Raw genomic sequence first — 57,671 nt, forward strand, 5'->3', positions numbered from 1 at the left:
ATTTAAAGACCCCCTTTCACGATATTTTGCTTGTTACTAGTGTAATAATTAAGCATTTTCGTGTCCAACGGATTAAGGGGTCCTAAAAGAATTGAAGGAGTTTATCAGCGCATTTTAGGGTTTTATCAGCGAATCTAACCCATTTATCAGCGAATTAAAAAATTCTTATCCTTTGATGATAATGGGACTTGTTTTTACATTATCTTTTCGCAACCTTTTTAGATATCTTTCACTCAATGATAAATTAATGATGATCCCAACAATGACTGCAAGTGGAAAACTAATGGCGAATCCTAGATGGAGAATAAACATGAAGATTGGTACAAGGAAACGGAAGGTGACAAAGACAAGTGTAATGGCATAACTGCGAAGCATCCATTCTTGGTGACTTTGAATCTTTCGTTCCCGTATTCTTTTAAGTCCTATGAACGTGGTTAAAAACCACACTGCATCAAGAATGAGAAACGCAATTGTTGCACCAATCCCGCCTGTGGCATAAAACGCAAGGTAAATTCCCGCGGGAACGCTTAGGAGAATAGATGTTGCATATATTTTTCCAAGAGTGCGATGTATTTTTATATTTTTCCGGCTTGCTTTTAATAACTGAAATGGCCCGAGAATTAGAGCAATCGATCCCGTTGTAATATGAAAGAAAAATAAGACTTTCCATGTATCATAATGGAAATGAGGATTTTCTAACTTTCCGGAAACAATTCCAGTCTTTCGAGGATCGTTCAAACCATACATCACCAAAATATATCCAATGAAACCAACGACAACAAAATAACTTAACCAAACTTTCCAATTTATTTTGCGTTTAGCCATCTGCCTCTTCCTCCTCACGTTAATCCCTTGATCATCGCATTAACCTGAAAATCAATAAATCCTTCTTTTTCATGCCAGTGAAAGTCCGGGAAGGTTATTAATAGACTTGTGATGCCATGAAGTGACGCCCATAAAGACTGTGCAGCCATATGTGCATCGTGTTTCTTAAGGACTCCCTCATTCATTGCTGCCATTACCATTTCGGTTAGTAATACAAACCCTCTTACCCGGTCATCTTCTTCTGTCATCACCTTTTGAAGCTGATGCAGATTTTCGACGAAGATTAACCGGTAATATTCAGGATGCTTTAATCCAAAATCGATATAGGCATATAACAATGCATTCAATCTTTCCCCAGGATGACTAGATTTACAATTAGCCACACCTTCTTTTAAGCATGTAAGAAAGATGGCATAGCCGTGTTTTAACAAATGAATCAGGATTTCCTCTTTGTTGGCAAAATATTTATAAATAGCTGTTGCGGAATAATCGATTTGCTGGGCGATTTTTCTCATCGATACATTTTCATACCCGTCTGTTACAAACAACTGGACCGCTGCTTCAATGATCTCAAGCCTCATCTCCTCAATTTCCCGTTTTCGTCTTTCTTTGGTGCCCATTTTACTTCACACTCCAAGCCTTTTTAACACAGTTATTTTTGTTAACACTGTTAATCTATATTACAGTGTTAATTATACAATTAATGGAAAATTTGTAAATGCCTTTTTGAAAAAAATAAAAAAACGACGAGTTTCATTCAACCCGTCGTGTAGAGCACTATTCCCCAATATTGTTTTCAAACCATTCCTGAAGATCTCTCAAGGAAGTAAAAGAGAAAATTTCTTCGCCGTTTTGACCGTTATCAAAGCCAGAGTTACCTCTTAAAGTAATTTGACCTTCATCACCTGAAATTAAGATGGCATAGGGATGATTCACATTTATGTACCTTGCATCTAAATCATTATCAATCCAGTTCTTACCTCGCAAGAATGCTTCGTAATGTTCCATTCAACTGCCTCCTTTCACTCATATTGTGCCAATAACATAAAAAAAGAAGACAACTAAATTGTCTCCTAAAGATTTTTTTCGATAAATTGTAATGTTTTTTCGATTATGATCTGTTGATCATTATCAAGTGTAGCCACATGGTAGCTTTCTTTCATGTAATGAATTTCTTTTTCCTCAGATCTGATTTCATCAAAGATTATTTGCGAATTATTAGGAGGAACAACATGGTCCTCATTGGAAACAAATATTAATGATGGGCAGTTAATCTTATGGAGGTCAGCCCTAACCTGATCCATAAAGGTTAGAATTTCCTTAACTGATTGAACAGGCGTTTTTTCATAGGCAAGCTCTTTTACGTCTGGCTTCTTAATATCTGAACCGACGCCATCTAAAAATCTAACCCCTTCTAACTGGCGGACGGGATTCATTCCGGGAATATCCACTGCTGCATTGATTGGGATAATCGCGCGAATTTCCGGGTGATTTTCCGCCATATAAAGTGTCAGCGTCCCGCCCATTGAAAGCCCCGTGACAAATATAGTATCACACCGCTCTTTTAACCATTGGAACCCCTCTTCAATTGACGCAATCCAATCCTGATAAGTGGTTTTCTCCATATCTTCATAGTGGGTTCCATGTCCTTTAAGGCGCGGTCCGCATACCGTGTAACCAGTTCTAGCGTAAGCCTCACCAAGCGGGAACATACTCTGTGTTGATCCGGTAAAGCCATGTGATATTAAAATTCCGACATGATTCCCTTCAAAATAAAACGGCTCTGCCCCTTCTAAAACAGGATATTTTCCAGACATTTCCATCCCTCCAAACTTGTCATATTCAATAAGTATTCGCCTTCATGCATAAAAAACCTGCCTGTTCAAAAATTATGGGCATTTGGAGACCCTTCTAATTACCGGCGCGGTCCCTTCTCCACCTAAGCGGGCATTAGAAGGCTTTCCTAATTACCACTTCGCTCCCTTTTCCACCTTAACGGGCATTTGGAGACCCTCCTAATTACCATTTCGCTCCCTTTTCCACCTTAACGGGTATTTGGAGACCTTCCTAATTACCGCTTCGCTCCCTTTTCCACCTTAACGGGCATTTGGAGACCTTCCTAATTACCGCTTCGCTCCCTTTTCCACCTTAACGGGCATTTGGAGACCTTCCTAATTACCGCCGCGCTCCTTTTTCCACCTTAACGGGTATTTAGGACTTCTCAAATTTACCACCTAAACTCCGCCTTACATAATTTTTACACCAATAAAAGGCAAAAATCCTCTCCATTAATATGGAAAGGATCGCCATTATAATTTATTTCTGTTTATAGTAGGTTATCGCTAAAGCAAACGCCAAAACTGCTCCTTTAACAATGTCCATCGCATAATATGGTACTGACATCATCACAAGACCGTTTTGTAAAATTCCAATCAGTACCGCACCTATAAATGTACCAAACGCATTAGGCTTTCCTGCCCCAAGGACTGAAAAACCAATAAATGCTGCTGCCACAGAATCCATTAAATAAGGTGCACCTGAATTAATTTCTGAAGTCATAACCCGTGATGCAAGAACAATGCCTCCGATCGATGCAAAAAGAGCAGAAAGCAAGTAGGCTGCCACCTTATACTTATTTACCGGAATACCAGAAAGTCTTGCTGCTTCTTTATTGCCGCCAATAACGTACATATATCGCCCATGTTTGGTATAAGTCAAAAAGACATGTACCAAAATGACAGCCACTGCCATGATTATAATAATCCATGGTACCTCGCCGATTTTAGCAAAAAACGGACTGATAAGGCCGGCTGCCATGGAGCCATCCGGCATAACCATGTTTTGTGAAACAGTTGCACCCTTTGTATAGGTTAGCGCTGTTCCTTGGATGATAAACATCGTAGCAAGCGTTAACAGCATATCAGGAATTCTAAGCTTTACAATCATGAAGGAGTTGATAGCGCCAACCACTAATGATGCCGCAATAGCTGAAATAACTGCAATCAAGGTGTTCTGCGAGAACCAAACAAACATGGAAATGACAATCGCATTTGAAAGGGAGGCAACGGAACCAACCGAAAGATCAAATCCATCCACAGATAATGATATCGTGATCCCAATCGCAATAATGGTTACAATCGATATGGAACGCAAAATATTGACGATATTGCTTCCTTGAATAAAGGTTGGATTCGCCAGAGAAAAAATAACAATAAGTGCGATAATCGTAATAATGGTCCCGTATTTATAAAAAATCTGAAAAAGTTCAATTGGCTTTTTCGCTGGGGTCTGTTTGCTTGTTGTAATATTTGCTTCCATCTTATCTGCCCCCTGTTGAATAGAATAATAGTTCTTCTTCATTTGTTTCTTTTGTTTTCAATTCTTTAACTGACTCACCGTCATACAAAACATAAACTCGATCGGCTATTCCTATGATTTCGGAAAGCTCTGATGATGCATAAATAATTCCTTTACCTTGCTTAGCTAAATCTGAAATTAAATTAAAGATATCCCTCTTTGCTCCAACGTCTACACCTTTTGTCGGCTCATCAAAAAGATATACATCCGCTTCAGCCACTAGCCATTTTCCAATCGCTACCTTCTGCTGATTACCGCCTGATAGGTTTTGAACCTTTGTTTCTTCAGACGGTGTCTTAATCCCAAGTGCGCGAATCATTTGTTTGGCCGTTTCTTTTTCCTTTTTCCGGTCTAAAAAGCTCAATGCCTTTGAAAAGACTCCTAAATTGGCCGCTGTCAAATTGGATTCTACCGATTCTAGAACGAGAATTCCTTCCTTTCGCCGCTCTTCAGGCACTAATGCAAGCCCATTTTTAACAGCATCATAAGGGCTTTTACTTTTTAACTTCTCACCATTAAGAATTATTTCTCCCGCAGAAATTTTCGCTGCTCCAAAAAGCGCCTTGCACAATTCTGTTTTTCCAGCTCCGACAAGCCCGGCGATTCCCACGATTTCTCCAGCTTTAACCTGAATATGTAGGTTTCTAAGTTTAGCCTCGTCTGAAAGCCCTTTTACCTCAAGAACTGTATTCCCGAACGTTGCCCTTTTCTCTGGAAACTGCTCCTCCAGCTTTTGCCCAAGCATTTGCTCGACCACTTTGCTCGGAGTGGTTTCTGAAATTTTCTCTTTTACAACAATTTCACCATTGCGCATTACAGTTATCTCATCACAAACTTCAAAGATTTCCGGCAGACGATGCGAGATAAAAATAATTCCTACATTTTGCTTTATTAAGTCCTTAACGATACGGAATAGTTCTGTTGTTTCGGTATAACTTAATGGTGCAGTCGGTTCATCTAAGATGAGAAACTTACACTGCCTTGAAATGGCTCTCGCGATTAACACCATTTGTTTTTCAGCTAGAGTCAAATCGCTTACCAGTTTTTTTGTAGAAAGATGAATATTCATATCCGCCAGTATTTTTTTTGCTTGATTATGAATCTCCTTCCATTTCACCCATTGTTTTTTCCCCATGTTATGAACGGTGTCTAGAAGCATAATATTTTCTGCGACAGTTAAATAGGGAATCAAGGCTGTATCGACTTCTTGGTAAACGATTTGTATTCCCGCGTCCTGAGCATTTTTAGGTGAACGGATTTTCAGACTTTGTCCAGCTAGGCTTAATTCGCCTGTATAGTGATCATACGCTCCTGAAAGAACTTTCATTAAGGTCGATTTCCCCGCGCCGTTTGCCCCTATCAGTGCCTGAACTTTTCCAGTTTCCGTGGAAAAATGAACTTGATTCAGTGCTTTTACACCAGGAAACTCTATTGAGATGTTTTTCATTTCTAATGTTGTAGTCGTCAAAATGCCACCTCCTATTAAGCAAACACTCTCTTAATCTTGTGAAAAAGAGAGTGTACTTCCATTTATTTCTTATAGTGCTTCTTTAATGTTTTCATCCAATCTTCTTCAAAGGCAGTAGATTGTCCCCAGCCTGGAATGATTGTCGCTAGGTTTACCATATTAACAGCCTCTTTAGAATCCTGAACGTTTTTCTGGGTCACGAGTGAAGCTTCTAAGTCGTAGGTTTTTGGCGTCTCTTCCCCCGCTAACTTTTTCGCTAGTAATCTCATATCTACTGCACCAATTAGCTTAGGGTCAACAGCGGCTGTGTATTTCCATGCGCTGCCTTTTCTTTGGATTTCCTGAAGGTCAGCATTGGAAACATCAATTCCATAGATTTTTACTTCTTCCCGTCCTGCTTCCTTTAGAGCGCGGGCTGCACCAATCGCAAACGCATCCCAAGTGGCAAAAATGGCATCCAATTTTCCTTTAGGATATTTGTTCAGCATCGCTGCAACCGCATTTTGCGTTTGAACACTTGTGTCTGCTGCAGCTACACCGAAGCGCTCTACTTCTTTAATACCAGGGTTTTTCGCAATAACATCCTGATAGACTTTATTTCTTCTTACCATTGGCGGGAAACCGTCCACCCAAAGGTAGGCAATATTGGCTTTTCCTTTTGTTTCTTTTACAAGCTGATCAAGAGCTAAGGTTGCTAATGCTTCATCGTCCTGAGAAGTTAAAGTAACTCCATCAATGTCTGCAAGCTTTGGATTAGAGTCAAAGGCGACAACGCTTTTTCCTTTTTCTACAATCTTCTTCACATCATTAACAGTTGCATCATCGTCTCCATGAGAAATGACAAATCCGTCATAATTCTGATCTAGTGCTTGATTGATTGCATCATGGAATTTCGCTGTGTCCCCATTGGCAGTAAACACATCCACCTGAAAACCTAATGCTTGTCCTTCTTCTTTTGCACCCGCTAAGAATTGAGCCGTATGATCGTCACCGCCAATTTTACGGATTACCTTAATTTTAACCGGATCCCCTTTGGCAAATCGTTCTGGAACCCCTTCTAATGACACATTTTTATTGCCGCTGACTTGCTTTGTTTCCCCATTTGAGGCACAGCCAGTTAGCAGGAGTGTGGCTGCTAATGCTGAAACAAGTGTACTTTTAAATAAGTTTCTCTTCATGATGTAAACTCCCTTTTTATTACGTGTTCTTACCAATTCAATTTAATCCCATTGGAAAAGTTTGATTTTTAGTTAAAATAAAAAACCTCTCCAAGAAAGAGAGGTTTCATCACAAATAAATGGACTACTCCTCTCTTATCTCTCAAAACAATTTCTTGTTTTGCAGGATTTAGCACCAATTCCAAACGGAACGGTTGCTGGGCGTCATCGGGCCAGTCCCTCTGCCACTCTTGATAAGAGAACGTAAATGATTTAATTAATTTAGTATTAAACATACTTTAAACTCCTATTAAAAAGTTGTCAATAGTATTATGAATATTTTTAATAAATTACATTTTTAAAAATTACGATATCACCATTTTATTACTCAACTAATTTCGGTATTATAATATTTAGATAAACGAAATACTTTCGAGAAAGAAGTGTTATGAACGATGAACCAGCAGGAAAGCGCAAAACGTAATTTAGTGATCATGTGGTTTGCCAACTTTTTTGTTGCTGGAAGTATGACGATGGTCATGCCCTTTATTTCACTTTATATTGAGACGTTTGGAAATTTTTCAGAGAAATATGTACAACATTGGTCTGGAGTAACGTTTGGAATTACGTTTGTATCTGCCTTTCTTTTCTCGCCAATCTGGGGGAAAATCGGCGACCGATATGGAAGGAAGAAAATACTTATCATTTCAGGAATTGGAATGGCGGCTTCCATTTTCCTAATCAGCTTCGTCCACTCCGTTTGGCATTTATTGCTGCTGCGCTTTTTCATGGGTTTCTTTTCAGGCTTTATCCCGATGTCCCAGGCATTTATTTCTACACAAACGCCGAAACAGATTGCCGGACGTGTCCTTGGCACATTGCAAACAGGCAGTATTACCGGTTCTTTACTTGGACCGATGCTCGGCGGATTATTAGCAGATTCGCTTGGCTATGCCACGACATTTAAGTGGACATCCATATCCATTTTCATTTCGGCTATCCTGGTTATTGCTGCAAAAGAATTTCGTGTTGAAATCAAACAGGGAGCAAAAACCCATTATTCAAGCAAGGAAGTCTTTAAGCATATTTTACGTAATCCGGTTTTATTAACAGTTCTTCTTATCTCTGCTTTAGTACAAATTGCCCATTTTAGCATTCAGCCGATATTGTCTTTATTTGTTAGTGATTTGCACGGAAAAACAAATGTCGCCTTTTATTCAGGAATTGCTTTTTCTGCAGCTGGACTTGGGAATCTAATGATGTCTCGAAAATGGGGAAAGATTGCTGACAAATACGGTTATATCAAAATTCTTGTCATACTCTTATTCTTAGCAGGAATTGTTTACCTGCCAGGAGCAGCGGTTACGAGTCTTTGGCAGCTTGTTATTATCCGGTTCGCCCTCGGCGTCACGATTGGCGGAATTATTCCGGTTCGAATTGCTTACATCCGCCAGGAAGCTCCGATTGCGATGCAAGGTGAGGTTCTTGGCTATAACAATAGTTTACGATTTCTCGGCAATATAATCGGTCCAATGCTGGGCGGCTTCCTATCTGGTTACTTTGGATTTTCCGCAGTTTTTATCAGCACTAGTACTTTATTAATTATCAGCGGCGTTATCTTGCTCGTATCTATGCAGCGTAATCCAAAGCTCATCAAGCACACCGCTTAAAAACTTCAAAAGAAAAGTCCCACAAAATGGGACTTTTCTTTATTTCAGCTGTTGTTCATAAACTTTTAAATTAGCATATACGGATTCTAACACTGGGACTGAAATCTCTTCCTTCCGTGCTATCTCCAGTAAATAGCCATGCAAATGGTCGGCTTCAACAGGCAATGATTTTTCCATATCCCTTTGCATCGAGGATTTCATCGAATAGCCTAGGCCATCGATTTGATTCTTTATTTGTATATCAATTGCTTTTGGAAGTGGTGCCCCAATACTGTTGATTACAGAAACAATCTCTTTTAATAACTGAGTAATTGTTGCCCGTCCGCTTGCCTGTTCTAAAATAGGCCCAATTGGTGCTCTCATTAAAGTCGTAATACCAGACATCGTCGAGATAAATAAATACTTATTCCACAAATCCTTATTGATGTTTTCACTTAAGCGATAGGCAATGTTCGAACCACTAAAGGAGTCTTCCATTTTTAATACTCGGTCAGACCGTTCCCCTGTGCGTTCTCCAAATACTAAATCGTGTTTTTCACTTGTTTGAATGACCCTGCCATTTTTATCAAGTGTGGTTTCTATAAAGCAAAGACCACCAATAACGCGCTCTTCCCCGAACATATCAACCAATTTATCAATATGTAAAATACCGTTTAATAAAGGAAGAATGATTGTTTCTTCGCCAACATACTGTGTTATGCTCTCCATAGCCTCTTCTAGGTGATAGGCTTTAGTTGAAAGTAAAATGACATCGAAAGAACCTGCTTCCTCTCCAGCAATAATGGTTTTCGGGTTTAGTGTCACGTTTCCATGGATACTTTCAATGACAAGCCCTGTTTCTGTTAACTGCTTTTTTCTGCTTTCACGAACTAAAAAGGTAACATCTTCACCCTTTTCTTGTAACCGTCCGCCAAAATAACCGCCAACCGCACCTGCCCCAACAACTAGAAATCTCATGTGAATACTCCCTTCATCGATATCTACATATCTAGTATAAGGGAAATTTTTTTTACTTAAAATAAATAAGCAGGAAATTCCTGCTATATTTCTAAATTGCTTTTCAGCTTTGTAAAATCCGTTTCCTGATAGTAACTATTTTTGACCAGGATATTAGGGCCGAGGCATGAAACGGCTGGGCAATGACAGCTTAATTCCTTGGCAATATTAGAGGCTTGCCAAGTGTGATATGCATCTAGCAATTTAGTCTTTTGAATATTTCCTAATGCTGGAGTATCGCCAAAATCCGTTACTATGATATCACCGTTAAAAATATTAACATTCAAGCGTGAGCGGCCATCTGGATCATTTCTAACTGTCACATTTTTACTCTCATATAAACGTTTTAATAGATTTACATCCTCCTGTTTACTGCTGCAGGCATAGAACGGCAGTGTACCAAACAGCATCCAAATCTCTTCATTTCTTATATCGAGCAAGTGATGAATCGCATCTCTGATCTCATCGAGGGTAAGTGTTTCAAGATTGCTGGCGAAATCACTTGGGTACATTGGATGCACTTCATGGCGCTGACAAAGCATTTCCCCAACGATTTGGCGGTGGATTTTTTCCAAATGTGGCAATGTCCGTTTATTTAACATGGTTTCTGCAGACACCATCACTCCCGCTTTCACAAGCTCGCGGCTATTTTCTATCATTCTCATAAAATATTTTTCCCGCTGTTTGTAATCAGGCTGCTTTTCCATTCTCGCGAAGCCGCCTTCAACAAAATCATCCACCGTGCCCCAGTTATGGGAGATATGTAAGACATCTAAATAGGGGATGATTAATTCGTATCGTGCTAAATCGAGGGTTAAATTTGAATTTATCTGAGTCCGTACCCCACGTTCGTGAGCATATTTTAAAATCGGTGCAACATAATTTTTCACGGAGGATAATGACAGCATCGGTTCCCCGCCAGTAATGCTTAAAGAGCGAAGGGTTGGAATTTCATCTAACCTTTTTAAGATAAGCTCTATAGGTAAGGCATCGGGGTCCTTTGTCTGCAGCGTATATCCGACAGCACAATGTTCACAGCGCATATTACAAAGAGTTGTCGTGGTGAATTCAATATTTGTAAGCTGCGGTTTTCCATATTCCTCAATATCTAAATATGCTTCCCAAGGATCATAGAACGGGGTAATTTTTTTCATATTTAACATAATAAACTCCTTAACAATCAGTCTTTACAAAACCATTTCATTATAGCTGATTTGGGAATGCAATTGCTATTTCTAACTGTTACAAAAGCATATGAATACGAAAATCCGATTATTCAATTGAGCAATGCTATTTTTCTAGTTTTTTCTTTCAATCGACAAATTCCCAGGGAAATATCTACAATATCAGATTTGCATCGACAAGGATTATGAATATTCTAAAAATAACAATAAATTTTAATGTTATCATAAAAATGGCTGTCATCAAGGTACTCCCCTAATAACAGCCATCAGCACTTAAAAATTCCACACCGTCCTATAAGCTTGTTTCCAAGAAAAGAAAGTAATCATAATAAGGATGAAGAGATAAATTGGCACACCAAATGGAATAAAAGTAATAGCAAAATGAATTCCAGCAAATACTGCCAGGCAAAGCAATGCAAGAATTACTTTCAATCCCCCGCTTTGCAGGGCATCCTCAAATGATTCAGAAAATGGCAGTGTACCTTTTAGATAGTTTGAACAAATGACCGTGAATAAAGTAGCTGTCACCAGTACGACCAATAAATCGTCTATGATCTTCAAACCGAATATTCCAATAAAGACCGCACTTAAGATAAGATAAATAGGCAAGAAGAGGTTGGCAATAAACACCTTTAAAACAGCACTATATAACGGTGCCAAACTTTGGAGTGGAGCCGATTGATATATCCATGCCCCTTTGTATTTTCCTGAGTACTTTAGCATAGCGACAGCATTAGGAATCATTAAACAAGAAAAGTATACCGACAAATACCATTTACTTGTAACTAGATGAGCGTATGAATTCAATTGTATTTCATTAAACATAAAGATAAACGGAACAATCAAAGACATTCCTAACGCCGGATAAACCTTTAAGCGAAATTCTCTTTCGTTTCGCATCATGTTATCGGCAAAACGAAAAAAGACTTTTTCCTCCTTGCTTCGGCAAATCACATTGACAAGGCCATTTATCCACCAATGCTTCTTCCTGCTTCCACCACCGCTATTATGAGTAAGCTTCTGCAAGTTCCTTTCAAAGGAAGGCATTAAACGACTATAGATGATGATGGCAATAATAGGAATAAACAAAGCCAGCATTGAGAACGAAATAATATAGAAGTCTGAGTGGTGCTTTAGGAATAATTCAAAAGGTGCCCCAAACCAAATTGGAGGAATTAGGAATTGCCACCAGCTTGGCGTAAAGGTAATGTTCATATCAACTACACTGAAGGACCTTGCCAATACCTGGTATCCAACGGCAATCGAAACGGATAGGCCAATTTGCACGTAGTTAATAATATCCTTCAGTTTTTCGCCATCAAAGAATCGCAAAATGAAATAGTAAATAATTGCCGTTACGACAACAATAAATAGATTTACTAAAACAAGACCGATAACCCCTAGGAGCAGAAATAATATCCCATGTCTATATGTCCCAATTAATAAGGGAATAGCAGTAAGTGCAGTCGTAAGAAAGATTAAATAAATACAAACATGAATAGTTTTCGCAACATTTAATGTCTTTTTATTGACTGGTTTTGTTAACAGAATTGCCTTGTCCCTGACATCAAGGAGTACATTCGAAAAATCAGAAATCATCGACGTCATGACAAGAAACATGACAATTCCGTAAAAGATGCTCATTTGATACAGAAAGTTGCTTCCAAGCATCGTAAACGGGATGAGCATGAGGCTTAATAACACGTAGATCCCTAATGATTTCATGAACCCGTTTTCTTCTGGTTTCTTCTTCTTCTTTGTCTGTTGGTTAAAGATGGTCGGAGTCCTTCTTCCATCCATTGTTAGTTTGACAGCTAAGATTCTTCTCATGACAGTGTAATTGATGCCAAAGCTTTCAAATAGACCGCGAAATAAATCTAGGAATCTCAGCGTTCGAAAGTTTTTCATCTTTATATCCTTTGAACGATGGAAACAAATTCCTCAGCCAAAGCCTTATATTCATTAAAACCTGTCAGCTGATTAAAGATCTGCTCCAGTGTCCCTTCCTTATTTTGCTCCTTCAACTCATTAAAGCTGCCGTCAGCTACAATTTTTCCATCGTTAATGAGAATAATGCGGTTGCTGATTTTCTCTACAACATCCATGATATGGGATGAATAGAAAATGGTTTTTCCCTGGGAGGCAAGAACAGCCAGAATTTCTTTAAAAACCATGACACTATTGGCATCGAGACCGCTTAAGGGCTCATCCAAAAATAACAGGTCAGGATTATGCAATAAGCTCGAAATGATCAATACCTTTTGCCGCATTCCCTTTGAGTAGGACGAGATTCGTGAGTGATATACTGCTTCCAATCCAAAGACCTTCATCAAGCTCCGGGCTTTTTCATCAGCCGCTTGTAGGTCCATACCGTATAATTCACCCACAAAAGTTAAATACTCATTTGCAGTAAGATTATCATAGAGTTCCGCTATCTCAGGCACATAGCCGATTTTTCTTTTGTAGTTGATATCGTTCCCGTTGATTTCCTCGCCAAAAATCTCAACCCTGCCGCCATACTCACTTTCAAGCCCGAGCAATATCTTGATTGTTGTACTTTTCCCGGCCCCATTTGGCCCAATATATCCGATAATTTGCCCACGCTGTACCGTTAGATTAATGCCTTTTAGAACATTTTTTGTCCCATAATCCTTTTTCAAGTCCTTCAAACAAAGTACCACGTCTTGGTTCGTTTCGATGCTCATCACCTTCTCATATATTGGTAGCTTAATATTAACATATTCTGCCTATTTTTCTATAAGAAGCATGAAGATGGGAAATAGCCGACAAAAGAGATTTTGTCGGCCATCTAACCTATTTATTCTTACTTAAAAAATATACATACACTTTTATCATGAAATAGCTTATTTCTTCCGGAAGAATCTCCTTGATTGGCTTTAATCGATCCCGGCCCACTTCTGCGACGGCCTTTTCTAATAGGGGAATATATTCACTTGGAACATGCTTAGAAAAGTCGACATCTAACCCTTGCTGGGCACATTGAAGTAAATGGCTTTCCACTGTGCTGATTGCAAGCTCCCGCTTTTCCGCAATTTCCTCTATCGATAGGTGATTTTGGTTTAAAGTCAATGTATCCAAATGGGAATCCCCAACCGCTTTTTTGGCTGTTTTTTTCGGTGCTTTCACGTCAGCTTGAATTTCATTTTGATAATCCGTATGATCTTGTAAAAAATTTCGGATGGCTTGTATAAATTCAAGTCCATATTTTTGCAATTTATGTTCACCCACACCGCTCACCTGTAAAAACTCTTCGTTCGTTTTCGGCTGCTTGGCGCACATATCCTTTATTGCAGCATCAGAAAAAATGACAAATGGCGGTACTTTTTCAGTCTCAGCAATTTGTCTCCTTACTTCTCTCAATGCTTCAAATAATGGATCGCTCTTTGAAACTTGTTTCACTTGGACAGTCTCACGACGGTATACCTGAATTCTCCCCAGCAAGACATCCTTACCTTTTGAGGAAACATAGAGGGTAGGAAATTGACCCTGCTCAATGGCAATTAACTCCTGTGAAATGAGGAATTCAATAAAATCACTGACCTCCTTTGCTCCCTTGTCCTTCATAATTCCATAGGTTGGAAGTCTTTCAAATCCAAGCTCTGTTACTTTTTTATTCTTTGAACCTGTCAATACTTGGGCAATAAGTGTTTTTCCAAAACGCTGGCCCATCCGAATGATGCAGGACATTACCATTTGTGCTTCTTTGGTTACATCAATACGGGTCCGTGAATCCGTACAGTTTCCACATCTTTCGCACGGCTCTGTTTCTGTTTCACCGAAATATTTTAAAATAAATTCCTGCAGACAGTTCTCCGTATGACAGTAATCTACCATCTGCTGCAGTTTTTCCAGCTCTGCCTGAATTCGTCCTCGGTCAATGGATTGGTCGATTAAGAAGCGCTGAATTTGCACATCCTGCGGAGAATATAATAGGGTACATTCACTTGGGAGTCCGTCACGGCCAGCACGCCCTGCTTCTTGGTAGTAGCTTTCCATGTTTTTCGGCATCTGAAAGTGGAGAACGTAGCGAATATTACTTTTATCAATCCCCATCCCAAAGGCTGATGTTGCAACCATGACGGATGCTTTGTCTTCTAAAAAACGATCCTGTTCACGTGCCCGTTCTGCATCCCCCATCCCGGCATGGTACCTGGCAACATTTATATTTTCTTTCCGCAGTCGTTCATAAAGCTGGTCAACATTTTTCCTTGTCGCAGCGTAAATGATTCCCGCTTCTGTTTCGTTCTTTTTAAGAAAATCAAAAAGGAATTTTAGCCGGTCTTGTCCTTTAATTACTGAAAAAGACAGGTTTTCTCGTTCAAATCCAGTAATAACGGTATTTTCCTCATCGATATCCAGCAGGCGGCAAATATCCTCCCGTACCCTTGGGGTTGCTGTTGCTGTAAGCGCCATAACAATGGGCTTTTGTGGCAGGGTTCGAACCATTTGCTGAATGTGGCGGTAGCTGGGACGGAAATCGTGCCCCCATTGAGAAATACAGTGGGCTTCATCGACAGCTACTAATGGGATTTCCATATTTAAAAGATCTTCGATAAATTCTCGTGACTCTAACCGCTCTGGTGCTACGTAAAGTAATTTGTATTTCCCAAGCTGTGCATTGCGCATCCGTTCATAGGCTTCATTGAAGCTAAGGGAGCTATTAATAAATGTGGCTGGAATTCCGACTTGATTGAGAGCATCGACCTGATCCTTCATTAAGGAAATCAATGGGGATATAACAATCGTGGTGCCTTGAAGAGCAAGTGCAGGAATTTGATAGCAAATTGACTTTCCGCCGCCCGTCGGCATGACGCAAATGGTATTATTGCCATCCAGCACCGATTGGATTGCCTGTTCTTGGCCTTTGCGAAAAGAGTTGTAGCCGAAATGAGATTGTAGTAAGGGGAGTGTTTTGGCAATCAAGATTGTGACTCCTTTCAAATGTTTATAACTCTATTATAACGCGGCTTAATAAAATTTGAAAAATTAGTAGTAAGTTTTGGTCTAGGTTCTAGACTGGTAGGTCTCACAGTGACCGTGGGTCTTCCTATTTCACCTTGATGGGCACTCTGAACCTTTCACAGTGACCGCGGGTCTTCTTTTTTCACCTTCGCAGGCACTCTGAACCTCCATTAAAACTATCAAAACTAAATAGGCCGACGAGTTTATTTTTCTCGCAGGCCTATTCTCCACCTATATTAATATACTATTTAAAATCTCATTTTTGTGCTCACCAATTTTAGGCGGACCTGCCACATGTTCTTGAGCAAGATCACTATGCATTTTTACTTGGCAGTCACCCCATGAGGAAGTGAAAATAAGTTCCTTCTCTTTAAAGTAAGGGTTTTCGGCCAGCTCCCCGATTTCCAATACAGGCGCCATACAGCAATCAACCTTTTGGGCAAATTCAATCCACTCGAAAAAAGGCTTACTTTTAAAAATAGCTTTAACTTCTTGATAAATTGGGTTGGACTCATCTGTTTTTGAAAAATGGGCTCTAATCCAATCTTTCCGCCCGTGCACCATGCAAAAGTTCTCCCAAAACTTCGGCTCCAGTGCCCCCATGCTCATAAACCGGCCGTCCAACGTTTCATATAAAGCGTATGCAATAATACTGCCATTCAAAACAGGTATGCCGGTTCCCTCACCCATTTCTTTTTCGACCATGACATGATTCCCAAGTAAAGAAACCAATTGATCGGTGATGGAAATAGAATGATAGCTTCCCTTCCCAGTCAAAAACCTGGAAACAAGTCCTGCTAAAATCCGTTCATTTGCCGCATACCCGCCTAAGTAATCTGCAAAGGTGATAGAAGGGTGGACCGGCTTTCCTTGTTTATCTTTCAACTGAGCAAGCACACCGCTTAACGCCATATAATTGATATCGTGGTTTCCAAGCCCGCTTAATAGCCCCTTTTGTCCATACCCGGAAATTGAACAGTAAACGATATCGGGCTTCACCTTGTGTACATCTTCAAAACCCAGTCCGAGTTTTCCCATTACCCCCGGTCTAAAGCTTTCGATGACGACATCGGCATTGGAAATTAGTTTTAAAGCTGTTTCCAGCCCGTCTTTCTCCTTCAAGTTTAAGGTGATGCTTTTCTTTTGCCGGTTATTGGCTTGAAAAACAATCCCGTCTCTATTTTGAGACATTCCAGTTTGGCGGGCTGGGTCACCTCCCGGGGGCTCCACCTTGATAATTTCCGCGCCCAAGTCAGCTAACCGTAATGTGGCGAAGGGACCAGGCAGATAATTGGTAAAATCTATGACTCTAATTCCTTCCAGCATTCTCAAAATCCTTTCCTACGAATTCGGTGACCCTGGTGCGAAAAGCTCCTCCAGCTGTTTACGCAGTACAAATTTTTGGATTTTACCGCTGGCATTGCGCGGCAAAACTTCAATGAAAATATATTTCCGAGGGCGCTTGTAGTTTGCCAGTTTATCACTAGTTTTACAGAATTCATCCAGCTCCTGTTGAGTCACATTCTGGTCCTTTTTTACAACAAAAGCTGTCACGGTTTCCCCCCACCTGTCATCAGGCTGCCCGACAATGGCAACATCCAGAACGCCAGGATGGGCATGCAATACATCCTCAACTTCACGCGGGTAAATGTTTTCACCGCCGCTGATAATCATATCATCAACACGGTCATTAACATAAAGGTAGCCTTCTTCATCGAGGTACCCAATATCTCCTGAATGATACCAGCCCTTATACAACGCTTTTTCTGATGCTTCTTCACGATTGTAATAACCGAGCATCATACTAGGACCTTGAACTATGATTTCCCCTGTTTCACCAGCTGGAACAACATCGTCCGGGTCGGATGGCCCGTCCTCTCTTGTCCTGACAATCCGAATATCATGGCTGATTGCAGCCTGGCCTGCAGATCCTGCTTTTCTCAGCTGATCAGTCTCCGACAGGAAAGTAATCGCCGGGCCCATCTCCGTCATCCCATACGCTTGAACTAATGCAATTCCTAAACGGTCATGAAGGGCATGTACGAGTGATGGCGCCATTGGGGCCGCACCATATAAGCCGAGCTTCAAACTTGATAGGTTGTACTGACTTAAATCCTCTTGAAGCAGCATATTCCACATCGTAGGGGCCGCAAATAGCTTTGTTATTTTTTCTTGTTCCATTAATTGAAGAATTTTTGGTGGATTAAATTGGTGCAAAATGACATTTCTTGCACCTACATGTACTCTTGGAAGAAAGTTGCAATGAAGTTCCGCACAATGAAACATTGGAGCTGTCACTAGACCTACATCATTCGCTTCAAGTTTGCAGGATGCTATGCAAAGGATGCTTTGTTCAAGCATATTGCGGTGGCTATGCATGACACCTTTTGGCCTGCCCGTTGTCCCGCTCGTATAAATAAAAGCATACAAATCGTTCTCATTTACTTCAATTTGAACGTCCTCTGCTGTTGAAGCAGCTAGTTTATCTTGGTAGCTGGCCGCATAAGTCGGGGCATCGTTATCAATAAACCAGAAGGACATTTTTTCATAACGCTTTTCTATTGCCGCAATAATAGGCTCTAAAGCTTTCTCAAAAAGGACTACCTTGGGAGCGGCATCTGAAAGGATATAAGCTACTTCTTCAGGCATTAAGCGGAAATTGATCGGGTTAAAAACGGCTCCTATTTTGGAGCAGGCAAAAAAGGCAGTTCCTAATTCTTCCGTATTAAACATGAACGTGGAGACACGGTCGCCTTTTTTTACTCCTTCTTTGAGAAGGGCGTTTGCAAGACGATTTACTTGTTCGTTCCATTCCTTATAGGTGTACCTGACATTTTTTCTGACATCATAAATGGCTTCCTTGTTTGGGAACTTTTTCACCGTTAAATCGAAGACTTTTCCAATCGTAATGCTCATTCAATCGCCTCCACCAGTAATTTTTTAGGCAATCGGCAAAACCGATTGCCTTTTACGGACTTTTTTTGCTATAAATGGGGTTATTTGCGAATTAAGCCCTTTTATTTGCGAATTTTCCTATTTTATTTGCGAATCTAAATGGTTTATTTGCGGAAAACCCGATCTTATTTGTGAATCCCAATTCACGGATTAATCTAAGCGTTCAATGATCGTCGCATTTGCCATTCCATGGCCTTCGCACATTGTTTGTAATCCGTAACGGCCGCCCGAACGCTCAAGCTCATGCATCATCGTCACCATTAGGCGCGCGCCGCTGCCGCCTAGAGGGTGACCAAGGGCAATAGCACCTCCATTAGGATTAAGCTTAGCTGGATCTGCCCCTGTGTCCTTCAGCCAAGCCAGCGGAACCGGAGCGAATGCTTCATTCACTTCAAATACATCAATATCGTCAATAGATAAGCCTGCCTTTTCGAGCGCTTTTTTGGTAGCCGGAATCGGTCCTGTCAGCATTAACGTTGGATCAGATCCAACCACCACTCTGGTATGAACACGAAAACGCGGTTTAAGACCGAGTTCATCTGCTTTTTCACGGGACATAAGCAATACCGCAGCAGCGCCGTCGCTAATTTGGCTGGAATTTCCGGCATGAATCACACCGTCTTCTATGAACGATGTTCTGAGGCCTGCCAATGCTTCAAGTGAAGTCCCTTTTCGCGGACCCGAATCCTCCTTGATGACTGCCGTCGTTCCATCCGGAAGCGTCACTTCTAAAGGAAAAATTTCTCTAGCAAAATACCCTTCCTCTTGAGCCTTTAATGCTTTTTGATGGCTTTCTAGTGAAAATTGATCAAGCTCCTCACGAGTAAAACCGTAGTTTTCGGCGATTCTCTCAGCAGACAGCCCTTGATGGATCATTTCGTACTTCGACCTTAAATTAGGGCTAAAAGGCTCTTCGGCACCTTTGTAGTTTGAACCCATTGGAACACGAGACATGCTCTCTACACCGCCTGCAACCACTACATCCATATCGCCTGCTAAAATAGCCTGTGCTGCAAAATGGACAGCCTGCTGGCTGGAACCGCATTGGCGGTCAATCGTGGTGCCTGGCACCTCAATTGGAAAGCCGGCAATTAAAGCAGCAACCCTGGCAATATCACCGGCTTGTTCACCGGATTGAGTAACACACCCTAAAATAACATCATCAATAATGGCTGGATCTATTCCGGCACGGTTCACTAATTCCTTTAAAGTTAACCCCGCTAAATCGTCAGGACGGATATCTTTTAAAACGCCATTTCTTCTTCCTACCGGTGTACGTACACCTTCTACAATCACTACTTCACGCATGATCATTTTCCCCGCTTTCTATAATCCTAAATTTTTCGCAACGATTGTTTTCATAATTTCATTTGTGCCAGCGTAAATGCTAGCGACCTGAATATCACGGAATCGTCTCGCAATCTCGTATTCTTCCATATACCCATAGCCGCCGTGGAGCTGCATGCATTCAGTCGCCACTTTCTTGGCGTTTTCCGTCAGCTTCCATTTCGCCATCGACACTTTGGTCACGATGTTTTGCCCCTCGATATGCTCAGCAATTAACTGATCTAAAAAGGAACGCCCCATTTGATTGTCTGCAGCCATTTCAACAATTTTAAACTGCGTATTTTGGAACTTGCTAATCGGTTTTCCAAACGCTTCTCGACTTTTTACATAATCAATGGTCATTTTTAGCATGACTTCTGCTGCCGTTTGCGCCCCAATTGCGGTGAGCAGGCGTTCCTGTTGGAGTTTTTCCATTAAATAAAGAAAGCCCTTGCCCTCTTCTCCTAGTAAATTCTCCTTCGGTACTTTGCAATCCTCAAAAATCAATTCTGCTGTATCCTGGGAGTGCAGACCGACTTTGTTCAGCTTTCTGCCTCTTGAAAATCCTGGTGAATCCCGTTCAATGACAAGCAGAGAAACCCCTTTATGCCTCGGAACAGCATGGAGGTCAGTCTTCACAGCAACAACGATTAGATCCGATTGGATTCCACTAGTGATAAACGTTTTTTGTCCATTGACAATATAGTGGTCCCCTTCTAGTTTAGCCGTCGTTTTAATGTTGGCCAGGTCAGATCCCGTCCCCGGCTCAGTCATCGCAATCGCGGTTATGATATCGCCAGTGACACATTTCGGAAGCCAGCGCTGTTTTTGCTCTTCCGTTCCGTAGGAGGTAATATAGGGAACAACAATATCATTATGCAGACCTATCCCGATCAAACCCGTGCCGACCTTCTCTAATTCCTCATTAATGACAACGGAGAACCCCCAGTCGACCTCACTGCCTCCATACTTCTCATCAATATCAGGGCAAAGAAAACCCTGCTCCCCCATCTTCCTCCAAAAAGAGCGGGGAATCATCCTGTCCTCCTCCCACTGGTCATAAAAGGGATATGCTTCACGCTCTAAAAACTTTCTCAATGACGCCCGGAAAATTTCATGATCCTCGTTTAAGTATGGATGTTTCATTTGAAAAACCCCTTTCTTAATATGAAAACGCTTCCGATTTAAACGTTAATTTGATTCATTTTTTGACGCAGCTGATATTTTAATATTTTCCCAGATGCATTCCGCGGCAGCTGCTTTTCTATAAAAATCCTCCTAGGGACCTTATATCCGGCAAGCTTTTGACGGCAGAAGCTTCGTAATTCCTGCTCATTAATCACTGCCCCTACTTTGGGTACAATGACAGCGCAAACAGCTTCCCCCCAGACTTCATCTGGAAGTCCGATAATTGCCGCTTCGAGAACATCTGGATGCTCATAAAGTACACTTTCTACCTCGACTGAATAAACATTTTCCCCGCCGGAAATAATCATATCTTTTTTCCGGTCAACTAGCGTAATATAGCCTTCCTCATCAATCGTTGCTAAATCCCCGGTATAAAGCCAGCCATCCTTAAAGGTATTCTTCGTTTCTTCCGGCTTTTTATAATATTCCTTCATGACCATTGGGCTTCGAAGAATAAATTCACCTACTACCCCTGGAAGCACATCTTTGCCTTCCTCATTGACAACTCTTGTTTCGGTCATGAAAATTGGTTTTCCACCCTTCCCTAGATGCTTCTTATGACCCTCAGGATCAAGAAGAATTCCGCCTGGGCCTCCCTCCGTTAACCCGCACAAATTGTAAAATTGGTCGGTTTTAAAAAGTCCCATACTTTTTTTGACGAGTTCCGGGGCCATTGGGGCAGCACCATACCCGCATCTCTTAATGGATGATAAATCGTATTCGGCTGCATTCGGTACTTGAAGAAGAAAGGTAAACATCGCAGGGACCGCAAATAAATGGGTAATTTTATGTTCTTGAATTGCTTGTAGTGTTTTGACTGGATGAAAATCTCGATGGATAATGTGTGTCGCGCCTAGTGCAACACCTGAAATAAGGAAAAGATTTAACTGGGCTGAATGGAATAGTGGTGCTAAATGGAGAATCCTTTCATGCTGCCTTAGACCCATATTGATGGTCACAGAGATTCCGACTTTAAAAATTTGGCTATGATCAAAAAGGGCCCCCTTAGGGCGGCCAGTTGTCCCTGAGGTGTACAAAATTTCTACATCATCCTTTTCGAAAATCTCTATTTCTGGCTCGTTTAGGTTTTCGGATAACACTTTTTCAAAGGAATAAAAACCTTCTGTTTCCGGTTCACCCACCACGATAACCGAGCGGACAGCCGTACCTTGTTTTGCTTCAGAAATGGTTTTTTCAAACTCCTTGTCACACACAACAAAGGATGTGTCTGATTGCCCTAAAATGTATTGGACCTCTGAAGCGGTTAACCGGAAGTTAACTGGGACGGCCACTGCGCCAATTTTTGCAGCGGCAAAAAAGGTGAACACAAAGTGATCCGAATTTTTCATCATCAAGGCAAGCTTTTCGCCCTTTTTAAATCCTAAGGAAATCAAGCCATGAGCAAACCTGTTCACTTCCTCATTAAATTGGCGATATGTATAGCTTCTTCCCTCACATTCTATCGCCAATAATTCTGGAAACTTGCGGGCACTTTGAGATAATAGGCTGCCAATCTTCATATTAGGACCCCCTAGAAAAAATGTACTCCATCCTTAAATATGCAATTATTATGCCATTATTCAGAAAAATAGATATATTGCCCCACATGGTTCTTTGAATGTTGTTCTTCTATACATAAGGAACAAATGAGTGTCCATTAATTGGACATTCTTTTAAATCGTCAGTTGATACTTTTTAATTTTTTCATACAAACCTGACCTGCTGATTCCTAGTAATCTTGCAGCCTGGACTTTATTTCCTTGTACTTGGACCAGTGCCTTTTTAATCGCTTCTAGTTCCGCATTTTCAACCATTGAAACCTTTATAGCAGATTCAGGTATACCAACCTGCTTTATTAAATACTCTGGAAGATCCTCGTGTTTGATTTTTCCACTTTCCGCAAAGGTCATCGCCCGCTCTATTACATTTCGTAATTCCCGGACATTTCCGGGCCAATCGTAACCAAGCAGTGCAGCTCTAGCGTGGTCCTCGATACCGGTAATACTTGTTCCTAATATTTGGTTAAAATCAATCATAATCTTGCCTATTAAGAAATCCGTATCATAAAGACGATCCCGAAGCGGCGGGACATTTAAGGAAATGACATTTAGGCGGTAGTATAAATCCTCCCTAAAAAGGCCCACTTTGACCATTTCTTCTAGATTTCGATTAGTGGCTGCAATAATTCTAACGTCCACTTGAATTCTTGCAGTCCCTCCTACCCTGTAGAATTCCCTCTCTTGGAGGACGCGCAGCAATTTTGCCTGCAAGGATAGAGACATGTCACCAATTTCATCGAGAAAAAGTGTTCCACCGTTAGCTAAATCAAATTTGCCGATTTTCCCTTTTAGTTTGGCACCGGTAAAGGCACCTTCTTCATAACCAAAAAACTCTGATTCTAGTAAATCCTCCGGTATGGCTGCACAATTGACGATGACGAACTTGCCGGTACTTCTGGCGCTGCTGTTGTGAATAGCGTGCGCAAACAGCTCTTTCCCTGTTCCGCTTTCCCCGCGGATAAGCACCGTTGACCGCCCTTTTGCCGCTTTAGCTCCGCTTTTTTTCAGTTTTTCCATATAGGGGTCTATAGTCAAAAGATGGTCCCAGGTAAACTTAGCCGATTCTGATTTCTGGTATTCCTGATGATAAAAATTTGCTTTATTTTCCGCCTTCTGCAGCTTTTTGAATAGCTCACTTACCTCATTTAATTGCCGAAATACCACCTGGCCAATTACTCCGATGACATTTCCATCTTCAATAATCGGAATACGGTGGACGATATACTTAATGCCGCTCACTTCTAAAAAGCCGCCTACTTCAGCCGTTTCCGATTCATAGACATGGTCTAATTGAAGCTGTGGCAGCGCTTTCGATACTGGCTGGTGCAGTACCTGCTCTAACGAAAGATTGAATAATTCCAGCAGCGGAGGGCTGACCATTTGAATGTGTTTCTTTTCATCCGTCATCACAAATCCGTCAAATGCGTGTTTGAATGCTGTTTCTAATGTTCTTTTTAAGTTTTTTATCGTTTGTAATTCTTGTGAGGTTTGAAGCAGGGACATGACCATATCTGTTTTTGTCAGAATACCGGCAACGCGATTCATTTCATCCACGACAATACCGGTTCCGACCTTGCTGTTTTTAACCATTTCTTCAATCTTTGCATAAGGAGTATCGACCGAAACAGTTTCAACCTGCTTTTTTATGTAATTTTGAATAGGAGTGGATAGGGGACATTCTTCTACGACCATTTGATAAAGGCTGCTCCGAGTAAAAATTCCCACTAATCTTCTGGAGGGGTCTGTTACAGGAAGCAGGTTCCATTTCTTTTTTTCAATGAGTCCGATGGCTTCTATTAGGGTTGTATTTTCCGTAACAAAACAATCAACTGGGGTAATGATTTCTTTAAATTGGAGCATTTTTTCACTCCTCACTTTTTCAGATACTTATATTGTAACAAAAATACATACTTATTAGAATTTTTTAACTATTATTATAAGGCTCTGTTAAACTTAGTTGTTGATTTACACTCCAGGCGCTTCGCTTTCCGCGGGCGTTGCGGGGAGCCTCCTCGGCGCTTTGGCGCCTCCGGGGTCTCCCCTGCCCCGTACTCCCGCAGGAGTCTTCGCGCCTTCCGTTCCAATCAACAGTGTTAAAATATAAATAATCCCTTTAACACAGCCAACAAAAAAAGAAGACCCAAGGGCCTTCCCGGAAATTATCATTATTTCGGCTGCATTCTTATCGCGCCATCGAGGCGGATTGTTTCACCATTAAGCATTGGGTTTTCAATAATGCTTTGAGCCAGTTGTGCGTATTCAGCAGGGTACCCGAGCCTTGGCGGGAACGGCACCATTTTTCCAAGTGAATCCCGCGCTTCTTGAGGAAGTGTGTCAAACATCGGAGTATGAAAAAGACCTGGAGCAATGGTCATAACGCGTATACCATATCGGGCAAGCTCCCTCGCGATCGGCAGCGTCATCCCGACAATTCCACCTTTAGATGCGCTATACGCTGCCTGCCCGATTTGGCCGTCAAAAGCTGCAACAGAGGCGGTATTGATGATTACGCCTCTTTCATTTTTATCATTTACCTCATTCGTAATCATCTTCTCGGCAGCAAGGCGAATCACATTAAACGTTCCTATTAAATTTACATTAATAACTCTAGAAAATAGTGATAGATTGTGTGTCCCATTTCTTCCAAGGACTTTCTCGGCAATGCCAATACCCGCACAGTTCACAACGGCATTCACGGTCCCCATAAAGTCCGCTGCTTTACTAACTGCCCTTTGAATATCCTCTTCCTTTGTAACATCTGTTTTTAAAAATAAAACAGCTTCACCCAGTCCTTCTTGAAGGCGAAAGCCATTTTCTTCTGATTGGTCAAAAATGACTGCCTTTCCTCCATTTCCAACGATATTCCGTACCGTTGCTTCACCCAGTCCAGAGGCTCCACCTGTCACTATTGCACAGCAATCTTGAATTTGCATATTCAATCCCTCCAATAATAGTTGCTATAGTTTTAGTTGCAATTTCTGTGCCAAGAAAAATGAATAAATAGCAAAGCCTTTTCAATTCCCTACTGTATTTCGGCTGGACAGTTTAACAAGCATAGTGACCAATAATTGTACACCTTTTGGAATAAAAAGCTGTTATCATAAAAGAAAGAATGACTATTTGAACGGAGGAATGGCATGATGAGAAAATTAGTGGTTACTCACAATCTTGAACAAAACCTGCTTGATCAAATTAAACAGATTATTCCCGATTGGGAACTGATTGCTGGTAAAGAGAAAGAAGTTTGGCAAAGCCATGTAAAGGATGCAGAAATCATTGCAGGGTGGAAGCAGGGTTTAAAAGATGATTGCCTTGCACCTGGATCAAAACTAAAGTGGCTGCAATCCTGGAGTGCAGGCGTTAATTCTATGCCTCTAGAGGAATTAGAAGCTAAAAATATTTTGTTAACAAGCGCAAATGGGGTGCACGCCTTTCCGATTTCAGAAACCATCTTTGCCCTAATGCTTGGATTAACGCGAAAAATCCATACATATGTAAAAAATCAACAAACGAAAACATGGCATCATGCCAATATGAATTTAGAACTGCATGAAAAGACCGTTGGAATCATCGGGGTAGGTGCGATAGGAAAAGAAGCGGCGAAAATTGCCAAAGCATTCGGAATGAAGGTACTTGGTGTCAGGCACTCAGGAATGCCAGAGGAATTTGTTGATGAAATGTACAGTTCAGATCAATTAGACCTCGTTCTGCCAAACTGCGATTATGTGGTGGTAACCTTACCTCTTACAAAGAAAACTCGTCAGTTACTTGGAGCGAAACAATTTAATGAAATGAAATCATCAGCCTTTTTCATTAATATCGGCCGCGGTGAGATTGTCGTTGAAACGGACCTCGTGCAAGCTCTTAAAGAAGGTGCCATTGCAGGAGCTGGACTGGATGTATTTGAAAAAGAACCATTAAGTCCTGATAGTCCTTTATGGGAAATGGAAAATGTAATCATCACCCCTCACACTTCAGGCTCAACGGAACATTACAACAAGAGGGTAGTAGAAAATATTTTGATTCCAAACCTAAAAGACTATCTTTCTGGTAAAAAACCATCCAAAAATCTTGTCGATTTTTCAAAAGGGTATTAACAAAGGGGTTTTTCCATGCAGCAAGTTACACTCGAAAAAAAAAACAAAATAAGAAGCGCAGGTTAAACGCTTTAAAGTGGGGCCTTTCTGCGCTTCTTGTTTTTCTATTGGCTGTAATTTTTTTGCCTGTAAGCCCTATTAAAGAAAAGAGCTTTTTCAAAAATGGCCGATTGATTGATGCCGGATTTGCTTCTGAAATTACTTCATGAAAAATAATTAAAGAGCTGCTTCAATCGAAGCAGCTCTTTAGTTATTTCTTATATCTTGCGGGACTGTATTTTTCGCTGGCTTTGAAGTTATAAACTGGTTTAATAATGCTTGCAATTTCAACTGTTTCTTCTACTTTTTCTAAAATTTCATTCATCGATTTATAAGCCATCGGCGCTTCATCCAATGTTTCTTCAGAGACAGATGTCGTCCAGATGCCCTTCATCGTATTGTGGAAATCATCCAATTTCAGCGTTTTCACCGCTTTTGTCCGGCTAAGGACGCGGCCCGCTCCATGCGGTGCTGAATAATTCCAATCTTCGTTACCCTTACCGACAGCTAAAATCGACCCATCTCTCATGTTGATTGGAATGATGAGACGTTCGCCCTTCTGCGCTGAAACGGCTCCCTTTCGTAAAATCAGGTTATCTGTATCAATATAGTTGTGGACGGTATCGTAACGGTCTTGCTCCTCTAAGCCCATATTCTCCGTAATTGCTCTGGCAATTTCTTCACGGTTTGCCTTCGCAAACGCCTGTGCCAATTTCATGTCATGAATATAATGGTCAAAATCCTCGCCCTCCAAATAAGCTAAATCATTTGGAATGACAGGATTGATTTCTTTGTAACTCTGAATGGCAGCTTGAATTTCTTTTTGACGACCAGACGCCTTTAATTTATCAATCATCTCCGTTAAATCATGGTTCCTGAGCTTGGAAATGGCTACTTTTTGATAATAGTTGGCAATCTTAGCGCCCACATAACGGCTGCCAGTATGAATGGTTAAATAGTGGCAGCCATCAGTATCGACTGAAACTTCGATAAAATGGTTGCCGCCGCCAAGAGTTCCTAGGCTATAGCGGCTTTTATTCTGGCTTAGAATATGCTGGGCTTTAAATTCCTCCGCAGATGGAAAACTCGTGTTAATAAACTGAGCCGTCTCATCAGAATGTATCTCCATTCCGCTTGGTACATAGGTACGAATAACTTGATCCAGCTTATTAAAATCAACCTTTTTATCCTGCAGCTTAACTGTTAATACGCCGCAGCCTACGTCAACCCCTACGAGGTTCGGGACTACCTTATCCTTTAGCTGGATGGTGGTTCCAATGACACATCCTTTTCCCGCATGATAGTCTGGCATAATACTAATCTTTGTATCCTTTAAGAATGCTTGATTACACAGCTCTTGTATTTGTTCAAGCGCCGTCTCCTGTGGATAATTGGAAAATACTTTTGCTTCTGTTTGAGAACCGGTTATTTTTATCACGAGTTTTCCCTCCTTTTGTAAAAAACAATTATCAATAGGCTATCACGGGAAATCCGAATGAGCAATGGATTTTCCATAAGTAATCTATATTACGCACAGGAAACAAAATACCAGTCTTTTAAATAAATAAAAGGAAGATGCCCTTATGGCATCCCCCATTTTAATCATATTAATAGATTGTTTGCATTCCCTTTCCCGCGACGGTCATCCATTCGAATTGGCGCAGTCTCACGTCAAATAAGGTTAATGGGTCGCGGAACATTTCTGGATTCTCATTCATCTTATCTTGCATTTCTTTTTTCTTCTGAATCTCTGAACGTGCTTCTTCAACAGAACGGTTTAAAATGGCCTTTGGACCCTTGAAAAATAAGGTAACATCGCGCTCCAATGATTTTTCGAACATCTCAAACGGCTGGAAAAACTGCTTATTCACGGCATCGATTGCTTCAGAATAGTCTTCATTTTCTATAAAGGATTGGTATTTGTTGAAAAGCATGGCTTTGTTTTGCGAAATTGCCCCCAAAAGCTTCCCTGCACTTTTTAATAAAAATTGTGAAGGAGTTCGGCGCAGCAGGATATTGACTGTTTCCAACTGCAACCTAGTTGTCATCCTATCTGTATCTCGGCGCCAGTCATCGAGCACCCTAAAATCACACTCAAGCTCCAATCGCTCTTCCCCGTACATCTGATTAAATCCATCTCTCATCTCAACCAGAAATTCTTGGTTCTCCTTAAACTCGGCATGTGAACGCTCAATCCAATCTTGAAGTGAGCTGTAATATTTCGGCATTACCTTTTGCTCCAAATAATCCTGCAGCCTATTATTCATCTCATCATTGAGCATAAGATGAATTTTACTAAAATCACTGTCTTCCTTGATTAGAGAAGAGCACTCCCGGAGCATTTTTGGCACAGCCACTGAGATTTCTGTCTCCATGGATTCCTTAATTGCCCGATACGATTTTATGGCTGATTTGGTTCTTTGTATCTCGGTATCATTTAGTTGGTTCACCGCACCAGTTAGCTTGATCAGCATTTCTTCGTTCCAGCGAATTGATTCTATTAACTGATTTTCAACATCAATTCGTTTTTGCAAAAGACTGGCGATTGTTGTCCGAATAAAATACAACAGCTTTGCAAGGCGTTTATCCGCTAGATTTCTAGTATTTTTAATAGACTGAATAAACACTTTTAATTCTTTCATTTGCTGGTTTTGTTCATATTGTGTTGAAAATGCAAATACCTTAGCATCATGTAAATAGGAGTTGACCATTGCTTTTATGTCATCATAAATTTTATGTGCTTCCTGTTCATTAGGAATAGTCTCCATTTTGCTAATCAAGAAATGAATTGGAATATCCGGGGCAATCTCTTGTATTTGTCCAAGGGCTGCCCACTCTTTATCCGTAAACGAAGCATTTGCATCTACCACAAAAAGAATTGTGTCGGCAACCTGCAGGTTCTTCAGCACTTCATAGCGGTCATAATGGAGCGACCCAGTAAGCCCAGGAGTATCCAGGAACGCAACCTTATTATCTTTAAAAAATGGCATTGGACGCTTCAATTCTATGATGGATTCCAACGCATTTCGTCTTCGATCCATTTTTTCCTTGAATTCCTCTAAACCAGTTAGATCATTAATCTCCCTGTCAGTGATTTCAGTTATGTTCATTTCCTCCGCGTCTTTGAACAGAACAACAGACGATGTTGACCCATCCTGTAATTCGTCACCGAGAATCGTGTTTATAAAGGAAGATTTTCCACTTCCTTTAAACCCGGCAAGAAGGATATGCTGGGTATCAAAATCAACCAACTGCTGGACAAGCCACTTGACACGGTTATTCTCGCCCATGTCATGCTCCTCGGCCCAATTCAATATGGAATCAAAGAGTGACAGACACTCGTCAAGCTCATCCATATCCGTCTCGGTTATACTGATTAATTTTTCAGCTTCACTAGCGATGGACTGGCTTATGCTCGCTGGAAAAAGTTCATTCCAAGAAAGGACGGCTGCGGACGCCAATACACTGTTCGCATTGTCAGCCAGACGAAGCCAATTCGTCAGCAAGTCTGGAATGATATCCTGAAGCTGATTTATAAAATACCTGCCATCAATAAAGGTGAAATACGTTTCTTTATGGCGTTTTGAAAGCTCTTGATAGTTTTCATTACGATTTAAATCAAGATTGAGGAGCAAGTGATTGATTTCCCTCAACCAAACAAAATAAGATTCTTCATCCTGATAGCTATTCCACAATGAAGAAACAAGCTGTTCAAAGCTTTTTTTATTCAGATTAAATAAGATGCTTAAGGCGTGCGAAAAATAACTTGGATCAAAGTTTTTCGTTACACTATTTTCTACATATGTATGCAGAATTTCAAACCATTCTAACGTTTCCGTTCGCTTGGCTTCATTCACCGCCAGCTCAACGGCATTGTTCCAGTCCCCCTGCTCTTCGAAGAATGCCCGGGCAATTTCGGTCACATTCGGATAATCAGGGTTAGAGTTGATGGTCCTTTTGATAATCGCAACAGCCGCCTCCAGCTTTCCGCGTTCAAGATAGAGTGAAAATAGCTGTAAAGCTACTTCCGTTTTTAAAGTAAGATCTTCCGTTTCTATGGCACTGTAAAGATCTTCCGCCGTTGATAACATTCCAAGCTCATAGTAGGCATCTGCCGTATTTTTCTTCGCCCACTGCTCTAGCTCATTGACAATGTTTTCCCACTTAAAAATCGCCGTTTCATAATCTTTATGGTGAAAATACACTTCCCCTTGTGCAAAGCGTATGTAAGATAGGTCAGGCAAATCCTTTTGTGCTTCCTCCTGAAAGGCTTCTCCAAGGACCTGAATCGGATGAATAGTTTCATGCTCATTAATGAACATTTCATAGTATTTCTTTTGTTTCAATTGCTTATCTAACGTCATTTAAATTCCCTCCAATGGCAACCACTCTATGTCATTCATATGGTAAAGAGGCATAATTATTCCTCATACGATTCGAATATAAATTAGAATTTAAGTCCCAATTGTTACAATTTTATCAAAGGAATTTTTTAATAAGATGTCAATTGTATTTCAGTTTGGAGACAACTTTAGGGGATTTGTTGGGGATGTATCACTTGCTATGGATATTTTTGCCTACTCAACTGCTTCCGGCTGCCTCAAAATAAAAAAGTGAAACCAGCTTAGATTCACTCTAAATTGATCCGCTGGTTTCTCCTATCTTTTCTATTTTTCCATAGTATATAGACTATCAATCTTAGGCAAACTTCAGTTGCTGACCTGTTCAATTCGTATGTTATCTAAAATAAACGTGCCTGCCCCATCTGTAATCTAGCTTACTTTTATTAAAACGCTTCCACAACAAAGATATTGTCCAAATTTTTAGAAATATTGTTTTTTAGAGAATTGCATAAAAAAACGAACAGTACCCGGCACTGTTCGCTTAAAAAGCCTATCCAATTTGGACAATTTTCATAAATAGCACTCTAGTCAATTCGCTTTAGCGAACCAAGAGCTGGCAGTCTCTTTCAACACGACATTCAATTCTTCAATATTCCTTATACCGGTACCTTTTAACCAGTCTCGACCAGCTTGTTCCCCATTTTCAGCAAAAGGTGCGACGCCGTCTTTCCAAGTTGCCCTGCCACATAACACGCCATTAAAGGTAGAGCCAGATTCTTTGGCAAACTTCAGTGTTTCTTGGAATAGTTTCGCGCTTACTCCGGCACTCAAGAAGATAAACGGCAGCTCAGTAGCTTCACTTTGCTCTTTGAAAAAGGAAGCTGCCTCTTCCTTACTATAGACTATTTCGCCTTCCGTGTAGCCTTCAACAAATTTCATATCCACTGGAACTTCTACTTTTAATACATCGACATGATACTTTGGTTTGGAGAATTCCTTCATTGCTTCAATTACTTTATGTGGCTTCACTTTTGCATACTCTTTACTTTTCACATCATCATTTTTGGCATCGTAAGATACAATTTCAAGGAAGAACGGAATGTCTTCTGCCACACACTCGGACCCGACTCGTTCCATATAAACATGCTTATATTCGTTAATCTTCTGGTCTTCATCCACATCATAATACAGTAAAAATTTAACGGCATCTGCACCGGCGTCCTTCAATCGTTTAACGGACCACTCTGGCAATAAATCAGGCAAACGGCCCGCTGCTTTTGCATCGTATCCGGTCTTTTCATAAGCAACCAATAAACCGGCGTCCTTGCTGCGAACCTTTGCAGCAGGCAGTCCATATTCTGGATCTAATAGAATAGCAGTTGAATAAGGTGTCAATTCTTCGGAAACCAATTCTTTAAAGCGGATGATGCCTTCATCCCCAATAGAGCTTGAACTTCCTGCTGCAATCATTTTCTTTAACGAACCGCGTTGATCAATTGCCAAAGCCCCGATAATTCCATTTTCATCCGACAAACGCTTGAGAGCTGCCACTTTATTTTCCGTTAATTCTAACATCGACAATCACCTCTATTAATCTATTTTAATAACTTCTACCATTTCAAATAATTGACCGAACTTCTCACGATCTATATAACCGGTTTCCGCTTCCATCGCATTGAGCATGCCTGTCGTCATAGCGGTTTTCAGGATGTCCGGAACGGATTGCTTTCGTTTCAGGGCAACCGCTAATCCTGCAACAGTGGCATCACCGGAGCCAACAGGGTTCACGACGTTTATAGCAGGAATGGTAACCTTGTAAAAATCTCCACCATTCTTGACAAAAGCACCGGTCCCACCCATCGAAACGACAATCCATTCAATTCCATGAAATAACTCATTGGTTAGCAATTGCTTTAAACTGCTTATGCTCTCTTCTACTTCTATGCCAAGAAGCTGGGATAACTCAGAGATATTGGGCTTGATAGCAAAGGGTTTTACATCATGAGTCAAAACTTGGCGGAGCGGCTCCCCCGAGGTATCAACAATCACGGAAATACCCTTCTCCCAGGCAATTTCAACCATCTGCCGGTAAAATCCTGATTCAAGTCCTGATGGCAAGCTTCCCGAAATGGTAACAAGGGAAACTTCGGACAGCAGTTCCTGATATTTTTCCAAAAAAGCTGCTCCTTCTTCCGCCGATAAGATTGGCCCGGATTCAAGGATTTCTGTCTGCTTTCCATCATGGAGGATCGCGATACAGTTTCTTGATTCTTGATTAATTTTAAAAAAGTGATTCCCGATATCACTTTTCGTCAATCCCTGAATAATGTAATCGCCAATGGTTCCGCCAATTACACCTGTTGCCAAGACATCTTCCCCGATCTGCTTGATGACCCTGGCCACATTTAATCCTTTTCCGCCGGCGGTTTTACGAACATTTTCCACACGATTAACATCATCCAGTTTGAAATCTTGAATGGGATAGGAAATATCAACGGAAGGATTCATCGTGACTGATAAAATCATCGAACTCCTTCTTTCCCCATAAAGTTTTCAGCTTGAAACCGGCAAACTCCATCAAGATACGTGGCTGTTAATTCGAGTTCAGGTGTAAGAACGATAAAGTCTGCATCATAACCGGTCGCAATCATGCCGCATTCCCCATCAATCCCAATACTTTTGGCTGGAGCTGTACTGGCCATATAGATGGCTTCCTCAGGTGTCGCAATTCCCCAATCCACAGCATTTTTGACTGCCTGTTTTAATTGCAAAATACTCCCTGCTAAACTGCCAGTCTCCAACCGGGCAGCCCCGTTCTTCACTTCAACAGGGAATTCTCCGAGCTGATAGCGGCCTTCCGGCATACCGCCGGCCATCATGCAATCGGTCACCATGACCGTCTCCTTCCTGCCGCGGGCATCCATTAAAATGTTAGCGGCAGCTGGATGAACATGGTGTCCGTCACAAATGATTTCGGCAAATACATCCGGAAGAATCATCGCGGCGCCAACCATACCGGGCTCACGATGATGCAGCCCACTCATGCCATTGAATGTATGGACAAAAATTGAAGCCCCCTTCTCAACTGCATCTTTCGCCACAGCATACGTCGCATCACTATGGGCCAGTGCCACCGTAACCTGATCGTTAACGGCGTACTCAATAAATTCCATTGCCCCTTTCCTTTCCGGAGCAAGCGCAATCTTTTTGATAAAATGATTGGAATACTTCTGCCACGATTCCAGCATTTCTATTGAAGGATCACAAAAATACTTCGTGTTTTGGGCACCTTTGTGTTTTTCGGTAAAAAATGGACCTTCTAAAAAGATTCCTTTTATTTTGGCACCTTTTACCTTTGTATAATTTTCCCCAACCATCGCCACTACTTCGTTTAATAAATCGGGCGAAGAAGTAAGCGTGGTGGGCAAAAAAGAAGTCACGCCGCACGAAAGCAGCCCCTCAGAAATTTCCATCAAACCTTCAAGGTCGTTGTTCATAATATCGTGATTTTTAAAGCCATGAATGTGAGTGTCGACTAAACCCGGGGCAATCCATTTTCCCGCATAATCAATGACATCAGCCGATTCTGTTGGCAAAGTCACAAAAAAGGAACCAAACTTCCCCTCTTTAATTTCCAAATAACCGGGGCCTGACACCCCATCCTCAAGAAAAAATCTGTCTGCAAACACAAATCGTTCCATAGCTGCACCTCTGCTTAGGAATGGGAATCCTATGCATTCCTATTCCCTTGATTTACTTGTATTCGTGTATCGTTACACCCTGTACAACACGATTAACCGTTCCACTAGGTGAAGGAGTATCCGGTGTATTTCCGACCTTAATTGAAGCTAATAGAGCAATCGTTTGTCCAATCATGACATACGGCAGTGACATGTAGGCATCCGGTATGATGCGGGCGTCGCTGTCGAATAAGAACGTATCACCTGTATAATTAGTCTCTCCGTCCACAGCGATTGCACAAATATAGCCTGCGATTTGATCCTGTCTCAATTCATTTAACATATCTAAATCATATTGTCGTGTATACGGATGGTTCGAAACAAACAGAAACACTGCGGCTTTTTCATTCACAAATGATTTAGGACCATGGCGGAATCCGAGTGATGAATCGAAGGAAGTGGCAATTTTACCGGCAGTTAACTCCAATATTTTTAATTGTGCCTCTCTTGCCAAGCCCTCAAAACCACCTGAGCCAAGATAAATAATCCGTTCAAAATCGGAAGCAATCATCCTTTCTATATCTGCTCCTCTGCTAATCACACTTTGACCCATGCGGCGGATTGTTTCAACAATGGACAATTTTTCTTCCACAGACACAGAATCAAAGATGAGCAGCGCTGTTAGGGTCATACAGGTATAGCTTCCTGTCATCGCAAAGCCTTGATCATTAGATCTTTCTGGCATCAATAGTAAGAGGTTGCTGTCATCCCCTATTGCCCGTTGTGCTAACTTTCCTTCCTTTGAGCAGGCGATGGTAATCTGGTAGAGGTCCGTTATCATTTGTTCTGCTAATTCCACTGCTGCAACGCTTTCCGGACTGTTACCGCTTCTCGCAAAGGAAATCAATAATGTTGGGATGTCCGCCTTTAAAAATTGGTAAGGATTTGACACAATTGCTGTCGTTGGAACACTCATCAGATCCCACTTTTTCTCATCGACTATTTCTTTTAAATATGGGGTAATGGTGTCACCGACATACGCGGAAGTTCCAGCCCCTGTAAAAATGACGCGGATACGATCGTGCTTTTCAGTCAGGTTCTGTAAAAATGCTTCAATCTCAGGACTCTTCTTCGAATACAATGCAAATGTTTCACCCCATAATTCAGGTTGTTGCTTGATTTCCTGTGTTGTAAATGATGCTCCTATTGGCATTAATTTTTCCATACTTAAAGTAAACAAATGGTGTCACTCCTCTTAAGATTTGTTAAATTCCTTCGAATACCCGCAACCCAGCACCAATCACTCCATTATTTTGCTTCATTGCGCTAATCGACATTTGACTTAAAAGATGCTGTTGTTCAGGGATTTGGATTAACTTCAGTTTTTCTTTAATGATGTCAAGCAGAAAAGGGTTGTTGGCGATCACACTGCCGCCGAAAACCACTTTATGAGGGTCTAGTAAACAGGAAATCGAATACAAGCCATGTACCCAATTGTCCGTTATTTCATCAATAATGGGCTGAAACCCGCTTGCCCCTTCGTTATATCGTTCAAAGACATCTTTAGTCGACAAAGATGCCGATTGCATTTCCTTTTGTGCTAATTTTTCGATCGCTGGTCCGGCAGACATCTTTTCCAGCCGCTCTAATTTCTTCCTGGTCGAAAGAACAGGAATTAATCCAAGTTCTCCTGCAAATCCAGCCCCTCTGAAAAATGAACCATTATGAATAATAGAGCAGGAGATGCCCGTACTAATCGTCACGTAGACAAACGTCTCATCGGTTTTTGCCTGGGACGCCTTCCATTCGGCATAAGCCGCCATGTAAACATCATTGTCGATCGTGATCCGCTCGAGTCCAAATTGCTCCTGTAACCTGGCAGTGACAGGAAACTGGGCCCAAGGTAAATTATTTTGAAAAATCGCAATGCCCTTTTGTCGATCCACCTTGCCCGGTACCCCGGCACCAATGCCTTCAATGTCCGCTAACGAATAAGTAGAATCTTCAAGAACTCGCTCTATCGCTTCTACCACTTTAGCAAACATCTTTTCTTTGTCAGTAGGATCACTTTTTACCTCTGTACGTTTGAGTAATTCCCCTGTTTCAGAAATAATGCCCGCTGCAATCTTTGTTCCGCCAATATCTATACCAATTGCCTTTTTCAATTGTACTCCTCCAAATTTATATAGATGGGTTGTTGGTACAAGTTAAATTTATTAAAAACTCATAGACTACAAGCTACGAGTTTTTAATAAATGTCTTTAATTTAGTTAATATTCTTGTCATTATTTATTGTATATCATCACAACTTGTTGGGTCAACCCAATATGAAAGATTATTCTTTATTTTCCACCTGTTACAGCAATGCCTTCAATAAATTGCTTTTGCAGAATGATAAATAGAACCAGCATTGGCAGGATGGCTAAAAAGGAGCCTGCCATAAGTACCGGATAGTTGGTTAAATATTGACCTTGGAGCGAGGATAACCCGACGGAAAGTGTCATCGATTCAGTAGAACTATTCACGATCATCGGCCACATTAATTCATTCCAGCTCCAAAGGCTAGTGAAAAATTTTGTTTTCTTAATTTTTTCTTGAATTAATCCAAACGTTTTCCAACTGTTGATTAAAAAAGAACCAATTAGGTTCGTTTTATGTTAGAGGACTCACGAATGACTAATTCAAACGGTAAGATCATCTTTATCGAAAGTTTAACTTCCTCTTCCACCATTTCCATAATCGTTTTAGCCGCCATTCTTCCCATTTCATATTTGGGGATATCTACTGTTGAAAGGGGTGGTGATGAATATTTTCCCATGTCAATATTATCAACACCAAAGAAAGCGATGTCCTCAGGGATTTTATAGTTATGTTCGATGACTGCTCTCATGGCAGCAATGGCCATTAAGTCACTTGCACAGACCATTGCAGTCGGCAAATGCAAGGGATCTCTTTTCATTAAACTTTTCATACTTTCGTAGCTATTTTCCATTTGCCACTTCGTATTCATTACCCATTCTGGTTGGATAGCTAATCCTGCTTCTTCCATGGCATGTTGAAAGCCTTTAAAACGATGTTCAGCATACAAATCTTCATACGTTTTTCCAGCTCCTCCACCAATAAACCCGATGTCCAGATGACCTTGTTTCACTAAATACTGTACCACGGTTTTGATAGCTGCTTTACGATCATAGTCTACAGTGGCCATATTTTTATCTGAATAATGAAAGTCCATCCCTACTACAGGGATTTGTTGCTGAATATATTCAATAAGACTGTCCTCAATTCTATCCATCAAGAGGAGTCCTTCAATTCCCAATTCATAAATCGCCTTAAGGAGCAGCGACTCGTTTTCGATTTCATCCTTGGTAATACTAATAAGGGTGTAGTCATTATTTGCTAAAGTATCACGAATACCTGTATAAATATTTGCATAGTAAGGATTCGTTTCTGCTTGTTTTGGATTGGCTACCCAGCCAATTTTCATCGTTCTTGCCTTACTCTTTTCTTGCTTGTTGGTTACTAAATTTCGGGCATGCTGATTTGGTATGTATCCTAACTCCTTCACAGCTTCCCAAATTTTTGCTTTCGTTTCGGGATGAACATTTCTGGTCTGATCATTTTGAATCACTCTTGAAACAGTGGAAATAGAAACACCAACATATTCCGCAATATCCTTTAATCTTGCCACTGCTAAAACACCTCTTAGGTTGAACTTATGCGCTTTCTTTAATAGGATAACAAATTTTTCTCTCATTTTGGAATTTTCTTTTAAATTTTTAACAATTTAGTGAAAGAGGTTGTTCTCTCGCTCGGCTTAATGGTGGGTTGTTGGTATAAGTTTAGTTTAAAAAATAATCTTCAGTGCTAACCGAAAATTTTAACTAATTTGAATATACCTCCCTCAACATCAACATATCAACCCACCAACTTAAATTTAGATAAAAGTTTATTGGGTTGTTGGTACAGGTTTTGATTTTAAAAGAACTCATAGACAAAATGCTATGAGTTCTGATTTAGCTTAATTCGGTGTAGAAGCGGCAGCGATCTCCACGTACAATGGATATACAAAATTCAACTGGCACACCATTAAAATCATACGCTGTCCGTTCTAGCAGGAGTGCCGGACGACCTTCCTCCGTTTGTAGATATCCACTTTCTTCTGCACGAATAAGAACAGGTTCAAATGCCTCTTTTGCTCTGGTTACTACGATATTAAACTGTTGTGAAAACAAATCATATAAAGAAATTTCCCCTACTTTTTTTAACTGATCTATATCTGAAACAACGTGTTTCGGAATGAAAGACGATTCCAAAATATATGGCTCATCATTGGCGCAGCGAAGGCGTTTCATTTCAATGACATTCTCATCGTCCCCCAGCTGCAGCGCTTCCTGGATTTTGGCAGTTGGTTTGACATCTTCGATTTTCAAAATGATATCCCTAGGATTCAATCCTTTTTCTTTTAATACTTTGCTAAAGCTGTAGAACCCCATCAATGACTGCTGCAATTTCGGTTTTGCCACGAAGGTTCCTTTTCCTTGGATTCGGTAAAGTATCCCTTCCTGTACAAGCTCCTCTATCGCTTTTTTAGCAGTATTGCGGCTTACACCAAATTGGTCCATTAATTGATTTTCCGAAGGGATTTTATCTCCCGGAGTCCAATGTCCCTTTTCAATCGAATCCCTTAGTCTTTCCATCAATTGGTGATATAGCGGTATTAAACTTTCATGCTGCAATGGTTTCATTTTACTAAACCTGCCTCCAAACCATACTAACATTCTTTTAATAACCTAAATTATAACACCAACACTTGTAGTGTCAACCTGACAACCAGGTTCTATAACGGAATAGTTTCTACCAAACTATAATAATGATAGTTTATCAAAATCACTATTAATATCTTCTACACTTGTAAAATATTGATAACCTCCTTAATCGAACCATTTTCCGTGTTCCAGTCAAAACGACTATTAAAAATAAATCAAAAAATAAGGAAGCGCGAGAACCTTCCCCACACTTCCTTACTTTGCTTCCTTACCCTGAGATTTTTACAAACCTAGACTTATAGATTGTTCTACCCTTTATCGCTTTCATTAAATGCCAGACTCATTGAATCTTGGACGTTCCGACTTTTGAAAACCTTTAATCGCTTCTTTACCAGTATTGATCGCTAAATCTCTTAATCCATCGATTTGAAGTCCGTCCTTTAGTAATGCAGTTTCGATGACCATCGCAAGATTTGTTCCGCCAACCACAGCAGAACCTTCCTTCCCATTCGTAAGCGCAACGGCCGTTTTAAACGGAGAACCGCCAACTAAATCACATAAGATTAAGATAGATTCACATTCTTGTAATCTTGAAAAAGCCTTAAGCAGCTTTTTCTCAAGGTCGCCTGTTGAATCGCATTCAAGAAAATCCACGTATTCTACATTGGGTTGATCTCCAGCGATTAGTTTTACAGAAGATTGAAGACCCGTTGCAAACGATCCATGACCGCTAATGATCAAACCATTCATTTTAAAAAGCCTCCTATATGCTAAATATTATAAAATGGTTCCAAAAGGAAATGGAATTTTACCAATTATACCGATGATAACGGTAATGATAATTAGCTTAACTGGAGAAAATCCCTTTTTTAATAGGTAGTACATTAATAAGGTATAGGCTAAAGGTAATAGATTTGGCATGACTTTATCAAGTAAATCCTTTTGCAGGGCAATTTTTGCTTGACCAGCATGGATCACTAAACTTGATTCTAACTTTACGAATGAGGCAATCAAGGCGCCAACAACGGTTAACCCTACAATAGATGCTGCATGTGCTACTTTTTTAGTATTTTCCTTTAAAGAACTGATAGCATTTGTGCCGGCACTATAGCCGTAATGCATTAATCCAAATCTAAGCGAAAAATGAACTGCGTTAAAAATTAATAAGAATATGACTGCCCCCATAGGGTTTCCATCTTGCCCAAGCGAGGCACCTATACCAACGCAAATAGGAAGGAGCGTCAGCCAGAAAAGGGCATCACCAATTCCGCCAAGCGGTCCCATCATGGCTACCCGAATGGCTCTAATCGTATTTCGGTTTTGTTTCTTTTCCTCCATAGCAAGGACAATCCCCATAATAATGTTTACAAGGAATGGATGCGTGTTGAAAAATTCCATATGACTTTTCATTGATTCACTTAAATCGTGTTTATTTTTGTGAATCTTTTTCAAACCTGGCAAGATCGAATATAACCATCCTGCGGCCTGCATTCTCTCATAGTTAAATGACGCTTGTAATAAAAGGGATCGCCACACCATCTTGTTTAAATCTTTTTTAGTTACGGCCTGATTTGTGGCACCATTTTGATAATAATCCGGACTGCTCGTATGGTTGATTGTCGTTTCTACTACTTGTTTAGATTCCACGTTTAGGAACCCCCCTTACTGATCCATCACCAGTAGTTGCTTTGAAGAAATCGTAAAGCGCGATGGCGATTCCAATTAAAGCAACAGCAATGACTGGCATGTTCATATATGTCACTAAAATAAATCCAACGATCAAAAAGGCAACATATTGTTTTTTCAACATAATCTTTAACAGCATCGCAAAACCAATTGCGGCCATCATTCCACCAGCAGCGCCAAGACCGCTAATAAGCCATTTTGGTAAAACTTCTACGACCCCTTTGGCAGCATCTGCTCCAAAATAAATCGGTAAAAAAGCAATAACGAAATAGAATACAAATAATGTAAGAATACCTAAATAATTGATTCGTTCGATTCCCTTTGTATTCGCCTCTTGTGCATATTGATCAGCTTTATGCATAACTGGCGAAAAAGCAGTAAACATGAGAGTGATACACGCCTGAACGGCAACTGCAAACGGTACAGCAATACCGATTGCCACTTTAGGCTCTTGTCCTGTCAGAATCGCAAACGACGTTCCGATTATACCCCCAATAACAACGTTTGGAGGCTGTGCCCCAGCGAGCGGCACCATACCTGCCCACACTAACTCAATGGCAGCACCTGTTATAACTCCTGTTTTTAAATCCCCTAAAATCAAGCCAAGGATGACACCGGTTACAATCGGGCGGTGAATGTGGAACAACCCGTTAAACAGGTCTATTCCTGCAATTCCAGCCCATATGGCAACTAATAAGGCTTGAAGCAGCACGTGATTATCCATTCATTCTCACTTCTTTCTATAAATGTTTATAAATATCATCTGGTCTTTCATCCGGAACGCGGCGTACCTCAAGTTTCACTCCTAAGTCACGCAGCTTCCTAAAGGCTTCTTTATCTTCTTCATCAACGGAAACGGTGGAGAATACTTGTGTTTTCCCTTGAGAAAAATGCATATTTCCAATATTCACCTTGTCAATTGGCACCCCGCCCTCTACAAGTCGCAACAAATCTTGTGGTGTTTTCACAACGATAAAGATATACTGTTCATCTGCTGCATTGTGGATCACATCAATGGTTGTCTGGATAGAGAAAAAGCGAATTCCGATTGACCCCGGAACAACCATTTCCATTAAATCCTGCTGTACCTCATCTTCAGACACTTCATCATTTGCGACGACAATTAAATTAGCTCCTAAATGATTAACCCATGTAACTCCTACTTGACCATGGACCAATCGGTTGTCGATTCTTGTTAACAAAATATTCGGCATGATATTACCCCCTGGAAAATGATTGATGGATTGGATATATCTTAACAATTGCAGTAGATAAGAACAGTGACAGCATCTTTTTCATATATATTAGTTTCCCCTCCAATCATAATAAAGATTGATTATTAGGGTTAACGCATTAACAGGTTAATGGGTTAACCCTAACACCACTAAAGTAATAAGAGACTTTTATTTTTATTTAATAACATAAGCAGGGTTCTTTGCAAAAACCTCTACTTCTGCAACAGATAGCATAAGCGGCCCGCTATGCGATTCCTCAAAGGTAATCGATAACCTTGTAAATTTAGTTCCAGAAGGTATCGCAGCCTCAGCAAGGTCGAAAGTGACCGAATTATCGTCAAATTGAACAATTTTTTCTCCTAAATCATATTCCTTTCCTGCTTCAGAATAGGCTTTGGCACTTAGTTTTTTAATTTTTCCATTCGTATATTGCGGGCGATTATAAACAATAAATTTAGTCAATTCTTGTGGTTTAGTAAAGTTAAAATCAACGGGTAACGGTAGTGAAATTCCTTCATTTCCAGTGAGGCTCCATTTCAATTCCGCCAATGAATTTTCACTTATGTCACCGTCAATCAGCTTGGCAAAAGCTGCCGCACCGCCCTGCATCTTTTCCCCTTCACCTGTAACTGTCATATCTTTATCCGATAATTGTAGTTCCATAGGCTCTTGTGGTTGTTCAACCTCTCCCGGTTCCTGGCCTGGATTTAAAACCTCTCCTATTTTATCAATAGTGTCAAAGGCTGTATTAATCAGTAAGGATCTGGTGATCGGAATATCGAATTGAAGATCTTTCTTAGCCTTTAACTTAATCGTGGACAATGTCTTCGTACCATCTAATGTATTTTGTGTTCCCTTGTTAGAAAATGCAGCAATAATTCGTTGTTCAGAATTTCCAATACCCGCAAGTGCAGAGTAATTTAACATATTGGCTGTTTCATTGGCAGGCGAAACAATATTTTCACCACAAGTCCCGTCAGGCTTACACTCTTTTACTATTTCATATTTGTTCGGATCCAGCCTTAGTTCCAGGTTAAACGCATTGATATCCTTTAATCCTGCTCCTATTATTTCTACTGAAAATTCCTCTCCCGCTTTTAGCTGCTGCTTACTTGGTCGAATGTCCAATAGCCCGGCAACCGGCCTGCCTGTTGCATGAAGTGGTTTTTCACCTAATTGAGAAGCTACATACATTAAATCGTAGGCATCAATCACACCATTAAAATTTAAATCAACCCTTGAAACCTGCCCCCAAGCTGTATCCGTTTGGTCCACACCCATATAGCTTGCAAAGAAGAGCAGATCATCTTCATCAATGACTCCGTTCGGTATATTCTCACCTACAACGGTTCCTACTGTTTTATCCTTTTTGTATGGCCTGAATTCCTGTGCACTTCCAAAGCCGCCTACAGAGTTTGTAATGGTTAACTTAATATACCTTGCAGTAATATTTTCCTTAAAATCTATGACTTTGGTTTCATTATTTCTCTCAAAGGTTCCATCAGTGATGATATTTTTATAAGTTTTTCCATCCAGACTTACGTCTAAATTGTATTTTAATATTGTCCCATTCCCTGCATCAGGTCTTGGAACATACTCGAGCTTATCTAATTCATACGCTAGCTTCATATCAATCTCAACGGTATGCGGCAGTTTATTGCCAGCATCTCCCCATTGAGTATGCCACAATGTTTCATCTTTTCCATCGACCGCTAAAGATGCTTCTTGTCCCGGCTGTTCACTATCTGCTTTTGCCGTCATATCCTTAGGAACATTTCTGTATCGGTCAAGCTTCGTTCTTATTTTGATCTCATCACTCCAGCCAGATGAGCCTTTTGTATTCGTTGCTCTTATTCGATAAGAATATTCTGTATCATATGGTAAACCTGTATGGAGATAGAATGGTGCTTGCTGACTATCGCTTGATTTAAACACATTTGTATGAACAATGCCATCGATCATTAAATCATAAGTTGTGTTCGCACCATCAACCTTATCCCAATTTAATTTAATATCTCGATCTGTAATGTTGGCATCATCAGCATTAAGCCCCGATGGAATCGTTGGTACTTCTTCATCTACTACATCCTTCTTTTGAGTATTATCGAACCCATCTACTGTAAAAGTTACTTTATTTTTCGTGATATCTGTTTTCCCTGCCTTAATAAAAAGCTTTGGTGATGTAATAATGTCAGTCTTTTCAAATGGTGAGCCTTTGGTAGAATATTTGTTCAGGTTTGGATGTTCATTAAAGAAGTACACGTTTTCTGAATTTTTATATTCCTCTTCATTCGTAACTTTCCTTAATATAACATCTTTATTTCCAACCTTAACCTTTACATTTTTGGGGTTTATACGTGTATTGACAATCACTTCTGTGCCCCTGTTATTAACCATCCCTTTATATCCCTTTCCTTTTACGGTATCGACGGTTATCACAGCTTGATCCTTAATTACCTTTGAAGTGACCTTCGTTCTTGTATTTTTCTTTTCCTTATACTCAACAGTTTTACCATCGTCTTCATATAGAGTAAACTCTGATTTTCCAGATGGATATACATCAAATATTCTATTTTCAGATCCATTTAATTCATTAATAGAATTATTTTCTGGTGCCATTGGAATAATTGCCCCAGCTTTAACAAATACAGGGGTCTTCCATAGTGGAGCGCTAAAGTTATGAAGAACGCTTCCTCCCTGGTATTGCTCACCTGTAAAATAATCGATCCAAATTTGCTTTTTATCTGGAAGATAAATATCGTTCCTTACTTCAGCTGCATTAGAGTTTCCATCATATATTGGCGCTACTAGTAGATTAGGACCCCACATATATTGATATTGTGTTTGCGTCCCGTACGTATAAGGATCATTTGGATATTCCAACATCATTCCTCTAATCATTGGCATGGATTTTGATGTAGATTCCTCAGCAATCGTGTAGATATAAGGCAGCATCTGTGACTTTAGATTTAAATACATCCGATTAATCGACGCATAAGGTTCACCATAATTCCATGGATTTTTAGATCTACTGTAATCATTGCCTCCAGAGGCCCAGCCATCCATGTCAATTTGGATAGGAGTGAATGCTTTCCACTGGAAATCACGTGTCTGTACTTTTGCATCTCCGCCAAATATACCATCCATATCTGAGCCGACGTTTGGATTTCCTGATAAGCCTGCGCCAATGTAAGTTGGGATATGCATTCTTATGTACTCCCAATTACCGCCATATTGGTCGCCTGACCATAATCCAGCATAACGTTGAGTACCAGCCCACCCATCTAGCGAAATAACAAATGCGCGTGCACCACCTGAATTATCTTCTTTTTGAATTCCTTCCGCTGCTTGGCGTGTGGCATTTAAGGCCATGGAATATCCTTGCCCAACCCATGCAACATCCGTCTTTATTGCTCTTACACCTGCTTTTACTTCCCCGTCAAGGTCTCTTCGTAAAGGACTATCAACAGGAAGATTAGGATCTGGGTAGAGATTGCTTTGTGTCCATAAGCCAACCTCAACCTTTTTATTATTTGCTTTATCAACAAACTGCTCCAAATTACCAAGTCCGCCATACCCGCAACCATAGCCATCATTTGGTAAAAACCATCCTAATGGCATATCGTGATCTGCATATTGATTTATAGTATTTAATCCATTTGTCAGGAGTGTTCGTTGGTCCTTATGACCATTATGAGTTCCATTAAAACAATCAGCATGCCCTAAATAGAAACCATATTTTGGCATAAGGGCCGGTTTCCCAGTTAATTCTGTATATTCATTAATGATGTTTGGGATGGAATCATCTACAAAATAATAAGCGTCAAATCTGTCTTCACTGTGAGTAAAAGTAGCCGTTTTTGTAAAATCATAAACGCCTGGCTTAAAAGTATTTCGCATGACTCCGTAGCCTTCAGTGCTTATATAGAAAGGGACTGGGCTTGATGCAGCTCCTGCATCCCAACCTCCCCCGATTGCAATGTTGATGGAATTATTCTTATGGGCATAAAATCCATTCTGTTGACCTCCACCATAAAAATATTCGTTTTCTTTTGTATCAAGAGTTTGAACTGTACTTCCGTTGGAATGTTTTAGCGGTTCACTTTCACTCCAAAGAAACTTTGATCTTTTTTTATCGTATAGGCTCATCTTTGAAGTAGTTTTATCTACTCTTAATTCTAAAGCATCAGTGAATATTTTATAGACATTGGTATCGCTTTCATCGACTTGAATGTCAATTTCCCCATATTGTTTTTTGTAATCGCTGACATTTTTGTCGATAATTTTTGTCACATGCTCAGGATCATTGGGAGTAGGATATTCTTCAAAAATACCCTTTGGGTCCAAATGCAGTCGAAAAACATTATTTGTTAGGAAATTAATTTTTATTTTTTCTCCTGTTTCTAAGTCCAAGTACACGTTATTTCTTTCTTTCGTAATCTTAGTTACTTTTCCTATAGTCTTATAGATTTGATTGACAGAAACATTATTAATTATGTTATCCTTTTCAGTTACAGCAGCAGATGCTGTTGGAAGCATAGAAAACAACATACCCACTGATAAACCCAAGCTTACCAGTTTTTTAAACCTAGCTTGACGACTTAGCATATTCTACCTCCGGTTGTAGTGGTCTTCCGAAAATGAAATTCCTATTGTCTTTCATTCTTCGTATGGCTAATTGGCTTATATAATTCCTAGTGGATCCAATTTAAAGAAAAGAAAGACAGTCCCCTTAAAAACTCAAAAACTTGCAATTTGTCCTATTGATGGATAACTTTTTTATCTCCACCACCCTTTCTATATTTTTTTATATATTTATATATCTAAATATATAAGCGTAATTAAGTAAGACCTTCATAGAGCCTTAATTTGTTGATTTCGTATAAGAGAAATGAAGTTGATATAATAAAAGATTACGTAAAATCTATTTTGATAGGGAATTTTCAATTGAGAAATGATCGTCGATGAATGTTAGAGGGATGTGTTGTCATGATCAATTTAGCCATTCGTTGCCTGCTTTATTTGTAATGCCCTTGCTGCCTACTAGGATGCATTATCTGTTTTATTTCTAATATAAGATTCATCCCCTCCACTCTTTCAGTCTTAATTAAGGGAAATTTCTTACAGTTTTAATATACAATAAGTTGGGTTGATGGGTCAACCTAATAATATAAAAGTTGTTATCCCTGATGAAGTTGTAATTACTACTGCTATAACTAAGCTTAATATGTTTTTAAACTTCATATCTTTAACTCATGGACACATCTTAGATCCTCAAATAGTTTAATCAATGCTTTTAGACCATTCTCTTCCCCAGCTCCACCAGCTTAAGATTTTGAGCTTTTCGGCCATTCTTTTTGTCCCCTCCACCATCGCCTGCTTGAACTGCTACAGGCGGAAAGAACTAATGAAAAATTAAAACGAAAGATATCTAGACTCTTTTTCAATTTTTCATCTCCCTTACTTTATTTGAAAACGATTACAATATCACTATAAAAAACAGAAATTGTTAACATAAAAGTAATTTCCTGTATTATCTTGGATTTCTGGACTACTTTAGTCTGGGTAAAGAAAACTCGCCAATTGGCAAGCTCTTTGACGAAGAATAATGTATGTTGAATGTGAGTGCCGCTTTGCACTTTCACATGGTTGATAATATCGGTCAGTCCTGCACTGTTAAATTGTGACAAAAGACTTGTTCCGATAGATTTAATGGCAGTACTCAGAACGTTTAAAAGGCCAGGAATTAATTTTAATTCCGACTTAACTTTTTATCTGTACATTTATTAACTTATCTTCTTTTTAGAACTACAAACATTCCTTTAAAAATTCTTACAATTACTACTATTTGTCGTCTTCTTTTTTGCCTCAATAACGTAAATCAGTTCCTCAATAATATTGTTTAACGTCATTTGGCTAGTATCTTTTCCCAGAATAATAGAAGTTTTAAGCTGTAACCTTTTTTCTTTCTCACTCACAAAAATACCTCCATTTTTAAAATGCTAAATAGCTTAGCGTTGTAAATCTGTAATTCCCTGGATACATCCTTTTTAGTATTTGAAAAGGCTATTTTTAATTTAACGAAGCGGCCTTCTTAAAGGCTGGAAAGTACTTTACAACGAAAGAACTAGCGTGGTTCGATGTAATTTACGTTATTGTAACTACACAAAAATTAAAATAATTACAATATTTAGGGCTATACGCGACTCAAAGAGCCAACAAAAGACAGATACGATTATTTTAGGTCCTTTAAGGAATGTTCTTTTAATAAAGATAGGTATTTTTTTATAATTGCAGAAATAGATATAACTAATGATAAGCCGACAATAATGGACATATATCAACTAACATGAAACTTCATGCATCTGCATATTGATCAACTTATCAAGATCTTGACTGCATTTGATAGTTATTTTATCTGCAAATCCATAAGTCATTCCTAGTTCAATCAATTCTTTCCGTTTGTTCTCTATACACTCTTGTAATTCTCTTATTTGACTTGAAAAGTCTGTCGATAGCATCGTTCCCTCTCACCTCATATATTTTCTGTGCTAATAGAGTCAGCCAATTTTGTACAACAATAAGAGATAGCGTCAGGATTTTGTTGATTTACAACGTAAAGGTTAGAAAACTTGATATGTCAGCATCCGTAGTTGGTTTCAATGGAGTAACCCCTAATGTGATAGATACATAATCTCGTATAGACAGGCTTCAAAGTGTCCCATACAACTTGTTTAAAAATACCTTAGCGTGGTAATTATGCATATACCAGACTACATCCCTCTTAGTAATTGACTAAAATCGATCAGATGAGGTTCTCATCTGATCAAGAATAAATACAGATCTAATTTATTTTTTCACCGCAATCTTTTTCGCTTTACCTGTATTCCCTTCCTTATCTTTTCGTGTACTTGGCTGATGCAGCTTATATTAAAACTTTAAGTTTTTATGAAGTTTTTGTAAAATTAAGAAACATTATGGTAACCATAACATTATTTTATTGACGCTGGATTTTTATCTACTGTTATTACAGGAGGTCTGGCAACATACGAAAAAGTTAGAGTAATAGTATCAATATGTTTAAGAGTTAGAGATCCATTGCAATTGTTTTTAAGTGTTTGCACCAGAACCTCCTGGCTAATAACGGTGTTATAACACTACTAAAAGAATCTCGTTCGGCTTTTTTACTCCATAGTAGGAATTCTATTCCAAATTTTTTGGATTACATTAATAAAAGATTGAATTGTTACTACGTTTTCTTTTTCCTTCAACGTAATGATAGAAGTGTTTACTTTTACTTTGTTCTCAGTAACCAGGATTGGGACTAAATCACCATTGCTAATTTCTTTTTTTATGCAGTCACTGATTAACAACGCTACCCCAATATTAATTAATACGGCCTTTTTGATCGCATCTATACTTCCAAATTCAATTACATTTTGTAATGCGAGTTTCGATTGTAACAAATATTTATTTATTATCGTTTCAAAATATTCTCCCGCTTGATATTTAATAAAAGGAAAATTCGTCAGTAATTGGTCTTCCGGGTACCTAACATATAAATCTTTAGAAACCACTAGAACCATGTCTTCCTCTGCAATCACGATGTTTGTAATTCCATTTTTATTTAGCTCACCAGAAATAATCCCTATATCGTATTTGTTTGATTCGATCCCTTTTATAACTTCATCACTGTTACAAGAAATCACCTTAATCTGTACATGGGGATATAGCTTCTGGTACTCAGAAATTACATAAGGAAAACAATTCGTACAATACCCTTCACTAGCGGCAATCGTAATATTGCCATACGAATTTGAAAGTTCGGAGAAAGATGATTCAATCTCCTCTACTATGGAAAATATCTGATCTGTATATGTTCTAAGGAGTTCACCTGCAGGCGTCAAAAAGTTCTTCTTTCCTATTCGTGTAAATAGCTGCTGTTTCAATTCTTGTTCGAGCGTTTGAATTTGTGCAGTTACAGCAGGTTGAGTGAAGTTTAACTGTTGAGCAGCCTTTGTAAAATTTAAGTACTCTGCCGCGAATTTGAAAGTTTTAAGATGTCTTAATTCCATAATAGCTACTCTCCATCTATCAAATTTTTTGGACTCCAGAATAGATGTAATGTTTTTCATCTGTTGCTTAATGCGAGAAAGAAAGTTTACTATTTAAAAACATTTTTTCTCTTCGTTCACGATAAACCCGCCTTTCAAAATAAAAAAATGCCTAATAGACTTTATTTTTTATAAAAAATAAAACCTCCTAAGCACCGTTGCTTCATCTATTCACTTGTAAATTAACTTAGTTACTTAAAATAATGTACTATGCCACTTTTTCCAATGGCATTCATCGTTATCACCTGAATATGCTATTTCAGATGGTGCATAAGTAAAAGCCATATGTGGACAATTGTTAAACAGGCAATTATATCCAGGTATCTTTACACATGTCTTTTGTTTAGTAATATAGTTATTTTTATATTTTGTTTATTATTATGATTGGACAGATGCCTTAATTAATACGTGCTGTATATTTCTTTACTTCTGCGAGAAGTGTAGAAACATACTCTTCACCATTGCGGCGTTCAACTTTTGAGAATATGGAGGCTCTTTATGGGTTATTACAGCAACCCACTGACCATGATTAAAGAAAAGGTTACAATCTAAAATGTTATAAACATGGTCACCTTCTCTATTTGCCACTTTAAAACTCAAGTTCAGACAATTTAAATTCTGCTATTTCTTTTGGAGAGGTTAAAATAATCATTGTCTCTTTTCGTTCAATATAATCAAGGGCTCCGATTTTATTTGTAAGAATGTCTTGAAGATGTTTTTGACTTTTCGCTCTTACTTTAATTATCGCGTCATATCTCCCCGCTACTGTATCACATTGTTCAATTTCGGGAATATTTTTTATTCCATTATGGAGACTTTCAGCTGCTTTTTTCCCTTGTCCAGTAATAAGTGCGACATAAGCGACAACGGTGTAGCCAAGCGCTTCAAAATTAATGCCCGTAAAAAAACCAGTAATTACGCCCTTATTTATTAGCCTTTTAACACGATCATTAACAGTCACCCTTGAAACATCAAGCTCATTTGCAATATCCTGGTACGATATGCGGGCATTTTGTGATAGGGCATGTAATATGGTTAAATCCATTTGGTCAATCAATTCAGACGCGATTGGCCCCTCATTTTTTTGTGTATTGGAATTGTCTAACATATTGGTAATTGTTTTCCTTCCTCATTAAATTTGATTGAGATGTTATCAAGTAATGTAAAGAGTATATTCTTCGATTGTTTAAGCAAAAAGCGGCTGATTCTTGCAACCTGTACTTAAAGCCAGATGGATCGCGTCTTTCGGTATATCAAAAGTATCGAGGTGAAATTCAATTTGCACCCACCATCGACTCTCTAGTATAAGGAAATAAACGCTAATCCCACCAAAAAATGGGGCATGGTTATTATATAAATAAATCTTTTTACGTTTTATTAAATCACGACGCTTCTATTTTTGAAATATCCGGGTTTAATGAAAACTTTGGTTTGGTTTTAACAGCAATGAAAAATAATAAAAATTGTACAATAGAAAGTATAATAAGAACATTTAGGATCAATCCATATGAATGATTAATATTATAAAGGGCACCTGAAACGATAGGAGTGATTCCTGCACCTAATGAAATAAATATAGATACGGCTCCATATTTTGCTCCAAATTCTTTCTCACCATAAAGTGCCCCTGTCATATAGGCAGGTGTAACAGTTATAGCCGTTGAGCCTATTCCCGAGAATATGGAGTAAAGAATAGCTGGAAGTACTACATTTGCTTTCATCAAAAATAGAAAACTTACTAAACTCCCCGCAGATATAAATAATACAGTCGTAATTAATCCTAACTTATCGAATAATCGTCCGATTAATAGTTTGGCTAAAATCACCATTGCTGAACTTAATGATAAGAGCAATGCGGCTGTTTTCGCTGTAGTACCTATTTCATTTAAATATGGAGCAAGACTTATAAGCATACTATTTACAACGATACCGCCTACTAGAATGGCTAAAGAAAGAGACCAAAATGATAACGATTTTAATAATTCACCTTGAGTTATACCTGTTAATACTTTCTTTTGTGCAATATTAACAGTTTTTCCTTCACCTAGCGGCAAAAGACCTTTGTCAGCTGGATTTAATCTTATAACAAATACAGCTAATGGTACTAATACCACAAATATTAAAATTCCTAAAGTAAGATAAGCGGATCTCCATCCATAAGCTGTGATGAGCCAGTTAACAACAGGACTAAGAATTACACCGCCGAAACCGCTCCCCGATAAAGCCATTCCTAAGCATAAACCGCGTTTATCATTAAACCAATTAGTGATTAGAACTGGAACAGGAATTAATGAACCTCCTACCATACCTGCCCCCATTAGGATTGCAAATAGATAAAAGTGAATTAATTTAGTTGAAAATGAAAACCCAACAAATGCAAGAGCTGTAATTAAGATAAATAAGGTTAAATATAATCTTATATCGATCTTTTTCATTAGTCTGCCTGCAATAGGACCTACAGCCATTCCAGTGAAAGCCATTATGGAAAAATACAGCAAAAACTGAGATATACCAATTCCAAGTTCTTTCGTAACCGGCAGAATAAATAGGGAAACTAAGTTTGCAATCGTGCCATAGATTAAAGTCATAATCATGAAAGTAGCTACTACTATCCACCAACCATAAAAAATTTTTCCATTTTTATTCATAAACAGCCTCCTCTTTTTCTATATTTTCCCAAACCATAACAAAAAAAGTGATATTAAATTAGTTAATTACAAAGTGATCGTCTGGTTATATTTCTATAACTAGACTGTAAAAGTTGAGTACTTAACTTAATTATTTACAGCTAATATAAAATCACTTATTCCATAAATTAGTCATATAGGCTCCAATCCAGCAAATAACTGAGAGCGTTTTCAAGAATAATGTTATTCACTATGGGTTGACATTTAAGAATATGCGTATTGCCTGTGTTGGTTATAGCATAATGAACTCTTGAAATCAGAGATAATATGTTTTCTTAAATAATTGACACCAAGATTCATCAGTTCTACAGCATCTAATGCACTTCGTCATGCAAACGCTTAATTAAACATCAAAAAAGTTGTTATTTCTTGCATAGTTTGAATCTAACCAAGCAAATGAAATCAATCCCTCGAGTTTTATCTCAAACACTCTTTATTTCATTTTGATATTGAAACATGAAACGTACTGTAGTTCGATGCACCTTGCCCACAATCATGTAGTATTGATGATTACTATGTTAAAATGTTTTCATTCCAAACATAACCACCATTATTGTCCAATATATTCTTCTTGATAACCCTTATCTATATTTTCTAATAAGTTAAACAAGAAAGAATGTGCTCCTTCAAGATGATCATTACGATTTAAAAACTCCTCAGGTTTCTGAATAAATGGTCCATCGGTCAATTCTTGTCCTAATTTTTCAACAATATGGTTAAGTGTATTCGCTGTGAATTCAGGATGAAATTGCAACCCAATAACCCGATTTTCATACAGAAACGCTTGGTTTAAACACGCCTTACTTTCGGCTAAATGAACAGCTCCCTGCGGTAAATCATAAGTATCAATATGCAATTGAAAAACTGTAAACTTTTCCGGCAAACCGTCCAAAAGTTGCAGGAATTCTGCTTCTTTCCTACGTTCTAACTGCCACCAGCCGATTTCTTTCACCGAATGAGGGTAAACAGGACTTCCCAAAGCACTTGCGATTAACTGTGCTCCTAAACAAATTCCTAAAACAAATTTCTTCCTACGAATCGCCTCAGAAATATAATCTTTTTCAAACCGTAACCATGGGTATTTTTCTTCCTCGTAAGCTCCCATCGGTCCACCTAGAATAATAAGAAAGTCATAATCATCTGGAGAAAGAAAATCAATATCTTCATATACCTGTGTAGTAGTAACAGAATATCCCTTTTTGTTAATCCACGTTCCAATTTCTCCGAGTCCGGCTAAAGGATCATTTTGTAAACAATAAATTCTCATATATGTCTCCCTCTTTGTATATTTTGGGCTATTTAAGGTCGTAACCCCAAATAATTGTAAGGTAATTTTTTAGTTCATCAATAAAACATTTTGAAATATAAATTCATCTTGAATAATTACTATTATTATAGATTGGGGGCTTTCTTCTCAAACAGCAGAGATTGAGCTCTCCAGTTGAATCCCCTTCAAATCCAAACATGTAATCCCTTTAGAATCGATTAGCTGAAACATATCCATGGGAATACAAAGGATAACGTACTTCACCACCCGATTCCGACTTCACCATACCTAATTCCGCGTATACAAGTGTCTTACAAGCATCATTGCAATCCCACCAATAATCTAAGCGAGGATGGATGCAGGACCAGCTTTATTTGCTGCTATTTCTGCTACAAAAAGCCAAATAGAGCTTATAATGCCACCGAGAGATACTGCAGTAAGTGACCAAAAACTATTTTCTTTTTCAAAAATTGATCTTGATTCAAGATGCCCCCTCTATTTTTCTACTATTTCACCAAAGGTTAAATACGATTATAACTTTACATAGATAATATAATATTAATATTAAATTTACAATAAAAATTTTAAATATTAAAATTCTTATCGTTGTAAATTAATAATTCAATATCAATTACGTTTGTTAATTTATAAAAATAGAGGACTTAAGTAACTTTTAAAACGAAGATAGGAGAAAAGAGTTGAAGAAATAAAAAGACTTATTAGAACTAGAGGCAGCGTCATGAAAATGCGAATTATAGGGAGTTCATGAACTGTAACCAGAGGAAAATTTGGGAATATATAATGGGGTATTGTAAAAAATAGATCAATTGAATCACTCATAAACAAATGTTATGAGTGATTCAACGATTAGTTAATTCAGTGTAAAAGCATTCAAATTTTGACAGTAGTTTTAATAGTATAGTTCTTCATGTTAAGGCTAAGTTTATTAAATAATTTAAGTAAAATGAACATAATCATACAGCCTAATAAGCTAATACTGAGAAAAGGAATAATTCCTGGCTGGCATAAAGCCTAAAACAATCATTCCGCATAAGGTGAAAGTCAACCAGAAGATTTGTAAGGGTGCTAATTTCATTACGAATTCGGAAAACCTATAGAATTTAGTGAATAAGCCTTTGATTCCATGCCCATCCTTCCTCCTAACTTATTTAAAAGACGAATACGGATAGCAATGGCCACCCGTATTCGTCTATTTAAGTACAATAAATTTGAATGGAGCCAATTTCTGGTTATCCTTCAAACTATTATTTTTGATATCTCTTATAAGCTTCTTCGTAGATTTCCATAAAACGTTTTAAGTTCATCTTTTCCAACGTTTTTACATAGCTGTCCCATTCACTTATTGACTTTTTACCTGTTATGAAGCTTGCTGTCATTTCATTAACATAGGTATTAATATCTGTGGATAGGGTAGCGATTTCATTAGACTCGTCTACAGTGAAATTAAAGTTTGCTCAGCTAAAGAGCTGCTTATATCAAAAGGGACAACCTCTTACATAATAAGAGATTGCCCCCTTTTCATTTGTTCGGTTGGGAAGACAAGCTGCTTCAGTTCGTGTTCTGACTGCTGCAGCTTATACTAAAACTTTAAGTTTATAGGAGTATAATGTAAAATCAAATAAATTATGGGACCATAACATTATTTTATCGATACAGCACTATACTAATAAATATGTTTATCCTTCCCACTTCAGGAATCCTTTTGTTAAATCTCGTTGCACTTATCTATTCCACTTACCAGAATATTCGTTAATGGCATTTTAGAATAAGATAGGTCTGTATAAAATCCCTCTTCAAAAGTATTTTGATTAATACGAACGTTGTTACATGCAGAAAGTTCAAATGTCTTTGTCTTTCTACCTTCCTCTTTTTCCTCACTAGCTAGCGTTCTAGGAAATGTATTGTCTAAGTCCGGATGATATTTATAAATTTTATTATTTGTAAAGGTGAGATAATTTACACTATTCGCAACTAATACTGACTCGTGTTCCATATAAAATTCGTTATCTTCTATCTTGATGTTTCTGTGAATAGTATTTGTAAAATGCGGTAATTCCCCTCGGAGAGTGATTGGCTCTATACGTATTGCAGCATTTCTCCATTTAGCCTGGCCTACTTTAGCAACGTAAAATTTATTGGAACGAATGGTCATATCACAAATTGGACCAGATTCATACCAATATTGTGAATCATTAGATAGATAGATAGAATCCATTGCCATATGTTTAAATATGTTCTGTTCAATGATTACCTTTTTATTGGTTGTACATAATATTCCTCTGGTTGATATTGTTTCAAAAAGATTATTCTTAATATAGACCGATGGTGTATACGTAACATTTTCAGCTACAAATAATGGTTCTCCTGTATGATCTTCTAGCAGCTCAAAAGGAATAGGTTGGTCGAAGGTAACAATCATTGATCTTAAATCAGTACCAATTTCCTCGGGATTTACTACTTTAGTTACTGTATACTTTCTCCCTTGATCACTTCCGTGCGTTAACGTTTCCCTGTGATAAAATACTACTTGATCACCTACATAGTATTGAGGAAAACCACCTTGTTGCCTTTGGATATAACGAAGCAGTAAAGTATAATCATCTATTTTTTTCTCTACCCGCGTAAATGTTCCGTGAACATTAATAGGATCATCATGAGCGTGATTAAAAGTGCATCCTTCTATATGTACATGACCACTAGCTCCTGACACATGAATCAAATCAGCATAACTAGATGTATAACGTTCACTCTCTTCTCTTGTTTTAAATGTGCAATCATAATAAGAAACATTATGCGACATTTGAGTTAACCAACCAAATGCATGCATATAATGTACATTAACCTTATCGACAACTGTATCCGAGCTTTCCCAAATAAAAGCTCCTGCCGTTTCTCTTCTAGGTGTTGAACAGAATTCAAAAACTAGTCCTTCCTTATGAAGAAACGGTCTTTTTTTATCATAAAAGACCCGAATCGTTGATTTTCCAGTTTGTAGAACCTTTACTCTATTATCAGAAAAAGGACCTAAATGAAGCGAATAGCGTCTTGTTATGTTTATATCTGGA

At 39.1% G+C, this 57,671-nt stretch carries 44 protein-coding genes, 1 pseudogene and 1 riboswitch (1 of these 46 running past the window's edge); of the genes and pseudogenes, 3 read left to right on the forward strand and 42 right to left on the reverse strand.

Annotated features, from left to right (window positions below; all coding sequences use genetic code 11):
- Window positions 1–165 precede the first annotated feature (165 nt).
- The 7 genes from PH210_RS14550 to PH210_RS14580 form a co-directional block, all read right to left on the reverse strand.
- Window positions 166–825: a DUF2306 domain-containing protein gene (locus PH210_RS14550; protein WP_289986444.1), complete on the reverse strand. Its 660-nt coding sequence runs from the start codon at window positions 823–825 to the stop codon at window positions 166–168.
- Window positions 826–839: 14 nt separating this feature from the next.
- A complete protein-coding gene (locus tag PH210_RS14555) occupies window positions 840–1,445 on the reverse strand; it encodes a TetR/AcrR family transcriptional regulator (protein ID WP_289986446.1) in 606 nt (201 codons plus the stop codon).
- Window positions 1,446–1,602: 157 nt separating this feature from the next.
- Window positions 1,603–1,833 (reverse strand): hypothetical protein, encoded by a 231-nt coding sequence (locus PH210_RS14560; RefSeq protein WP_289986448.1) that lies wholly within the window; start codon window positions 1,831–1,833, stop codon window positions 1,603–1,605.
- A gap of 65 nt (window positions 1,834–1,898) precedes the next feature.
- Window positions 1,899–2,642 carry an alpha/beta hydrolase gene (locus tag PH210_RS14565; RefSeq protein ID WP_289986450.1) on the reverse strand — a complete coding sequence of 248 codons (744 nt, stop codon included), beginning with the start codon at window positions 2,640–2,642 and terminating at the stop codon, window positions 1,899–1,901.
- Between the two features lie 499 nt (window positions 2,643–3,141).
- Window positions 3,142–4,143 (reverse strand): ABC transporter permease, encoded by a 1,002-nt coding sequence (locus PH210_RS14570; protein WP_289986451.1) that lies wholly within the window; start codon window positions 4,141–4,143, stop codon window positions 3,142–3,144.
- Between the two features lies 1 nt (window position 4,144).
- On the reverse strand, window positions 4,145–5,629 hold the full coding sequence (locus PH210_RS14575; protein WP_289986668.1) for a sugar ABC transporter ATP-binding protein: 1,485 nt from the start codon (window positions 5,627–5,629) through the stop codon (window positions 4,145–4,147).
- 83 nt (window positions 5,630–5,712) lie between these two features.
- Entirely contained in the window at window positions 5,713–6,828 is a 1,116-nt protein-coding gene (locus tag PH210_RS14580) for a sugar ABC transporter substrate-binding protein (protein ID WP_289986453.1), read from the reverse strand.
- A gap of 132 nt (window positions 6,829–6,960) precedes the next feature.
- A riboswitch (SAM riboswitch) is annotated at window positions 6,961–7,068 on the reverse strand.
- A gap of 194 nt (window positions 7,069–7,262) precedes the next feature.
- Between PH210_RS14580 and PH210_RS14585 the strand changes: the two genes are divergently transcribed.
- Window positions 7,263–8,477 (forward strand): MFS transporter, encoded by a 1,215-nt coding sequence (locus tag PH210_RS14585; protein ID WP_289986454.1) that lies wholly within the window; start codon window positions 7,263–7,265, stop codon window positions 8,475–8,477.
- Between the two features lie 39 nt (window positions 8,478–8,516).
- On the opposite strand, the gene PH210_RS14590 is transcribed toward PH210_RS14585, so the two are convergent.
- The 12 genes from PH210_RS14590 to PH210_RS14645 form a co-directional block, all read right to left on the reverse strand.
- Window positions 8,517–9,434 carry a ketopantoate reductase family protein gene (locus PH210_RS14590; RefSeq protein ID WP_289986455.1) on the reverse strand — a complete coding sequence of 306 codons (918 nt, stop codon included), beginning with the start codon at window positions 9,432–9,434 and terminating at the stop codon, window positions 8,517–8,519.
- An 83-nt stretch (window positions 9,435–9,517) separates the two neighbouring features.
- Window positions 9,518–10,636, reverse strand: coding sequence for a radical SAM/CxCxxxxC motif protein YfkAB (gene yfkAB / locus PH210_RS14595; RefSeq protein ID WP_289986456.1), 1,119 nt, complete (start codon window positions 10,634–10,636; stop codon window positions 9,518–9,520).
- 294 nt (window positions 10,637–10,930) lie between these two features.
- Window positions 10,931–12,565, reverse strand: a complete 1,635-nt coding sequence (locus PH210_RS14600; RefSeq protein ID WP_289986457.1) for a hypothetical protein — start codon at window positions 12,563–12,565, stop codon at window positions 10,931–10,933.
- A 2-nt stretch (window positions 12,566–12,567) separates the two neighbouring features.
- A complete protein-coding gene (locus PH210_RS14605; RefSeq protein ID WP_289986459.1) occupies window positions 12,568–13,362 on the reverse strand; it encodes an ABC transporter ATP-binding protein in 795 nt (264 codons plus the stop codon).
- A gap of 109 nt (window positions 13,363–13,471) precedes the next feature.
- Window positions 13,472–15,601 (reverse strand): DNA helicase RecQ, encoded by a 2,130-nt coding sequence (gene recQ / locus PH210_RS14610; protein WP_289986460.1) that lies wholly within the window; start codon window positions 15,599–15,601, stop codon window positions 13,472–13,474.
- A gap of 270 nt (window positions 15,602–15,871) precedes the next feature.
- Complete coding sequence (locus PH210_RS14615; RefSeq protein ID WP_289986462.1) at window positions 15,872–16,966, reverse strand: CaiB/BaiF CoA transferase family protein; 1,095 nt, start codon at window positions 16,964–16,966, stop codon at window positions 15,872–15,874.
- Window positions 16,967–16,981: 15 nt separating this feature from the next.
- Window positions 16,982–18,556: a fatty acid--CoA ligase gene (locus tag PH210_RS14620; RefSeq protein WP_289986465.1), complete on the reverse strand. Its 1,575-nt coding sequence runs from the start codon at window positions 18,554–18,556 to the stop codon at window positions 16,982–16,984.
- A gap of 189 nt (window positions 18,557–18,745) precedes the next feature.
- Window positions 18,746–19,903: a thiolase family protein gene (locus tag PH210_RS14625; RefSeq protein ID WP_289986466.1), complete on the reverse strand. Its 1,158-nt coding sequence runs from the start codon at window positions 19,901–19,903 to the stop codon at window positions 18,746–18,748.
- Between the two features lie 18 nt (window positions 19,904–19,921).
- Window positions 19,922–21,067: an acyl-CoA dehydrogenase family protein gene (locus tag PH210_RS14630; RefSeq protein WP_289986468.1), complete on the reverse strand. Its 1,146-nt coding sequence runs from the start codon at window positions 21,065–21,067 to the stop codon at window positions 19,922–19,924.
- A gap of 38 nt (window positions 21,068–21,105) precedes the next feature.
- Window positions 21,106–22,629, reverse strand: coding sequence for a class I adenylate-forming enzyme family protein (locus tag PH210_RS14635; protein WP_289986470.1), 1,524 nt, complete (start codon window positions 22,627–22,629; stop codon window positions 21,106–21,108).
- Window positions 22,630–22,782: 153 nt separating this feature from the next.
- Entirely contained in the window at window positions 22,783–24,528 is a 1,746-nt protein-coding gene (locus PH210_RS14640; protein ID WP_289986472.1) for a sigma 54-interacting transcriptional regulator, read from the reverse strand.
- 305 nt (window positions 24,529–24,833) lie between these two features.
- Window positions 24,834–25,601 (reverse strand): 3-hydroxyacyl-CoA dehydrogenase, encoded by a 768-nt coding sequence (locus PH210_RS14645; RefSeq protein WP_289986473.1) that lies wholly within the window; start codon window positions 25,599–25,601, stop codon window positions 24,834–24,836.
- A gap of 207 nt (window positions 25,602–25,808) precedes the next feature.
- On the opposite strand from PH210_RS14645, the gene PH210_RS14650 reads away from it, so the two are divergent.
- On the forward strand, window positions 25,809–26,765 hold the full coding sequence (locus tag PH210_RS14650) for a D-2-hydroxyacid dehydrogenase (RefSeq protein WP_289986670.1): 957 nt from the start codon (window positions 25,809–25,811) through the stop codon (window positions 26,763–26,765).
- 250 nt (window positions 26,766–27,015) lie between these two features.
- On the opposite strand, the gene PH210_RS14655 is transcribed toward PH210_RS14650, so the two are convergent.
- The 21 genes and pseudogenes from PH210_RS14655 to PH210_RS14755 all read right to left on the reverse strand — a co-directional run bounded on the left by PH210_RS14655 (window position 27,016) and on the right by PH210_RS14755 (window position 54,585).
- The gene (locus PH210_RS14655; protein WP_289986474.1) at window positions 27,016–28,242 is read right to left on the reverse strand and encodes an RtcB family protein; all 1,227 of its coding nucleotides are present in this window, start codon (window positions 28,240–28,242) and stop codon (window positions 27,016–27,018) included.
- Between the two features lie 169 nt (window positions 28,243–28,411).
- Complete coding sequence (locus PH210_RS14660; RefSeq protein WP_289986475.1) at window positions 28,412–31,168, reverse strand: dynamin family protein; 2,757 nt, start codon at window positions 31,166–31,168, stop codon at window positions 28,412–28,414.
- A gap of 567 nt (window positions 31,169–31,735) precedes the next feature.
- On the reverse strand, window positions 31,736–32,722 hold the full coding sequence (gene lacD, locus PH210_RS14665; protein ID WP_289986477.1) for a tagatose-bisphosphate aldolase: 987 nt from the start codon (window positions 32,720–32,722) through the stop codon (window positions 31,736–31,738).
- Window positions 32,723–32,737: 15 nt separating this feature from the next.
- Complete coding sequence (gene lacC / locus PH210_RS14670; RefSeq protein WP_289986479.1) at window positions 32,738–33,673, reverse strand: tagatose-6-phosphate kinase; 936 nt, start codon at window positions 33,671–33,673, stop codon at window positions 32,738–32,740.
- Window positions 33,670–34,848, reverse strand: a complete 1,179-nt coding sequence (gene nagA / locus PH210_RS14675) for an N-acetylglucosamine-6-phosphate deacetylase (protein ID WP_289986481.1) — start codon at window positions 34,846–34,848, stop codon at window positions 33,670–33,672. The genes lacC and nagA overlap by 4 nt, the downstream gene beginning before the upstream one ends.
- 52 nt (window positions 34,849–34,900) lie before the next feature.
- Complete coding sequence (locus PH210_RS14680; protein WP_289986483.1) at window positions 34,901–36,067, reverse strand: SIS domain-containing protein; 1,167 nt, start codon at window positions 36,065–36,067, stop codon at window positions 34,901–34,903.
- 25 nt (window positions 36,068–36,092) lie between these two features.
- Complete coding sequence (locus PH210_RS14685; RefSeq protein ID WP_289986485.1) at window positions 36,093–36,992, reverse strand: ROK family protein; 900 nt, start codon at window positions 36,990–36,992, stop codon at window positions 36,093–36,095.
- A gap of 177 nt (window positions 36,993–37,169) precedes the next feature.
- Window positions 37,170–37,397 (reverse strand): annotated as a pseudogene (locus tag PH210_RS14690) (carbohydrate ABC transporter permease); the annotation flags it as partial.
- A 71-nt stretch (window positions 37,398–37,468) separates the two neighbouring features.
- The gene (locus PH210_RS14695; protein ID WP_289986488.1) at window positions 37,469–38,518 is read right to left on the reverse strand and encodes a LacI family DNA-binding transcriptional regulator; all 1,050 of its coding nucleotides are present in this window, start codon (window positions 38,516–38,518) and stop codon (window positions 37,469–37,471) included.
- A gap of 325 nt (window positions 38,519–38,843) precedes the next feature.
- The gene (locus PH210_RS14700; protein WP_289986490.1) at window positions 38,844–39,575 is read right to left on the reverse strand and encodes a GntR family transcriptional regulator; all 732 of its coding nucleotides are present in this window, start codon (window positions 39,573–39,575) and stop codon (window positions 38,844–38,846) included.
- Window positions 39,576–39,923: 348 nt separating this feature from the next.
- Window positions 39,924–40,346 (reverse strand): PTS galactosamine/N-acetylgalactosamine transporter subunit IIA, encoded by a 423-nt coding sequence (gene agaF, locus PH210_RS14705; RefSeq protein ID WP_289986492.1) that lies wholly within the window; start codon window positions 40,344–40,346, stop codon window positions 39,924–39,926.
- A gap of 27 nt (window positions 40,347–40,373) precedes the next feature.
- Window positions 40,374–41,243 (reverse strand): PTS system mannose/fructose/sorbose family transporter subunit IID, encoded by an 870-nt coding sequence (locus PH210_RS14710; RefSeq protein WP_289986495.1) that lies wholly within the window; start codon window positions 41,241–41,243, stop codon window positions 40,374–40,376.
- Window positions 41,233–42,006: a PTS N-acetylgalactosamine transporter subunit IIC gene (gene agaW / locus PH210_RS14715; RefSeq protein WP_289986496.1), complete on the reverse strand. Its 774-nt coding sequence runs from the start codon at window positions 42,004–42,006 to the stop codon at window positions 41,233–41,235. Before agaW ends, PH210_RS14710 begins: the two co-directional genes overlap by 11 nt.
- Before the next feature lie 16 nt (window positions 42,007–42,022).
- The gene (gene agaV / locus PH210_RS14720; protein WP_289986497.1) at window positions 42,023–42,496 is read right to left on the reverse strand and encodes a PTS N-acetylgalactosamine transporter subunit IIB; all 474 of its coding nucleotides are present in this window, start codon (window positions 42,494–42,496) and stop codon (window positions 42,023–42,025) included.
- 195 nt (window positions 42,497–42,691) lie between these two features.
- Window positions 42,692–47,125, reverse strand: a complete 4,434-nt coding sequence (locus PH210_RS14725; RefSeq protein ID WP_289986498.1) for a discoidin domain-containing protein — start codon at window positions 47,123–47,125, stop codon at window positions 42,692–42,694.
- 1,214 nt (window positions 47,126–48,339) lie between these two features.
- Window positions 48,340–48,495, reverse strand: a complete 156-nt coding sequence (locus tag PH210_RS14730; protein WP_289986500.1) for a hypothetical protein — start codon at window positions 48,493–48,495, stop codon at window positions 48,340–48,342.
- Between the two features lie 366 nt (window positions 48,496–48,861).
- A complete protein-coding gene (locus PH210_RS14735) occupies window positions 48,862–49,038 on the reverse strand; it encodes an aspartyl-phosphate phosphatase Spo0E family protein (RefSeq protein WP_289986501.1) in 177 nt (58 codons plus the stop codon).
- A 663-nt stretch (window positions 49,039–49,701) separates the two neighbouring features.
- The gene (locus PH210_RS14740; protein WP_289986502.1) at window positions 49,702–50,592 is read right to left on the reverse strand and encodes a LysR family transcriptional regulator; all 891 of its coding nucleotides are present in this window, start codon (window positions 50,590–50,592) and stop codon (window positions 49,702–49,704) included.
- 628 nt (window positions 50,593–51,220) lie between these two features.
- A complete protein-coding gene (locus PH210_RS14745) occupies window positions 51,221–51,739 on the reverse strand; it encodes an Lrp/AsnC family transcriptional regulator (RefSeq protein ID WP_289986503.1) in 519 nt (172 codons plus the stop codon).
- A gap of 274 nt (window positions 51,740–52,013) precedes the next feature.
- Entirely contained in the window at window positions 52,014–53,279 is a 1,266-nt protein-coding gene (locus PH210_RS14750; protein WP_289986504.1) for an MFS transporter, read from the reverse strand.
- 589 nt (window positions 53,280–53,868) lie between these two features.
- Window positions 53,869–54,585 (reverse strand): type 1 glutamine amidotransferase, encoded by a 717-nt coding sequence (locus PH210_RS14755; protein WP_289986505.1) that lies wholly within the window; start codon window positions 54,583–54,585, stop codon window positions 53,869–53,871.
- 352 nt (window positions 54,586–54,937) lie between these two features.
- Here PH210_RS14755 and PH210_RS14760 point away from each other — a divergent pair, with 352 nt between their 5' ends.
- Window positions 54,938–55,132 (forward strand): hypothetical protein, encoded by a 195-nt coding sequence (locus PH210_RS14760; protein WP_289986506.1) that lies wholly within the window; start codon window positions 54,938–54,940, stop codon window positions 55,130–55,132.
- Window positions 55,133–55,576: 444 nt separating this feature from the next.
- Here PH210_RS14760 and PH210_RS29775 read toward each other — a convergent pair whose 3' ends face one another.
- Together PH210_RS29775 and PH210_RS14765 are read right to left on the reverse strand one after the other, a co-directional pair.
- Window positions 55,577–55,681 (reverse strand): DUF624 domain-containing protein, encoded by a 105-nt coding sequence (locus PH210_RS29775; RefSeq protein ID WP_354669991.1) that lies wholly within the window; start codon window positions 55,679–55,681, stop codon window positions 55,577–55,579.
- Between the two features lie 630 nt (window positions 55,682–56,311).
- Window positions 56,312–57,671, reverse strand: partial view of a glycosyl hydrolase family 28-related protein gene (locus PH210_RS14765; RefSeq protein ID WP_289986507.1) — the 3' portion only. The gene runs 605 nt beyond the window's last position; the window shows 1,360 of its 1,965 coding nt (coding positions 606–1,965); its start codon lies off the right edge, out of view; the stop codon is at window positions 56,312–56,314.

The sequence above is a fragment of the Paenibacillus sp. BSR1-1 genome, from assembly GCF_030403775.1.
In the GTDB taxonomy this organism is placed as follows: Bacteria; Bacillota; Bacilli; order Bacillales; family Cytobacillaceae; genus Neobacillus.

Bases quoted from the DNA above. Each gene is read 5' to 3' on its own strand.
- PH210_RS14550 (WP_289986444.1), bottom strand. From the start codon at position 825: ATGGCTAAACGCAAAATAAATTGGAAAGTTTGGTTAAGTTATTTTGTT.
- PH210_RS14555 (WP_289986446.1), bottom strand. From the start codon at position 1,445: ATGGGCACCAAAGAAAGACGAAAACGGGAAATTGAGGAGATGAGGCTT.
- PH210_RS14560 (WP_289986448.1), bottom strand. From the start codon at position 1,833: ATGGAACATTACGAAGCATTCTTGCGAGGTAAGAACTGGATTGATAAT.
- PH210_RS14565 (WP_289986450.1), bottom strand. From the start codon at position 2,642: ATGTCTGGAAAATATCCTGTTTTAGAAGGGGCAGAGCCGTTTTATTTT.
- PH210_RS14570 (WP_289986451.1), bottom strand. From the start codon at position 4,143: ATGGAAGCAAATATTACAACAAGCAAACAGACCCCAGCGAAAAAGCCA.
- PH210_RS14575 (WP_289986668.1), bottom strand. From the start codon at position 5,629: ATGAAAAACATCTCAATAGAGTTTCCTGGTGTAAAAGCACTGAATCAA.
- PH210_RS14580 (WP_289986453.1), bottom strand. From the start codon at position 6,828: ATGAAGAGAAACTTATTTAAAAGTACACTTGTTTCAGCATTAGCAGCC.
- PH210_RS14585 (WP_289986454.1), top strand. From the start codon at position 7,263: ATGAACCAGCAGGAAAGCGCAAAACGTAATTTAGTGATCATGTGGTTT.
- PH210_RS14590 (WP_289986455.1), bottom strand. From the start codon at position 9,434: ATGAGATTTCTAGTTGTTGGGGCAGGTGCGGTTGGCGGTTATTTTGGC.
- yfkAB (WP_289986456.1), bottom strand. From the start codon at position 10,636: ATGTTAAATATGAAAAAAATTACCCCGTTCTATGATCCTTGGGAAGCA.
- PH210_RS14600 (WP_289986457.1), bottom strand. From the start codon at position 12,565: ATGAAAAACTTTCGAACGCTGAGATTCCTAGATTTATTTCGCGGTCTA.
- PH210_RS14605 (WP_289986459.1), bottom strand. From the start codon at position 13,362: ATGAGCATCGAAACGAACCAAGACGTGGTACTTTGTTTGAAGGACTTG.
- PH210_RS14615 (WP_289986462.1), bottom strand. From the start codon at position 16,966: ATGCTGGAAGGAATTAGAGTCATAGATTTTACCAATTATCTGCCTGGT.
- PH210_RS14620 (WP_289986465.1), bottom strand. From the start codon at position 18,556: ATGAGCATTACGATTGGAAAAGTCTTCGATTTAACGGTGAAAAAGTTC.
- PH210_RS14625 (WP_289986466.1), bottom strand. From the start codon at position 19,903: ATGCGTGAAGTAGTGATTGTAGAAGGTGTACGTACACCGGTAGGAAGA.
- PH210_RS14630 (WP_289986468.1), bottom strand. From the start codon at position 21,067: ATGAAACATCCATACTTAAACGAGGATCATGAAATTTTCCGGGCGTCA.
- PH210_RS14635 (WP_289986470.1), bottom strand. From the start codon at position 22,629: ATGAAGATTGGCAGCCTATTATCTCAAAGTGCCCGCAAGTTTCCAGAA.
- PH210_RS14640 (WP_289986472.1), bottom strand. From the start codon at position 24,528: ATGCTCCAATTTAAAGAAATCATTACCCCAGTTGATTGTTTTGTTACG.
- PH210_RS14645 (WP_289986473.1), bottom strand. From the start codon at position 25,601: ATGCAAATTCAAGATTGCTGTGCAATAGTGACAGGTGGAGCCTCTGGA.
- PH210_RS14650 (WP_289986670.1), top strand. From the start codon at position 25,809: ATGAGAAAATTAGTGGTTACTCACAATCTTGAACAAAACCTGCTTGAT.
- PH210_RS14660 (WP_289986475.1), bottom strand. From the start codon at position 31,168: ATGACGTTAGATAAGCAATTGAAACAAAAGAAATACTATGAAATGTTC.
- lacD (WP_289986477.1), bottom strand. From the start codon at position 32,722: ATGTTAGAATTAACGGAAAATAAAGTGGCAGCTCTCAAGCGTTTGTCG.
- lacC (WP_289986479.1), bottom strand. From the start codon at position 33,673: ATGATTTTATCAGTCACGATGAATCCTTCCGTTGATATTTCCTATCCC.
- nagA (WP_289986481.1), bottom strand. From the start codon at position 34,848: ATGGAACGATTTGTGTTTGCAGACAGATTTTTTCTTGAGGATGGGGTG.
- PH210_RS14700 (WP_289986490.1), bottom strand. From the start codon at position 39,575: ATGAAACCATTGCAGCATGAAAGTTTAATACCGCTATATCACCAATTG.
- agaF (WP_289986492.1), bottom strand. From the start codon at position 40,346: ATGAATGGTTTGATCATTAGCGGTCATGGATCGTTTGCAACGGGTCTT.
- agaW (WP_289986496.1), bottom strand. From the start codon at position 42,006: ATGGATAATCACGTGCTGCTTCAAGCCTTATTAGTTGCCATATGGGCT.
- agaV (WP_289986497.1), bottom strand. From the start codon at position 42,496: ATGCCGAATATTTTGTTAACAAGAATCGACAACCGATTGGTCCATGGT.
- PH210_RS14725 (WP_289986498.1), bottom strand. From the start codon at position 47,125: ATGCTAAGTCGTCAAGCTAGGTTTAAAAAACTGGTAAGCTTGGGTTTA.
- PH210_RS14735 (WP_289986501.1), bottom strand. From the start codon at position 49,038: ATGCTATCGACAGACTTTTCAAGTCAAATAAGAGAATTACAAGAGTGT.
- PH210_RS14740 (WP_289986502.1), bottom strand. From the start codon at position 50,592: ATGGAATTAAGACATCTTAAAACTTTCAAATTCGCGGCAGAGTACTTA.
- PH210_RS14745 (WP_289986503.1), bottom strand. From the start codon at position 51,739: ATGTTAGACAATTCCAATACACAAAAAAATGAGGGGCCAATCGCGTCT.
- PH210_RS14750 (WP_289986504.1), bottom strand. From the start codon at position 53,279: ATGAATAAAAATGGAAAAATTTTTTATGGTTGGTGGATAGTAGTAGCT.
- PH210_RS14755 (WP_289986505.1), bottom strand. From the start codon at position 54,585: ATGAGAATTTATTGTTTACAAAATGATCCTTTAGCCGGACTCGGAGAA.
- PH210_RS14760 (WP_289986506.1), top strand. From the start codon at position 54,938: ATGGATGCAGGACCAGCTTTATTTGCTGCTATTTCTGCTACAAAAAGC.
- PH210_RS29775 (WP_354669991.1), bottom strand. From the start codon at position 55,681: ATGAAATTAGCACCCTTACAAATCTTCTGGTTGACTTTCACCTTATGC.